Here is a 55750-nt window from a genome sequence, read left to right on the forward strand (position 1 = left end):
GGTCTTCGGGACGCCCGCCCGAGGTGATGTGCCGTGGCCCGCTACGGCATGGTATGACGTGAAAGCTACGACCAGCGAAGGGCATTGGGTGGATGCTGAGGGCCAGTGCCTACAAACACTGATCGGGGATCTGCTGGAGCGGGGTGTAGCGAAAGACCAGGTGGCTTTGATTTCCCCATTCAGGGACTGTGCCGCTCGACTTCGCCGAATTGCCAGGGTCTTCGATCTGGATGCCGGTAAGGTAGGCACCGTCCATACGGCCCAAGGCAAAGAAGCTGATGTCGTGATCCTGATCTTGGGCGGAAACCCGAAGTCATCGGGTGCCAAGGCTTGGGCTGCAAGCAAGCCGAACCTGCTCAACGTTGCCGTGTCCCGTGGCAAGAAGCGGCTCTATGTGATCGGTGATCGAAGCCTGTGGCGCCAGCACAGCTATTTCAGTGTGATGGCGCATCAGCTTGCAGTTCAGGTTGCGTGCGTCGCCTAGTCGTTCGTTTCGTCAGTTCTGACAGGCGGTGGCAAGTCGCTGAATGGCTTGGACGCATCGGGCAGTAGATCCATGATGTGGCTGTCCAACAGCTCCTGGAAACCCGATGGGGTAGGGGGCGGGAGTAGATCGACGGTATGAGGGGCTGCAGCAGCACGTTTGAGTTCTGCGTGCTCTCTTGCTTCAGCGCTGCGAGCGATGAACCCGCGAGCCAGCATTTCGTATTTTGAGGGGTCCAGGACGCGCAGCCTCTCCAGAGTCCTGCATAACTCTTCGAGCACGTCATCCTTGGCCCAGTCAGGGGGCTCGTCAAGAGTCCAGAGCATTGGCTCTAGTCCAGTCAGGAGCCAATTGATGTTGACACCATGATTGCAGGCGGCTGCAAGAACTGCTGCGCCTGGAGCACTCATTCCAAGCTCGTATTTCCGATAGGTCGTCTTGTTGACTGACAACTTGTGGGCCATGTCATCCTGGGTCAAATGGACGGACCGACGCCACAAACGCAAACGCTTCCCAATCGCATCAGAGAGTTCTTTATTAGGGTTTTCCACAACTGAAAGATAGCTTATTTGCAACTTTTTGCCGTGGTTGGGTAGCAAAAAGGCGTGTTTCTTCGAACATTACGATACACTGCGAGCAAGATTTGTGAGTAAAGGTGAATCGTGACCCCAATCAAGGACGTTGCAGCATTGAACCGGATGTTCTTGCTGACCGCACAGCGCGTAGCTCGCTCTGGAACTGTCAATCTTGGCCCTATGGTGACTGGTATGTCCGAAGGTTTGCTAGAAAAAATCTCGACTATGAGCTTGGAAGAAATCGACAAACTCGCCAACGCCACGCCCATCACATTTTTCACAATGCGATTGGATGAAGAGTCGATGAAGCAAGTTTTGGACACGCCACCTTCAGCGGTGGGTGCATTGAGCGTTTCGGCGCTCGCCATGTCTGGTCGCTGATTCATTTTTTGCCCAATGCAACTCGCAAAGCTGGAGCAACTGCAGTACGCAAGAGAGCTGATTCAGGCAAAACTCAGACTCTCGATTGTTGCAGCGCTGACGGACCTCACACTCGAACCACTGCGCAAAATGTGGAAGGAAATCCACGGTGAGCGATCACCGAATGGAAAGCTGCCCGAATCAGCCCTTTCCTACGTGAAAACAGTGCAAATGGTGAGGAATTTGTCAGCAATTGTGCTTCTGCACCAGCGACTGCACAAGACAAAAGAAATACAGCCGCGAACACTGTTGCAGACTTGGCATGCTCACAACGCGCTTCTGGGCCAAGTAGATCCTTCCAACGTTCTCGACATAAATGCCGCGTACTACGCGCTCCGAGACGTTCGCTCTAATTTGCTGACTGTCATGCAGTGCAATAACTGCCGCATCAGCTATATCTATGACCGAGAGTTGAGCCTGACCTCTCACTGTCCGTATTGCAAGGGCGAGTAGGCGATGCAGTGGTTCAAGAGTCTCTTCACCCCTAAGGCCCCCGTCACTCCCAAAGCAACCCCGATACCGGCTGCAGTCGATTTCGAAGTGCCCCGCTATCCGCCCTTTATGAAGGGGTTGCCGACCATCGAGCCAGAGAGGTTGCTTGCGCAGCATCCTGAAATCCTGGCGCACTACAAGCGTAGCGTCATCGTCACTCCTGAACAGTACGAGCAGTTTTACATCGGGGCTCTGCGACGATTCGCTGCTTACGCACACCTCCTGCCTGCGTCCCAGACCCATCACCATCGTGGTGCTGGGGGGCTCTTGCGCCATTCGATGGAAGTCGCTCTGTGGTCGCTCCAGGGCGCGGACAACATGCTGCTCAGCATGGGGAAATCGCCAGCCCAGCGAAGAGCCATAGAGCCACGCTGGCAACTCACCGCATTTCTGGCAGGCCTATGCCATGACGTAGGCAAGCCCGCGACCGACATGACGATCACGGATAGTGATCGCAACATCACATGGAAGCCCCTCACTGAAGATCTCTATGAGTGGGCAAAGCGGAACAGCCTCAAGGCCTATTTCCTCGACTGGCGACCTGGCCGGGGAAAGCAGCATGTGTCTCTGTCGAATTTATTGGCCGAGCGAATCATCGGGCCCGAAGCCCTGCAGTGGATCGATGAGGGGGGCACAGAACTGGTCGTGTGGCTGATGGAAGCCCTGAGCGGGAATCCTGGCGCGACCAATCCACTGTATGACCTGGTGATCAGGGCCGACTCATCTAGTACCGAGCGCGATCTCAAGACCATGGGTGTAGCAATGGCTGGCTACGAGCTGGGAGTGCCCATCGAGCGCCATCTGATGGATATCATGCGCCGCCTGATCAAAGAGGGCATCTGGCAAGTCAACGAGTTGGGTGCGCGCGTCTGGAACATCAATGGTGGCATCTACCTTGTCTGGCCAGCCTCTGGTGAAGAAATTGCAGCCAAGGTGCGCTCCGATGATCTGAAGGGGTTCCCCAGAACTCCTGACGGCATTCTCGACATGCTGCTCGAACGAGGCCTTGCCTTCGTCCGTGAGACCGGGGAGGAGAGATTCTGGAGAATTGTTCCTGCGGAACTTGAAGCCAAGATCCCCAACAAGTCTCTGGTCTGCATTCGATTGCGCGATGACGCAATGATCTCGTCTACCCCGATTGCCGCTGTAGCAGGGCGGCTACTCAATGGCGAGGATGAAGACCCCAGCGGGGGGGGCGCAGAAGCTGATGCCCCAGAAGAACCCACCTCACCAGTGCATGCAAGGGCCAAGCAGGACGCTGCAGGAGCAGTTCGCGATCCTCTGGCACCACCACCAGACGGTCAGGCCAATGGCGCTGCGGGATCTGTAAAAACCTCAGTAGAGGCAATCAGAACTGCCACCAAGTCCACCCCCGACTCACCAGCGGCATTGACCACGGCAGCTGCACCAGCACCAGCCGAAGACTGCGAGACCCCCAAGCCACCTCTGCGTAAGCTGGACATCGACCCCGAAACTGGGGAGATTCTTGGAGTCGAAGCAAGCCCTGGTGAAGGTGGTAAGAAGCAACCGAAGGTGCGCCAGGTGCAAAAAGTCGGTTCGACCGATTCGCCAATGGCCATTTCGAAGCCAGTTGGAGTGAAGCTGAAATCAGCTGCAACCGAAGGTGCGGAAAAGGTTCTTGAGTTAACTGCACCCGCCGAAGCCACTGCTCCTGAAGCCAACGGCACTGAATCGACAAAGAAGAAAAAGCGCAAGAAGGGCAACTTCACCCAACCACCTGAACTGGAGTTCTCCGGCTCAGTTGGCGAACTGTTCTTGGCTCTTGCAGACGATCTGCAGACAGGTGCGAAACAGTGGGGTGTCGATGTACGCGTGGACGAGCAAGAGATGGTTCTTCTGCGCTGGCCTGGCTGCTTCGCAAATTACGGTTTGACAGCAAAGACCATCCTTGACGAGTGCGGAAAGAATGGCTGGATCTGGGTTGACCAGGACATGCCGTTCGTCAAACTCGTGGACTCCAAATTTCAGGGTGAGGACAGCAAGGCACTGAGGTTGATGCCAGAACCGGGTGACGCATTGCTGTACCACGCGAAGTACAACCCTGATCTTCACAGCAACCCCGCACCGAAGGTGCGGACTGAGAGTGCGGACTTGCCCGGTGATGATGCCTTTCTTCCACCTGTCGATCCTGCAAGGGTCAGTGAGCCCCAAGTGCAGTCTGAAGTGCAGGCCACCTCTCTACCTGAAAATTCCGCGCAACTCCCCTTGCTGGACGATGTGTCTTCGGAGGAACGCAAAGTGTTGCGAACCGACAGATCAGCCCCACCAGCGAAGCCACGCAAAGCCGCCGAAACAAAAGCTGCAATGGCCCCCAATCGAGCGGAAACGGCAGTAGCGGCAACGAATGTGAAGGCCCTGAAAGAACAGTTAGGGTCCAAGCCCAAATCCACTCCTCAGATCAAACTGGAGAAGGTCGCACCTGCTGAATCAGGTCCATCCTTTGGCGCGCTAGATCCCCGAGTTGGCGCGCTCATTGGGGTACTAGACGGGTGCGCAGCTGATAAGGTGGAACAGGGTTGGCGTTACATTGATCGCCTGGAGATTCGGCGCGCGGCACTCGCCGCTGGGGTTGCGAAGGACCGCAAGGATCTCAACGTAATCATAGAAGCCAACGCCAAGATATTCCAAGTGAAAGGGCAGCACATGCGCTACAAGCCCGCAGCCGCAGGATCTGCTGTACAAGCCTGAGACATGGGGGCGGGAGAACAACCCCTCCGAGATCTAGACGCCTCTATGCGGGGCTTTCACCTTCAGTCAACAGGCGCTTTGCTTGCCGTTTGCCCATAGCCAAGACGGCGTGAATGCGCTCATGGTGCATTTTCCGAGGGAATGCTTCCTGAGCCTCCCATCGACGCAGAGTCAATGGGCTCACGTTGAGCAGAATGGCCATCTCCGCAACCGTTAGGGCCACAGCCTCACGCTTGGCCACCAGCGCCTCAGTGGAAATGCCTTTGGTTTTTGTAGAGACAGGCTTCGGCTGCTTTGGTTCGGGTGCGGGAAGATGGCGAAGGGCCAGCCTCACTGTTCGTTCCAGCTCGTGAAGGGAGCGTTTCAGTGAAGCAATTTCCGAGCGCTGAGAACTGACAGATTTCCGCAGATGGTCCAATTCCTTCTTGGACTCCTTGCGGGCAATGCGTGCAATTTCTGATCGGAATGCCTCGTTGAAGGCTGTCATGTGCGGTCCTTTGCAGTGTGGGCCCACATCTTAGCTAAATGGTATTGCGCAGATCGGGTGTCAGAGGCCCGCCTCTTCCAGGAACCGCGACTCCATACCGTCTTCCATTGAGCTGGAGAGGATGAGCCGGGTTCGGGCGCGAGTCATGCCGACATACATCAGGCGCCGCTCTTCCTCTTCGGTGGAATCAGTGTGGGGAAGGTTGCCTTCCTCGCATCCAACGATCCATACATTGTCGAACTCCAAGCCTTTCGAGGAGTGCAAGGTGATGAGCTGGACAACGCCACTTTCGACAACCTCTTCGGTAGCCTGGGCCCGCTGCAGCCTGGAGATCCTCTGGGCCAACGTGCCTGTCACACGCTTGTCCGTAAGGCTCGACTTCACTGATTCCAACATCTTCTTCAGTGACTCTCGGGAGTTGTCGCGCACGAAGTCGAGCACGCCACAGATGGCCAGATTTACCCGTTGTCTGCTGGACTGGTACTGCCAAGAAATCATACCCTCACGAAGAGCCAAAGTCTTCTTCCGGGCGTGGTCATCAGGTGCTGATTCATACGCCTCCGTGAGCTTTTCAATGCATGTCCCGCGCTTTGCTGAAAACCCGTTCAACCAGGAAAGTGATACACCGCAATGCGCGAGTGCTTGGCTTGCGCCTAACCACGAGTTGTTGTCAACGGAGCGAAGGAGCGACAGCACGACAAGCCCAACGCCATGTTCCCAAAAGCTCTTCCCACCACTTCTGGTGGTGCTGATTCCGGCACTGTTGAGGCACATCTCAATCTCATCCAGCATACCGTTGGTACGAGCTAAAACGGCCCACTCTCCCATCGGCTGCAGCGCCTTGAGGAACTCCCCAATCGCTTTCCCCTCATCTGGGCGAGTCGGATAACGGCTCACCGATATCTCGCCTGGCACTTCCTTGTGAGCCTTGATGTTCTTGTTGGCTCTATCCTTGTTGCGGCGGATCAGCTTCGCAGCGTGTTCAAGGATGTTCGGCGCGCACCGGTAGTTGACAGGTAGAGTCAGCTCAATCGAACCAAGGGCCTCAGTGACCGCGACGAGGCCCTTGTAGCCCAGTGCCATTCGAAAAGAATAGAGGCTCTGATCGTCATCACCGACGAGCGTAATGTGAGTGCCATTTCGGCCGTGCTCCAAGATCCATTCTTTCTGCACGAGGTCCATATCCTGGCCCTCGTCCACGAGCATCCATGCACATGGCAGCGGCTTCAGGGTCCCGTTGCGCATTCCACGCACAGAGCGCAGCAGAATGTCCGCGAAGTCCATGGTGTTGTCTGCTGCGAGGGTCGCCTCATACGCGCGAAAGACATCCTCTATGCGAGGGTCCTCGAATACATGCCCATCCACCTTGGATTTGCACATATCGACCTCACGCAGAATCTCTTCATAGGTGAGCTTGGGGGCAATGGACTTCCAGCAGCTCTTGAGGATCATTCCTCGCTCGCCATCGTTGAGCAGCCTGGGCATCTTGCCGTTGTTGCTTCGACGTTCCTGTTCGAGCCCCAGAGAGTGAAAAGTGCCTACTGCGATACGGCGCGTGTGTTGGGGGCCGCACGACGCAAGGATTCTGTTGCGCAATTCTGTCGCTGCATCACGCGTGAACGTCACGGCGCAGAGGCGACCGATTTCGTGCTCGTTGATCAGGTGGGCGGCGCGGGACGAGAGGACGCGTGTTTTACCGGAGCCGGGACATGCAAGAACGGTGAGATGCCCCGGCGTGGTTACTGCACGCGCCTGAAACGGATTGAAATCCAAGGTGCAGCTTGCGATTAAGCCGCTTCTGCGACAGCCTGTTCATGGGCTGCAGCAGCTTCGCCTGTGTCTTCAGGTGAACCATCGTTGGTCGCCTGCGCTTCGGTCTTTGCTGCGTTCGGATCAAGGATAGTGCCGACGCGTGGATCGGCCGCGTCAGGCGCCCCCGCACGCTGCGAAGAAGCCTGTGCCCGATACACGAGTGTGCGGACGCGGTTGACCATGCGGATGATCTGGCGCTTGGCTTCGTAGGGAATTTGGCTGCGGTTGCGATCCGTGACAAGAGTGAAGTACCACATCTTGTCGATGAGGTCACACATCTTGTCCAGTTCTTGCAGCAGGGTATGGAAACGGAATTCGCGGGGCGAAAGCACCTGAAGCTTGTAGCTTGCAGGCTTGGAATATTGTGTCTCCATATCGTCCACTTCAAGGCCTTGAGCTTCTGCAAGCTTATCCAGGCGTGCGATGTTGGTCTTGATGTGGCCGAACGACTCATCGAGGAGCCGATCCACCGCAGCATCGACTTCAACGCACTGGTCCTCAGGTTTGAAATTACGCATGGTCTCGGAGAGCGTAATCATCGCCTCAGACCACTGTTTGCCGGTGCGTTCCAGAATGTCCTGGGCGTGGTGGGATTTCAGCGTCACAGACTTGATGAGAATAGGGAACGACTGGTTTGCGCGATTGCGCAAGGTGCGCTCGGTGCGATCAACAAACCACGGTGTCGTCTTTTTCTTCTTCCCGTCCGCAGGCGTTCCAGCTTTCGGAGCTGTCACTGCGGCAGGCGCCTGATCCTTCGCGGCCGCAGCAGCGTCAGCAGCTGTTGCTGCAGGCTCGGAGAGAGGGCTGGTGCCGCTCTGGTTGCTTGCCGCATCGCTGACAGGCACAGCCACTGCTTTAGGCTTCTTGGTTTTGGTTGTGGGGGATGAGGGGGCGGGTGCGCCCAAAGCCTCAGCCTGAGTTGACGCGATATCGCTTGGCACTGCAGCCATGAAAAACCTCCATAGGTGTGGACAACGGTGGATTCATGGTATGGACCGGCCCCCTTCAAAACACCCCTGAAAAGCACGGAAAACTCGAACCTTTCGATTTCTGAGGGTGTCGTACAGGGGCTCTTGGCAATTTTTTCGCGCGAAGGCTTGACGGCTGCAAAGTCCTGTCGCTAAGATTCGAGCCACTTGGAGTGATGTGCGTAACGCCATCCCCTAGCAAGCGGAGCTGGTCCTCTTTTCTCAACCAGTAGTTGTGCTGCGTGCGCAACCAGTCAGCTTAAGCTGTTCTGTGAACTTTTTTTTGAACGCCCTGCGCGTTCCCCAGATGCCAAAGCATCTGATTGGAGCGAAGCTCCCAACCCCCACACTGCGGGTCATTGCAGTTGGATTGGGCGCTCGTGTAAGACCTGAACTCTTCCCCGTTGGGGCTGAGATGGGCAACCCGCTGCAATCTGTGCCGTATTGGCATTTCTGAAGGAATCGACCCCGAAAGGGCTTTTCTTTCCGCCCCGCGCGATGCGGGCCGTTTTTCACACTCAATGAACTCTGATGCCGTAGTGGTATTGGTGCTTGATTGCGTGTGCAGAACATTGTTCAGCCTCAACGGCTGTGCAGTGCAAGTGCCTCACTAAAGTGAGGTTTTCAACATCCTTGGGATACACAACTCCCAAGGGGGATTGGTGTACCCAAGGGCAACTTTGGAGTTCATCATGATCGTTGTTTTTGCATGTGTCACCGTTGGCGCTGTTTTGTACAAGACCGGTTTCGTCACAGCCTTGGCTGAGATTAGCGGTCTTCAGTAATCAAGTTTCAGTCCCCCAACTCACGTTGGGGGGCTGAAGCCGTTTGTGGTTCATCCCGCAGGCCAAATTGCTTTCTCCGAGAGCCCTTTGGCCTGCGGGGTGCCACGGACATTTCATGTCATGTGAGCACTTCGCAGGTTTCAACAACCTGCCGAAGGAGCCATCATGAGTTTTGCTGTTTTGTCCGTCTGTGTCTTCACTGGGGTATTGATTTCCAAGCACGTAATTGCTGCAAAGCGTCGCGTCTGGGGTTGATCCAAGGGGGTAGACATGAGCAATCAAACACTTCAGCGAGTTCTTAATGCCATTCCCTTCCGAGATGCAGGCAACCTGCACAATCAATTGCGCCAGGAGCCAGACCGCGTGTCTGCCCAAACGCGAACGATGGTGCGCAATGCACTGCGTTCTGCGGGCATGGTGGCAAAAAAGACCGCTTGAGAGAGCCCGCCGTTGTTAACTCAATGGCGGGGTCTTTCAAATGCATTGCGTACACAGTGCATCTGAAAGATTTCCACCCTTCCTGGTAATCGGGAAGAGTCGATGGGTTAGCTGACCCGCTTCAAGCGAATAGCAAAGCCGTCACGAAAGTGACTTTTTAACCCTCGCGGGACGCCAGTTCCGCAGGGGATTGGTGTCTCCGTTAATAGGAGATTCCAATGAAGGAAGTTGATGGATTTGTCGGCCTCCAGGCTGACAGGCTCCCAGCCATTGCGACTGCCAGCACAGGCGCTGTCGCCATGCGAGAGGTTGATGTTTTCATCGACATCTCAGCGGAGGAGTATCACGCGGACAAAGGGATCGTCGGCCACTCTGGCCTAGTACGAATTCTTCGTTCGCCTGAGCACTTCAAGCACTACATGACAGCTCCTTTCAAGGAGACTGACACCCTGAAGTTCGGGACAGCGCTTCACTGCGCATACTTGGAGCCAGAACGATTCAAGGATGCCTACATGGAGGTCCCGAAGATCGATAAGCGCACCAAGGAAGGCAAGCTGAAAGCCGAGGAGTACGAAAAGGCAGCTCAGGGCAAAGTCCTGCTGGACATGGATGACATGTACGCGGTTCAGGCGATCTTGAAAAAGATCGGTGAGCACGTCAAAGCAACATCGTTGCGCATCCAGTCGGTCACAGAAAAAAGCTACTTTTGGAGCGACGAAGACACCGGCATCATGTGCCGTATTCGTTGCGACATGGTAGTGGTTGATGAGAGCGGGCAAATTGTCGCGATCATTGACCTCAAGACCACCGCAGACGCCTCAAAGGCAGCATTTCGCAGATCCCTTGATGACTACGGTTACGACCTGCAAGCTGCGTTCTACACGGACGCAGTGAAGCTCGCCATTGGACGCGAAGTACCGTTCTATTTCTTGACCGTCGAGTCAGCTGCGCCACACAGTGTCGCGCTCTACCGAATGGGCCAGGAAAGCATCGAGGTAGGGCGCCGGAAGTACCGGATGGCTCTGCAGTTGCTGGAATGGTGCACCAAGAACGATAGCTGGCCAGGCTATCAACCACAGCCCTTCTGTGAAGAAGAGGTAATCGATCTTCCTGAGTGGAGTATCAAACGTGCAAGGGCGGAATACGCCTGAGCATCAACCAGGCTAAGCCTGATTTTCTGCAACCCACGCGGGGACCATATCCCCGTAGTGGGGTGGTGTCTCTGCAAATTTTGGAGTTCACCATGAGTCAGACAATGCAAAACATCCGCAACAGCGGTGGGGACTCGCTGAGCGCGCAGCTCAATGCGATTCCATTTCCTGAGCTTCTGGAGGAGAACCGAGGAGCGGTGCTCAAGGCGCTGCCCAAGCATCTCGATGTTGATCGCATCATGCGCATCGCACTCACCGCATTCCGTCGCAGTGATAGCCTTCAGAAGTGCGAACCTCTGAGCATCCTTGCTGCGGTGGTCCAGGCCTCCCAACTGGGGCTTGAGATCGGGCAGAACGGTGAAGCTTTCTTGGTTCCCTTCAAGAAGGAGTGTCAATTGGTCCCCGGCTACAAGGGGCTGATGAAGCTCGTCCTGCAAGGGCGGCATGCTATCGACATTTACGCCCAGGAAGTTCGACAGAACGACCGCTTCATCCAGACCTACGGTCTGCGACGCGAGTTCATCCATGAGCCCCTGTGCCACAACGGGTTTCTCGCATCGGACGAAGAGCGGGGCCTGGTGACAGGCTTCTACGCGGTAGCAGCACTGAAGTCGGGTGAACGGACCTACGTGACCATGAGCGAAGGCCAGGTCAACAAGATCCGTGACGAAAGCTCCGGCTTCAAAGCAGCCATGCAGTTCGGGCGTTCCTCGCCTTGGATTGATGACTATGTGCCGATGGGACTCAAGACGGTTCTTCGCTCCTTGTGCAACAAGCTGCCCATGTCTACGGATCTGAGCACCGCTTTGGCCTTGGATACCGCAGCCAATCTGGGTGTTTCGCAGTCGCTGACACTCAAGCAGGCGGCCGATGGCACCTACGAGCCCCCGAACTTTGGTGATGCATACGAGCAGCAGGCTGCTGCACGCAATGCTCCTCAAAGTCCCGAGCAGCCTCGACAGCAAGGCCCACGGCCAAGCGCTGCGCCTCGAAGCACGCCGCGAACCACTGCAAGCCCTCAGGCTCCAGCAGCGGGAAGTGGTACTGCTGCAAAGGCGACTACCGCACCAGCTACGCAGGCTTCGTCACCAGCGGCGCCAGCAAAAGCTGCCAGCAAGCAACCTGCCTCAAGCAAGAGCCTGCAGGACCTCCTCGCAGAAATGCGAATTGCCACGACGGAGACGGTTATCAGTGATCTGTATTTGAAAGCCAAGCCTCTGTGCTCTGGTCGAGAAGAAGATGACCTGAACTACCAGTACGACATGGCGATCAAGCGGATCGAAGAACAGCCTCAGGAGTTATTTCCTAGCTGATCTCTGACCGTTTATGTTGTGAGACACCCCCAGCTTCGGCTGGGTGTGTTTTCCAGTGGGATTCGATGATCCCAGTGGAAAACACAGTTTTATCTTTCAGCCGTAATGGATGAAAGTAAAGGAGGTCGTCGCCTCAATCAAACGACGCATTTTTTAACCCATAGGGGGCTTGTTTCCCCGTTGGGTGACATGCCTCCGCATTCATTCGGAGATCACATGTTTTTCAATACTTCAGCAGCGCCAAAAACCAAAGATGGCATTGCGAAATTCCTTTCCGGCCATCCTCGTTACCAAACGAATTCCGGGGTTCATCCGCTAACCAGCTACTCCCACTGCGTCAAGCTCCATCGCCTGGGGCTCAACCGCAGCGAAAGCGAGAAAGCCGCTTCCATCATGCAGTCTGACGACTACTGGCGGGAGCTTCGTGGATGTCTCCGTGGATTTCAGGATGACATGCAGGGCCGCTACCAAATCAGTCCGATGGGGCGGAACTCTGGCCACCTTGTGCTGTTTGAGGCTGAGGTCTATGACCCCGGCTACAAGAGCACTTGCCGTCAATGCGGCCATCTGAGCCATCAGCTGGTGTCGCCACAGTCGAGCCATTGCGGTGAATGTGGTGGCCTTCGCTCAAACCTGAAAAAACCACTTTCGTGGTCACGGGTCATTGGTTCTGGCATAGACCACGGCGTGACCTATCGGGACATGCTGGACTGGTCCATGGTCGATCTTCAAGATCGACTGGACCTGGTGCGTGCCTTTGACTCGGCCTGCGACATCACGCGTAGCGCTTTCATTCGACTTCTGAACGAGTTCATGCTGATCGAACAGGTCGTCATGGTCCCACAGACGGTGAAGCGTCTTGAGCGCATTTGCTAGTCGGCTTCGGGGAAGCCATTCAATTGACCATGAGCGTAGTGCCAGGTCATTAACCCAGCGACAACCAGCCCGCTGGGTTGGATGTTGCGCAATCTGGAGTTCGATATGAAATCAGTGAATAGAACTGTGCTTTTGGGGAACATGGGCAAAGCCCCTGAGTTCCGTACTTTGCCAAGCGGTGATCGCGTAGCAAATTTTTCTGTCTGCACCACTGAGAAGTGGAAAGACCGTAGCACAGGGGAGTTGAAAGAGCATTCCGAGTGGAACAAGGTTCAAGTCCGTGAGAAGGGCACCGTGGACTACTTGGAGCGCTATGCTCAAACTGGCAGCAAGGTGTATGTCGAAGGCACGCTTCGCACCCGGAAGGTCCCTGGGACCAATGGCGGCGATGATCGGTGGTTCACCGATGTGGATGCCACCCTGGTGAATCTGTTGGATCGCGCGCGTGAAAGCGATAGCGGGCCCAGCCAGCCAGAGAGTAGACCTACACCCGCCCCAGCGGAAAAGCCAGCGTCACGTCCTCGTGCAGTCCGCTCACAGCCTACTGGTGAAGATCGGAGCCCTCGACGCAACGTGCAGCAAGAGCCCAACGGGTTCGAAACTGACGATGCTCTCAAGGACAAACCGCGCTTCTAGCCTTTGAAGCGTATTTTTCTGCGGTAGTCGCAGATCACAGCCCCAGCCGGGAACCTCCGGTTGGGGGGTCTCAGTTGGTTCGCCCAACCCTGTGCCGGGGCATTCCTGAGTGTCCCAGCTGGGGCTCTGAGGTATGCCCCGTCCGGGGTGTTCAAGGAGAGTCGAATGAGAACAGATGGTGAATGGACGCAGGAACAATGGAATCTGTGGTGGGAAGAGCGCTGGAAGACGGCGCGTAACCTCGCAGCTGGGCGTTGGGATCACATTCTCTACGCCCTAGCTCCGCGCCTACACCCGGCACTTGACCGCCGCTCGAAAGGGCATGTCGGTTGTCCCGTGCATGGAGGTAAAGACGGCTATCGCATGATGCCGTCATACGCGGAAGACGGACGCTCTTTTTGCAACACATGTGGCAACAAGAGCGATGGATTCGCAACGCTGATGTGGGTCAACGGATGGACTGCGAGAGAAACTCTGGAGGAAGTGCTGAAGCACTTGACCGGAGATTCGCGCGGTATCGCTCTGACTCCTCGGATGCAGGCGATACAGCCCACCAAGACTGTCCAGAAGGACAATGAAAAGGTGGTGCGGTCCCTCAATCGTGTGATGGATGGTTGTGTTCACATGAACCACCATAGCGCGGAACTTGGTCGGCTCTATCTTGCTCGCAGGGGCTTGAAACGGCCTATGACCGGGGGCTTGTACTTTCACCCCAGGCTTGCCTACTACGACCCCTCCAAGGGGGAGATTACGGGCTACCACGGGGCGATAGTTGCACCAGTGCTTGCGCCTGACGGCCGACCCATTACCTTGCACCGGACTTATCTCGATGAGTTCGGAAACAAGCTTGATGTGGAGGCCCCGAAAAAGATGATGGCCTACCCAGAAGATCGCAACATCCTTGGTGGAGCGATTCGACTGGCCAAGCCAGCACGCGTTTTCGGCGCTGCAGAGGGCATCGAAACAGGGCTTGCTGCGATGGAAGGAACAGGTATTCCAGTGTGGGCAACGGTAAATGCCACGCTGATGGAGTACATGGAAATTCCCTCGGAAGTTGAGCTGCTGGTGGTGTTTTCTGACAAAGACCGTCCCTCGAAGGAACATCCCAAGGGGCACGGCCAGGAAGCGGCGCAAAAACTCGTGGAGCGCGCTATTTCCATGGGCAAGCAGGCCATTGCAATTACCCCTCAGGGGGAGATCCTGCCCGGTGAGAAATCACTGGATTGGATGGACGTTCTCCGGGTCCATGGTCCCCATGGATTTCCGACGATGCCATCCATTCGGCGGGCCCTTCTGAAGGTCGCTTGAGGCACGGACCATGAGGTACGGAGTCATCAACCACAAGGTGTTGGATACCAACCCTGGATCAGGCGGGCCGTTTGCGCCCCCTGAGAACTTCGAAGAACTCAAATGCACTTATCGGCGCTACATGGTCCGACAACTGCGAGATGACTTCGGGGTGAGACAGCATGTTGCTGTCGTAGCCAGGCGCTTGAAGTCGTCCGAGCCCCCAGTCTTCATCGGTCCATTTGCGGCTGATGCAGAAAGGGTGGCTTGGGACGTACTACCGCGTCTTGCTGCACCGCCTCGTATTGACGACGAGGAGTAAGGAATCTCGCCCCCTCGGGGGCGGGCTTTCCAGATCGCATTCGAAGTGCGATGTGGAAAGTCTTGATATCTCGTGTCTATGACCGAGATTCATCTTCTTTTCTGGAGAAGTCAAAACCAGACGTAGCCAGCGGTTCCCACCGGCTGGCTTTTGCGCTTGCGCAATAGCTTTTGCTCCTGGTGTGGTGTCGAGGACAGCACGACCCATTCAGGGCTTCCCGAAGGTCTCTTTCAAGAGGTTTTCGGGAAGCCCTGATGGGTTTGTTCTCAGCCTCACACAATAAGGAGTCGATGATGGAAATGGAAACAGTCACCCGCATGGGTGTGCAGATTCAAGACTACTCGCTCGCGTTGCTGCTCGAAAAGTATGCTCGCGGCGAAGAGGCAACACCCGAACAGGTGCTCGACCGCATTGCAAAGGCACTCGCCAAAAACGAGGCTGAACCCGATGTGTACGAACCTCTGTTCCGGGATGCCCTCAATTACACGATTCTCGGTGGACGCATCAACGCCTCTGCCGGGATCGAAGGAACACGGACCACTTGGGTGAACTGCTTTGTTCAACCGATTGGTGACTCCATGACCGAAGAGGTTGACGGAGTTCCGAGCATCATGGGCGCTCTCGCTCAGGCAGCAGAAACAATGCGCCTGGGTGGTGGCGTCGGATACGACTTCAGCAAAATCCGCCCGAAGGGCTCTTGGATCAATGGAACCCAGAGCTTGGCCAGCGGTCCGCTGAGCTACATGGACACCTTCAACTCCATGTGCGGAACCGTGATTTCTGCAGGTGCGCGACGTGGGGCTCAAATGGGCATCCTGCGATGCGATCACCCAGACATTCTGGACTTCATCGACTGCAAGAAGGTCGATGATCCAAACATACCGTACAACCGCAGGCCTATGAGCAACTTCAACCTCTCAGTGGGGATGACAGATGCACTGATGGACGCGGTTGTTCACGACAAGCCATTTGACCTGGTGCATTCCGCCAAGCCATCACCTGTGCAGATTGCCGCTGGTGCTTATCAGCGCGATGATGGGAAGTGGGTATACCGGACCATTCAGGCCAAAGAGCTGTATGGAAAGATCATGCTCGCCACGTACACACGGGCTGAGCCTGGTGTGGTTTTCATTGACCACATGAACACGGACAACAACCTTCGCTATTGTGAGCGGATCGAAGCCACAAACCCCTGTGGTGAAGAGCCGTTACCGGCGTATGGGTGCTGTGATCTTGGGCATCTCCTGCTGCCACGCTTCGTCAAGTCAACCATCTGGGATGGTGTTGTCGAGTTCGACTGGGAGAAGTTCAAGCAAGTGACGGGGGTTTTGGTGCGCATGTTGGACAATGTGCTCGACCTGACCCCTTGGCCGTTGCCCCAACAGGAGCAAGAGGCCTTGAACAAGCGTCGAATCGGCTGTGGCTTCACAGGCCTCGGTGACGCGCTCATCATGCAGGGCATTCGCTACTCTTCGGAAGAAGGGCGGGAGTTTGCAGCGCAGATGATGGAAACCATGCGTGATGCGGCCTATGAGGCATCTGTGGGGCTCGCTTTGGAGCGGGGGGCTTTCCCTCTGTTCGATGCGGACAAGTACCTGGAAGGCGTTACGGCCGACTCCGAGGGTACCTTCGCAAGCCGTCTCCCGGAAAAGCTCAAAAGCCAAATCCGCAAAATCGGCATCCGCAACAGCCACCTGCTGGCGCTGGCGCCGACAGGCACAGGAAGTCTGACGTTTGGGAACAATTGCTCAAGCGGTGCGGAGCCTGTGTTCAGCATGAAGTATTCCCGTAAGGTGCTGCAGGCGGATGGGTCCCACAAAGACATCGTGGTTCTCAACCCCGCGTACATGCTGTATTCGCTCATCAGCGGCAACAGTACCGAGCTGCCAGACTACTTCGAAACAGCCCAGACCCTTGATGCCGAGGCGCATCTGGAGATGATCAAGGCTCTCGCTCCCTTCGTGGACGCGGCGATCAGCAAGACGGTGAATTTGCCGGCGAGCTATGCCTTTGATGATTTCGAGTCGCTGTACTTGGACGCGTGGGCCGCAGGGCTGAAGGGGCTCACCACTTACCGACCAAACGAAGAGGTTGGCCAGATCCTCACGTCTCTTGATGACGAGGAAAAGCCAGCGGACATTCCAAAGGCCGTCGAAGTGGTTGAAATCGACCCGGACCGCCGCGTAAGCATCAACGCATTACCGCAGCCGGTGATGAGTGCCTTGCGCTGGTTGGAAAGGCCGCAAATGCTGGATGGCAATCCAGCCGTCACCTACATGGTGGAGAACCCCCAAGGCGATTTCGCTGTGATGGTGGGGCATTACATGAATGGGGTGACCCATCCGTTCGAAACCTGGGTCAACGGTGCAGAAGTCCCAAGGGGCCTTGGCGCTATTGCCAAGACTCTTTCGGTCGATATGCGCTCATACGATGCCGGGTGGCTGAAGATGAAGCTGGAATCCCTGAAGCGCTGCCAAGGGGAGCCATTCGAGATGGCAATGCCGCCCACGGGTGAAATCCGCACAATGCCCAGCGTGGTGTCTGCCTTCGCGCAGATCCTGCTGCACCACACCGACAAGATCGGGTGGTTGGCCAACGACAGCGACTCCAGCCTGGTCAACGCGATGATGTTCCGCAAGGAGCCGAAGGCGGGACCCGATGGCACGTTGTCCTGGTCGGTAAGTGTCAAGAATCCTGCAACTGGCGACGATTTCGAGTTGTTCGTCAAAGAGCTGGATTTGCCTGATGGAAGTCACCGGCCCTACAGTGTCTGGATGGCGGGCGAGTTCCCAGCCGCATACAACGGGTTGTGCAAGCTCCTGTCTTTCGACATGAGAATCATCGACCCTGCGTGGATTGGCATGAAGTTGCGCAAGCTCAGGACCTACAAGGAGCCTCAAGGGGACTTCCTTGCACAGGTGCCAGGCAGCGTCAAGCAGGCCTCATATCCATCGACTATTGCCTACATCGCAGATCTCCTGCTTTACAGGTACCAGCGTCTCGGCATCCTTGCTGAGAACGGGCGTCTTGTGACGGCCAGCGCCTTCTTGAAGCCAGAGGTGTCCCAGGATCATGTAGAGGCTCGATTTGCAGGAAAGGCAATAGGCGGGCGAAAGTGCCCGGAATGCGGGCTCCAGCTCGTGAAATACAACGGCTGCGAACAGTGCAGCAGTTGTGGCTATAGTGGGTCGTGCGGCTAGCGCTGCCGCCCAGAATGGAACTCCTGCCTGTTGAGGGCGGGAGTTTTTCAAAGGACCCTGAACGACAAGATCCTTTGATAAACTCAAGTTCCTTGCTCGACTCCGTAATGGTGTTGACTTGAAGAGGTTGCTGTCCCTCGCCCGCAAGGCGAATCAGCGTTTATCACGTCAACATCGTTGGCGTTTTTTCAACCCAGTGGGGCATCAACCCCCATTGGGGAATGGTGCCTCCGCAGCATGTGGAGATTCACCATGTACGAGAAGATCTTGTTTTTGATGGCCTTGGCAGGTTCTGCGGTCTATCTGCTTGAGTGGCTTGCTGCAAGAGTGCAAGCAATGTTCCCCAAGCGGCCTGCAGTGATTCCAGTCACCAAGTCCCAAAAGCTCGAAGAGAGTTCCAAGAAGGAACCCTCGCTTGAGAGCCCCACCAAGCCCGATGATCTGAAAGCGCTGATCGAGCTGTTGGCGGCTCAAGGGGAGGAAATGGCGAACATGTCGCGTCTCATCGCAGAAGCGAATGACCGTCTGGCCGCCCTCGAAACCCCCAAGACAAAGGCCACACGCAAGGCGCCTGCAAAGGCAACTTCGCATGCCCCAGGCCTCGGTGCTTTGCCACCTGCACCAGATACCGAAGGGTATGGCGCACTTCCTCCAGTCACTGGTGGATTTGAGCCGGTGCATTGACGCTATTGCGTAGGGCTTTGCCCTGCACATAGCTTGAAACAAACCCCATGTGAAGCTTCGGCTTCACTGGGGCTCGTTCCCCATGTTTTCCCATGGCCTCTCCATCAGAGTTCATCGGAAAAGACGGTTTTTTGACCTTACCGTAATGGCTAGGACAAGAGAGGCCGCTGCACTCGTCGCAAGACAAAGCAGCATTCAACACGTCAGCAATCGCTGCCGTAATTCAACCCATGCGGGGATGCACTCTCCGCTGGGGGAGGTGTCTCCGCGTTTTTCGGAGATCACCATGGAAAAGAAAGAAGTAACGCGCCCTGATTGGATGGAATTGCTGGAGACGATCCTGACAAAACCAGGCCTGTTGGGCGACTACTACAGCGCCTTCCACAACTACAGCGTTGGCAACCAGATCATTGCTGTTCTGCAGCTTCTGGAGCGTGGTGTGCCCATCGGGCCCATCGCGTCCTTCAACGCTTGGAAGAAGAAGGGCCGCTCGGTTATGAAGGGCCAGAAGGCCATTGGACTGTGGATGCCGATCACTGTGAACGGCAAAGGCAAGTCCAAGGACGATGATGACGAGCCTACCCCTCCAGGTATGCCCCGACGCATCTTTGTGATGCGCAATAACTGGTTTTCCCTGGCCCAGACTCAACCGGACCCGCGCGCAGCGGAGCAAGGGGAGTCTTCTGGTGCCGTGGAAGAGCAGGCCGAACCAGAGATTCAGTGGGACCAATCGCTGGCGCTACGAAATCTCTCGGTGACGATGGAGCCATTCGAAAAAGTGAATGGCAACGTCCAGGGATATGCATACAGTTCCGAACGCCGGGTTGCGGTCTCACCCATCGCCGCATTTCCCCACAAGACACTCTTCCATGAACTCGCACACTGTGAGCTGCATGGGGATGTCGTGGAGGGTTTCGTGTGCGAGGATGACCTGACACAGGCCGTCAAAGAAGTGGAGGCAGAGTCTGTTGCATTCATCTGCTGCGCTTCGTTGAACCTGCCAGGTCTCGACTACTCGCGCGGATATGTGCAGCACTGGCTTGCACATGCGGGTTCTCGCGATGTGCTCAAGAAGAGTGCGGGCCGCATCTTCTCTGCAGCCGACCGCATCTTGAAGGCTGGGTTTGCCCAGCCGGAAAAGGTCGCGGCAGAGCCTGAGGCAGCAAACGCGTAGTGCGTCGCTGATCCGGCAAACTACCCCTGGTCGCCATGGTGGCGCCAGGGGGTTACAACTCAGCCGGGTTATCACCTCTGCTGGGGTGACGATCCGGCGCAATTGCAAGGAACTCACATGATCTCGTTTCAAAAACACAAGGATGCTGGTTTGACCTACGTGCAGCCGATCCCTCGTGGTTTGCATGTCGTTCTCCCCAAGCCGGGACATTTTCGCAATCGTCTTAACCACCTGTTTGGGTCGTTCGCACAGAAAGCAATGCCCATCACGAAGGTGAGGGTGTCGGACGTGCCAATGACTGGTCAGAACTGAAGACTAATTTTTCAACCCTCGGGGCCAACTGTCCCGATGGGGAGGTGGCCTCACTTTCCTTCAACGGAGAACCCATGGCCTACCTCGCAACTTTGCAACTGCTCATCGATGCTGAATCGGAAAGCGCCGCAACTGTGATGTCTTCTGACATTGCACGTCAATTCCAAGCGGACGGGCAGCTGCTCGACTGGAGGGTCAGTGACGCCCGTGCAGTCAATGACACCGTTCGCGATTCCATTGGCAATGAGACCTACGTCTCGGGCGAATGCTTCGGCGAATACATCGTTGTCAGCACCACCAAGCGTCCTCAAGACGCGTCTTTTTGGTCCAATACCTACGGGTGGACCGCATACGACCTGGCTACCCGCTTCGATGCAACGGTGGCAGACCTCCCCAAAGCGGTGCAGCACGAAAGTGCCGCATTCTTCCTCGACCGGGGCCCTGCTTCCATGCTCGCAATGGTGTCGGCCAGATAAGGTCACGCGGGGCTCTCATCGTGGCCACAGATCCTTCCTTCAGGCCTTCGGGCCTGAAGTAGGGGACTGCATAAAAAGTCAACTCCGTTGGGTTACCAAAAGGACCACCTTTCGGTAAACTCACAGAATTCAACGAGTCAGTTATCTGGCCTGTAGATCTCCTAGCTGGGGAGTCAATCAGCAATTCACTGGCAGCTTGTCTGTCTTTCTTCAACCCACGCGGGGCCTAGTCCCGCATGGGTCATGGCCTCCAACAGGAGACCTTCTGCAATCTGGCGCACCCCATTCCGGGGCTCTTGGCATAGTCGCCTTTTTCCCGATTGATCCTCGTCTGTTCGCAGCGTAGATCCGTCCATCCTTTTTTTCCCACCGGGGCTCTTGATCCCGATGGGGACAGGTGCCCCATCTTCTTTGGAGCACCACCATGAATGTTTCTGAAACCATCGGCACCCGTGTCCTCACAACGAAGGAGCTGGTCAGCCGGTTCCATTCTCACGAGGATGTGCACCTCTCCACCGTGGCCCCCCAGTTCAACACTGGCGTGATCGATGTGGAGTTGTTGAAATCCGCTGGCCTCTATGTACCCGACTCCCTTCTGGAATGTCATGTGGTCGGCGTGAAGTACGCGGCAACCACACGAAATATGCTTTCAGGCAAGCCAGAAGCAGTGTTCGATGCCCGTGACTCCTTCGGGAAGTACATCGGCACCTACTTCGCCAACTGCTTTGTGTCATTGAAGCGCTGACAACTCATTCAACCCCAGGGGGACATATCCCCTTGTGGGGGTGTCTCCCACCAACCTTTAGGAGATACCCATGTCTGCATATCCCAACGGATTCACTGCAAAGATGATCGAAGCCGCCGAACGCGTTTTGGTGGCACAGGCATTTGAAATGCATGTTCGACCGGTGGTCACTGCCTACGAAGCGGAGATCCTGCAACGCTTGCAGCTTCGCTCTGACCCGCGTTTCAAGGTTCACGGTATCAACCGTGTGATCCTGGATCGCAAGGAAACCTTCTTGCTTGGCGAAGCTGACCGTGAACTGTTTCTTCAGGAAACGTTCAAGGCCCGCGATGCAGCAAAGTTGATCGTTTCGAAACCTGAAAACTGTCCACTTTCCGAGGCTTTGACGTTGCGTCTTGCTGCGGAGCGGGAGCTGCTGCTGTCGCTGGCAGAACACCCGAAGTTCTCCAGCATCGCAAAAGCTGCTGAATCGGGTACTTTGACGGTTGATGAGCGCAACAAGGTGATTGACCTCACTACTCGGTTGCTCTCCCCCTATATGCGCAATGCCAAAGATCTCCTCAATGACCTGATGAAGGGCCCTGAGTTGAACGACTGACGCACAGCGCTTCACGCACTCCTGACTTTGGTCAGGGTGCTTTCTCAAGTGGTCCAGCCGACCATTTCAGAAAGCGATTTCGACACCACTGCGTAGTGCTTTGGTGAAAAAACTCCGAGCTGCCGGAGACAAAAACAGCAATCCACGTCGCGAAAGCGGCATTTTCAACCTGCCTGCGGGGCACCATCCCCGCAGTGGGTTGGTGCGTCTGCAGGAGTCATCCTGGAGGCGTATTTATGAAGATCAAACCCGTCGCGCACGCGTGCATGTGGTTACCGGGTTTCGGCCCAGATGAAGATCCAATTGAAGTTCTTGGAACGCTCGCCTCATCCACTGTGGCGGCTCACGAGATCGTTCAAGAAGTCCAGCAACAGGCCCTCTGGCCCAAGCTGGATGCAATGCATCACGCTTCGATCAGCACCCCGGTGCCGAAGTACGACGCAAACATCGCTGCCATCAAACTCCTGCGCAAGTTGGAGCAAGAAGGCCGCGCCGCAAACGCTGATGAGCATGCCATTCTCAGCCTGTACACAGGCTGGGGCGGTCTGGTCAAGGCGCTCGATGGGGCCACCAGCGACACCGCTTGGCTGGCCAGGCATGAGGAACTGAAGAGCCTCCTCACACCTGAGGAGTTCGAATCGGCAACGACCAGTTCGCTCAACGCCTACTACACACCACTGATGGTGGTGGAAGCCATTTGGAAAGCTGTCCAGCGTTTGGGTTTCAAGGGTGGCAACATCCTGGAGCCTTCCTGTGGGTCTGGCTTTTTCATCGGTGGTATGCCGCAAGAACTGGCTCGCAAGAGTCGTGTCACTGCGGTTGAACTGGATGACGTATCTGCACGCATGACGAAGGTCATGTATTCGCAGTACGGTGTGAAGGTTCACCAAGGTGAGTTCGAGCGTGCACGGTTGCCTGCCGGGTCCTATGACCTGGTGATAGGCAATCCACCATTTGGCAACGAAAAATCGGCCGAGCTGCGCAACGTCCCTTTTGCCAACTTCTCGCTGCACAACTACTTCATCGCGAAAGCGCTGGAGATGGTGAGGCCTGGGGGGCTCGTCGTGTTCATTACATCGACCGGAACCCTGGACTCGCACGGCAGTGGCCACCGGGCATACCTGCACTCGCAAGCAAAGCTGGTGAGTGCGGTGCGCCTGCCTCGTGGCACGTTCAAGGAAATTGCTGGCACATCTGTCACAACGGATTTGCTGGTATTCCAGAAACGTGAGGAGCGCGCTCCTAAGGCTGAAGAAGCTGGTTGGGGTGAGATCGTCCGTGTGCCGTCTGCTTCGAAGATCTACGGTGGGTATTCCGATGCCATCTACGCCAATGAGTTCTTCGTTAGCCGACCAGAGAATGTGATCGGTAAGTTGCGGACACAGACCGGCCCACACGGGATGTCTGTCTACTGCGAATTCGACGGTGACCTGGGTGGCGCTCTGCAGGAGCGTGTTGCATCAATTCCAGAAGGCATCTACACGGCACGGGCGCAAGCCCCCCGTGAAGCGGGCAAGAAGGAAGTCGAGGTGACGCTCTCTGAAGTGCGTCGTCCGGGGCTGGTAGTCATCGAAGGCAAGGTGTACGAGGTAGATGGCGATAAGGCCAAACCTCTTGCCCTCACTGGCAAAACGCTCCAGCGGACGCTGGGTCTGATCGAGGTTAGGGATTGCCTGCGCAGTCTCATTTCAGCGCAAGCTGGAAAGACCCCTGACGATCTGCTCACGCGATTGAGAATCGGTCTGAACATCGCTTACGACCGGCATGTGAAAGAGTTCGGCTACCTGAGCGAAAGCGTCAACAAACGCGCGTTCTCTGCTGATCCTGATCTGCCGCTGTTGCTGTCGATTGAGGAGTGGGATGCGGAAACGCAGACTGCTTCGAAAGCTCCGATTTTTGAGCGCAACACGCTGGCACCAGCTACTCGCGTCCAGCGGTGCGAGAGCACCAAGGAAGCGCTGCAGGTGTCTCTGGGTGAAGCGGGCAGGGTGATCCCTTCGAGGATTGCTGAGCTTTGCGGACGCCCGGTAGACGAGGTGATGGCTGAACTGCAGTCTGATGAGCTGGTGTACCTGGACCCGGAAACGGCGAATTGGGAATCAGCGGATAGCTATCTGTCGGGAAATGTGCGTCGCAAGCTCGAAATCGCCTCCATGGCTGGTGACGAGTACCAACGCAACGCTCAAGCCCTTCAGGCGGTAATGCCAAAGCAACTGCAACCTGGTGAGATCAATGCACGGATGGGCTCAACGTGGATACCTGCAAGGGTGTACACGCAGTTCTTGGACGAGACGTTTAGCTGTAACGGCAACAACGTCGAGTTTGACGAGCGTGCTGGCGCCTGGACTGTCAAGACGGTATGGGCGGTACAGAATGGGGTTGCGGCAACGCAAACCTACGGTACCAAGCGCGTGAGTGCTTCGGATCTCTTTGAGATGGAGCTGAATCAGCGAAAGCCGACTGTTTACGATGGCGTCAAGCCCAACAGGGTAGTCAATCCTCGTGAAACGGTGGTTGCGCGCGAAAAGCAGCACCTGCTGAAAGAGGCGTTCGTTGAGTGGCTATGGAAGGACAGCGAGCGGGCAGAAATGCTTGCGAACCAGTACAACCTGTTGTTCCGCTCGGTGGTTGCGCAGAAGTTTGATGGGAGCCACCTGGTTCTCCCCGGAATGTCTGGCGTGTACACGCTGCGCACGCACCAGCGTGATGCAGTGTGGCGGGTAATCTCCAGTCGGTACAACACGCTCTTGGCCCATGCGGTCGGTGCGGGAAAAACCTTGGAGATGATCTGCGCCGGTATGGAGCTTCGGCGACTCGGGATGGCGAAGAAGGTGATGTTTGTGGTGCCTAACCACATGTTGCTGGACTTTGCCAACGGCTTCATGAAGGCCTACCCTGCAGCGAAAGTGCTGGCTGCGTCGAAAGACGATTTGTCCGGTGCTAAGCGCAAACTGATGCTCTCGCGGATTGCAACCCATGATTGGGATGCTGTCATCGTGACGCACGCAACGTTCGAGTCGATCAAGGTGAGCGACAGCTACATGCGGTCGTACATTGAAGAAGAGCTTGAATCGATTGAGTCGGCGCTGCGCGAGCGGTCGAGCTACGAAAAGGGCTCCATCGTCAAGGAATTGGCGAAGGCGAAGAAGGCGTGGAAGACGCGGCTTGAGAAGATCAGCAAGCAGTCCGCAAAGGATGATCTGCTGAGTTTTGAAGAGCTGGGGATCGACTACATTGCATATGATGAGGCCCACGTCGCAAAGAACTTGTGGCGCTTCACGAAGATGGACCGGGTAGCGGGATTGCCTAACAGCAACTCGCAGCGCGCGTTCGATGTTTTTGTGAAAACTCAGTATGTGCAGCGTTCACGCGCTGACGGCAAGGGCCTGATTTTGGCTACGGCAACGCCCATCAGTAATACGATGGCTGAGCTATGGACCATGATGCGCTACCTGCAAGCTGACATGCTTGAAGAGTTTGGCGTTCAGCACTTCGATGCCTGGGCTTCGAACTTTGGCGAGACGGTCACAGCGTTGGAGCTTGCTCCAGACGGTAGTGGCTATCGCATGCAAACAAGGTTCAGCCGCTTCCTCAACGTCCCTGAACTGATGAGCATGTTCCGCCTCGTCGCGGACATTCGCACACCAGAGATGCTGGATCTGCCGGTACCAACTGCCGTAAGGGAGACGGTGACGGTGGAACCATCAGAAGACCTGCGCGACTACGTGCAGGAGCTGGTGGAGCGAGCAGGGAAGATCCGTGGGGGTGGTGTCCAGCCGAAGGAAGACAACATGCTGAAGGTGACCGGGGATGGCCGCAAGGCTGCTCTGGATGTTCGCCTGGTGGGTCTACCCGACCCGCATGACAAGAGTGGAAAGATCTACGCGTGCGCACGCAACGTGCACCGCCTCTGGGTTGATTACGCCGAAAGCAAGGCTGCGCAGATTGTCTTTTGCGATCTGTCAACGCCAAGCTCTACCGGTGAGTTCACTGCCTACAACGAGTTGCGAAAGGAACTTGTTGAGCTGGGGATTCCTGATACTGAAATTGCTTTTATCCACGACTACGACAGTGACGCCCGCAAGGACGAACTGTTCCAGGCCGTGCGGCGCGGGACCATACGCGTCTTGATGGGAAGCACGTCAAAGTTGGGCATGGGCACCAACGTGCAGGACCGGTTGATCGCTCTGCATCATCTCGATATTCCATGGCGCACCAGCGACATGGAGCAGCGGGAAGGGCGGATCGTTCGTCAAGGCAACATGTTCTCGAAGGTGTTCATCTTCACGTACCTCACCAGTGCATCGTTCGACGCTTACATGGCTCAATTGCTTCACGGCAAGGCAAAGTTCATCGCGCAAGTGATGGTCGGCAACGACGAGATACGCACTCTAGAGGATGTAGAAGCAGCAACGCTGTCGTATGCGGAAATCAAGGCTATCGCCTCGGGCAACCCGATGGTGCTGGAGAAGATGTCGGTTGACGCTGAATTGACCAAGCTCGCAGTGATGCGCCAAGCATGGGAGAGACAGCAACACGAAAACCGCACATCGATCACCTATCTCCCGGCACAGATCGAAGCCACTTATCGCTCCATTGCCAACATCGAAGCAGATATTGCTGCGGTGAACGCACCAGGACGCGAGACTGGGGTAACGATTGATGGGGTGACCCATGTTCGAGAGGAGGATGCTAAGCGGGCCGTCTCGCTGGCACTGCATTTCGCGAAGCCTGATTTTCAACTCATTGGCTCGGCCGCAGGGTTCAAGCTCTGGGTTCGGCGTGCCGGTGAAGGTGAATGGTCTGTCCGTATGGAAGGAATGCACACCTATCACATCGGCCTGGTCGCATCGACGGCTCAGTTGCTCAATGAAGTGACAAGGACCCTGAAAAAGCTGGACGAAAGTCTCGCAACAGCAAGGGGCCGTGTTGCACACATGGAGCGTAACCTTGCCGATTTGAAGGTCGAGGTGTTGAAGCCGTATGCCCAGCAGGATCGTTATCTTGCGCTCGTGAAGCGCCAGAACGAAATCGAGACTGAGTTGGAGCTGACCGCAGGTGACGTGGCCGCAATGGACGAAACGGAGCAATCCGAGGAAGCCGTAGCTGCCTGATCTCGAAACCCCTTCTCGTGCCCCACCAGGGCGCGGGAAGGAGGTTTTCTAAAGCGTCTTTTTCACGAGGGCGTTTCAGACAACCGTTTCAACCTGCCTGCGTAATGCATGCAGTGATGAGGGGATGCTGCCCCGCCATATGGCACCAGCGATTCACGGGCCCAGAGCCCATTTTTCAACCCACGCGGGGCTCAACTCCCGCTTGGGTGTCGGCCTTGCTTGATATAGGAGGTCGATATGTTGATGCCCCTTGCGCGAGCGAGTGGTGATGGGGTACCACCCCTCGTGCAGAGCGACATGTTCCAGGACGAAATTGAACTGGAGCTGGCTGCGAACCCACCGTCGAAGGCGCACAAAGAGCCCATAGACGTTATGAGCTATGACCGCTACATCGTGGCGATGAGCGGAGGTAAGGACTCAATTGCATGTCTGCTGCATCTGCTGGAGTGTGGGGTCCCGAAAGACCGCATCGAGGTCCACCACCACTGTGTGGATGGTGAGCCTACAGGTGAGGATGGCTTGATGGATTGGCCTGTCACGACAGACTACTGCCGGAAGGTTGCTGAGGCCTTTGGTCTCAGGTTCTCTCTGAGTTGGCGTCATGGCGGAATAGAGCGCGAGCTGATGCGGAACAACCAGCCCACGGCACCTGTGTCCATCCCCTACCTGGTCGATGGCAAGCGCATGGATGTCGGTGGCCAGGGCAAGCCGAACACTCGGCTGAAGTTCCCACAGCAGTCCTCGAATCTGTCTGTCAGGTGGTGTTCATCCGTTGCGAAGATTTCTCTCATGGACGCGTGGATCTCCAACGATCCGCAGTTCCTTGAAGGTCGCACTTTGGTAATCACCGGGGAGCGCGCGGAGGAATCGAGTTCCAGGGCTCATTACCATGAGTTTGAGCCCCACCGTAAGGACAACCGAAATGGGGCCCGTGTGCGCCGTTTGGTGGACCACTGGAGACCTGTTCATAAGTGGACCGAGCACCAGGTATGGGGCATCATCAAGCGTTGGAGGGTGGTACCCCATGTAGGGTATTCGTTAGGTTTCGGGCGTTTGAGCTGCCGGGTTTGCGTGTTCGCTAGCAAGGACCAATGGGCGACAGTCAAGTTCATTGCTCCCTCGCAGTTCAAGCGTGTCTCTACGCTTGAAGCCTTCACTGGCTTGACCATTCACCGCGCGAAGTCAGTAGAGGAGCAGGCTTCTTGCGGTCGTGTATACCCCGCATCAGTAGACCCAGAGTTGATCGCCGTGGCCAACAGCCACGTCTATACGCTTGAGGTTTTCACGGATAATTGGGTGCTGCCCGCAGGGGCCTTTGGGGAAGCTTCCGGGCCTACCTGACAAAGGCGATTGACAGAACCTTCGGGTTCCGGTGCAATCGCATCACTCCCTGCTTTTCAGCGGGGGGTTTCTCAAGCATCCTTCTAAGGGTGCTTCAGAAACTGAATTCAAACCTTCCCCGTAATGGAGTTGGTTGATACGGTGGCTGACCGTGCTTCGGCAATCAGCTTTTTTCAGTACCTTCGGGTGCTAATTTTTTACCCACCGGGGATGCGAAGTCCCCGCTGGGCTTCGCTCTTCGGGTTTCCTTTAGGAGATCTTGATGAGTGTTCTTTCTTTTCCTGAGCGCGGCCCTTGGGGTGATGCGAAGTGGCGCGGCAACTGCTCTGGCTACATCTACAAGTCGCTTTTCGAGCAGTTGAGGCCCAAGGTTTTCGTTGATCCCATGTGCGGCTCAGGCACCTCGATTGAGGTTGCGCGTGAGATGCATATTGAGGCTTACGGTCTTGATCTGCACCAGGGCCACAACATCCTCCGCGATAGCATTCTGTTGGCCGTTGGTAAGCCAGCCGATCTTTGCCTCTCGCACCCGCCCTATGGCGACATGGTGGTCTACAGTGGCGAGGTTTGGGGCACGCCTCACGCGGATGATCTCTCTCGCTGTATCAGCGAAGATGACTTCCACGAGAAGCTGCACATCGCACTGCTCAATCAACGCGATGCGACCAAGCCTGGTGGTTACTACGGGACCATCATCGGCGATAAGCGCTCGAAGGGAACTTACGTCTCCTACCAGGCAGAAGCCATCGCGCGGATGCCAGCATCTGAGTTGGCCGCAGTGCTGATCAAGCATCAGCACAACGTGATGTCCAACTCGCGTTCCTACCCAGGAATGAAACTGCCCCGTGTGAGTCACGAATTCATCCTACTGTGGCGTCGCCCAGAGGTGATCACATCGTTCCTCACCGATCTCGCTGGCATGGCCAAGCAGCAGTCGGCTCGACTTACCTCAACGTGGAAGGCATTGGTCCGCACGGTGTTGGTGAGCCTCGGCGGCCAGGCGAGCCTTTCGCAGATCTATGAGAAGGTGGCCAAGAACGCTCCAGAGCGTCTCGCAGCCAATCCTCATTGGCAGGCAAAGGTCCGGCAGACCCTGAATCAAAACCAGTCGTTCTTCGCTCCCATCGAGCGTGGTGTCTGGTCATTGGCAAGCTGATTTCAACCCTGTGGGGGCTCGTCCCCGATGGGGATGGGCTCCCGAAACACGGAGAGACCTATGAAAACCAGTGCCGAAACCGGCCAGGTGTGGGCCCGCAATGTTGCAGACGCTCTCACCAAGAAGCTCAACTCCTTCGATTGCCCCTTCTACTGGGCAAAAGCAGGCGAAGACATTCTGAAAAAAGAGCCCACATGCGTGTGGCCTAAGGACCCCCAGTACCTGTATCAGGTAGAGGAGGGCACCAACGAAGGCCTGTATGTGGAGGTGCTGCACCGAGACGCGAACGGCAAATCCGTTCAACTCCTCGTGGTGAAGTTCCTCACCAGCATCAAAGCAGCCGGGGCTTGCCTTGGGTATGTGTCGGAGTTCCTTGAGTCCTTCGATCCAGAGCAACTGCGCACGGCGTGATGCCGCTGCAGAAGCACAGCAGCTGGGTAACCAGCAATTTTCAACCCTTGGGGGCCATCGCTCCCATGGGGGCGTGGTCTCCGTTTCTTGATGGAGATATTCATGCAAACGCAATCACGTCACAGCACTGTCTGGGCACGGCAAGTTGCCAGGGCTCTGTCGAAGCATCTTGACCGGTTCGACTGTGATTTCAACTGGGCTCTGGCCCATGAGGACAACCTGAGCAAGACGCCGACTCGCGCCTGGCCATCTAACCCTTGGTTGGTGTTCCAGGTCGATGAAGGTCCTGCTTCCGGTATTCACATCCATGTGCTCAATCGCGCCGGATGTGTGACCCCTGAGCCCCTCGTTACGCTCAAGTTCAAGGCTCCTCTCCAGGAGGCCAAGAGCTGCGTTGGCCTGGTGTCCAGCTTCCTCGAAAACCTCGATCCAAGGCTCCTGCCTTCGGCTTGAGTTGAGGCCTCCCTTCGTTTATCGATGGGGGCTTTTCACAGCTTCTTTCACCAGGGGGCTATGAAAAGCGTATTTGGTCGTTCCTGAGTAATTCAGGCACCGATGCTCCAACCTGCAGGAGGATAAGCAAGCAGCAAGGCGTTCTTTGGAATGCCACTCACAGGGTCTTCAAAGACCCATCATCAACCCTTGCGGGGCTCAACCTCCGCATGGGGGTGTGCTTCGCAAACTCGGAGTACATCAATGGTCAATGAAAGAGATCACGTCAAGCTCGGTTTCGCAGAGCTTGCTCGGGTGAACGTGGCTGATCAGTGGTTGCAATACCACTTCAACTCAGTCGATGACGTATGGATCGTTTTCGCTCTCGAAGAGCGCGACGGCCAACCGCCGAAATGGCGCCGAATCCATGCCTCTTGGGGCCATGGTGAAGCGGCCATGTACGGCGCATACAAGAAGGGCGCAGCATGGGAAGTGCATACCGGACAGCGCAAGCTGCGTGGCAAGACACTGCCCGTTGAGAAGTACCTGGCAGAGATTGCCAAGCTCCCGACCAAGCAGCTTTCGGATATTGGGGCCCTTCGCCCTATGTGCCGGAAGTCTGTCGAAGGTCATGGGCTTGAGTACATCGACCGCTACTACGGGCACGAGTGGGACAAATCCTCCTGGGACATGAGCGAGGCTGGGCCGACAGGTCCATTCCTCATCCCACTGTCCACCCGTCAGAACATGGCCTTTCTGCAACGCGTAGATGGTTCGTCCGATGTGTATCTCGCATCGGCTACGGGCTCCATCAAAGTGCTGCCGACTGACACGTTGGATCTTTTCGCGTAAGGGGCGCCCATGTCAGTGCAGATCTTTTATGACATCGCGGTGTTTCGGATTCCGGCCAAAGCGTTGGACACACCCGAGGACGTTTACGGTTTGTGTTTCCTCTCGGGGGATTCCAGGACGTACACCCATAGCGGTCAGCGTGAGCGGCGGTGGACCTGTCCAATCGTCGGCTTCTACGATGACGTGATCGCCCACCAGCTTACATGGGTCAATTACCAGGTCTATTGGAAGACGAACGGCGCCTCTGGTGCCACCCGCGACTTTCAGTGGCTGGCCAAGATTCGCAAGAGCTTGGACACTGCCACTGAGGTCGGTAGCTTGTCTGTCGATTTTGTTGGCATGCAAGTGGGTGACCTCAGTGTTGAGCCCCATCGACGCTGTAAGGGGATGACTATCCGCGAAGCCATCAGTAACTCGATGGCGTTGCGATCAGACCCGAAGACGGCCGGTGATTCGGACTGGGATGCTTTACGCATCCTGGGGCCTGGATCAAACTAACTTTTAACCCTTGCGGGGCACTTTCCCGCATGGGGTTGTGCTTCGCTCTCTTTGGAGTTCGCAGCATGAATGAATCAGAAAACACAGGCGTTCGCCTGGCAGGCTCTGTCGAGCATGTCATCGGCTATGCCTACCCCAGCAGCCCACTCGCAGTGCAACTCGGCTACTCGAAGTCGGGTTGTTTCACTGTCGAGGTCGCAGGGAAGACAACCCCTGCAAAGTCTTACGGTGACGCGAAAGCGAGCGTTGGCCGCTTGGGTACTGTTCCGGGGCGATGGTCTTGGGATCACCCTTGCAACAGTCATCTCCGGGTTCAACCTAGCGAGGTGCAAGTTGCACGCAGCCCGGTAACGGTCTGATCGCCAGTCAATTCAAAACCCCGTGGGGACGCCAAGTCCCACGGGCGGGTGTCTCCACAATTCAGGAGAACATCATGTCAACCAAACCGATCTACGCGCGGGCTGTAGCAGAAGCGCTGTTGAAGCACTTACAGGCATGCAAGCTGCCGGTTTACTGGGTCACTGAAAAGGGCCGTCAGTGGCCGTATGCGCCCAGCACCCGCTGGCCCGAGCAACCCTCTCTTGACTTCCACATCAGGAATGACAGTGACGGATTTGTGGTGCGTGTGATCCAGAACAATGACTTCAATCCACTCGCAGGCGAAATCCTGTTGGCGGTCAAGTTTGAAGCCAGCCTGATTCACGCAGGTGCTTGCATCGAGGCCTTGGCCAAGTTCTTCCGAGACTTGGACGTTTCCACCTTGTAGGCTCATTTCGAAGCCCCCATCCAAGCGGATGGGGTGCTTTCCATAGGTCCCGTCAGTGGGGGCTATGGCAAGCATTTCGACGCTCTGAGTAATTCAGACGCCGGGTCTCCGCGCTGCGGGAGGGTAATGCGCAGCACCAGGTCATCTGACCTTCCACTACCGGGAAACCGGATTTTTCAACCCATGCGGGGCACTTTGTCCCGCTGGGGATTGTGCTTCGCGATTTTTCAGGAGCACAACATGAAAGCATACGAGTCAGCCCGTATCGGTGAGAACCGTGGTCGGCCGCGACTGTGGCTGGAGGGATTCAAAGCATCCCTTGCTGGGTTCATGCCTGGTATCCGCTTCAAGATCCGCAAGGACGAGGAGCGAACGATGCTGGTTTTGGAGCAGGACGTGCACGGTGATCGCATCGTGTCCAGAAAGCTGAAGGGGGGCAAAGAGATCCCCGTCATCGACATCAACTCTTCTGAGGTCCTGTCAATCTTTGATGGCTACAACGCTGTTCGCGTGGTCGTTCAAGGCAGTCGCATTCGCATCCTTCCCCTTGCGGTGGAGATTGCGAAGCGCGAGCGCCTGCAGCGACTCAAGAACAAGCTTGCCAACGGGGAGCCACTGGACTGCGGTTCGGTGTCTCACGGTGGTGGTGTCCTTGATCACGCGCTGCACAAGGGGCTTGAAGAGGCGGGGATTCAGACCCGCCTTGCGTTCGCGAATGAGATCCGCCCTGAACTGCTGGAGCACACGCGAGAGCAGAACGACATTTGGTCGAAAGAGACGATCTCGTTGGCCGCGCCGCTGCAAGAGCTTGCGTTTGACCACTGGGCTATGTCCGCGCTACCGAAAGTCGAGGCCCTGTTCGCTGGGTTGCCCTGTTCGGGTGCTAGCGTTGCGGGAAAAGCCAAGAACGGCGCGGGTCATGCAGAGGCCCACCCCGAGGTTGGCCATCTCGTTGTGGCCTTCCTGGCAGTGATTGCCAAAGTGAATCCGGCCTTGGTTGTCCTAGAAAACGTCAAGCCCTATTCTTCGAGTGCCTCCATGTGCATCCTGAGGAACCAGCTCCGAGACTTTGGCTTCACCGTCCACGAGACGGTTCTGAAGGCACAGGACTGGAACGCACTGGAACACCGGGAGCGCATGTGCATGGTCGCTGTCACTGAGGGCATGGAGTTCGATTTCGAATCGCTCGTGAGACCTCCAAAGGTTGAGCGAACGATCTCCGAGATTCTCGACCCCGTGCCCGATGACTCCGATCTTTGGAGCCCCATGCAGGGGCTCAAGGACAAAGAGTTGCGGGACGCGGCTGCTGGCAAGAACTTCATGATGCAAATCGTGACGGCTTCCAGCGCGAAGTGCCCCACAGTGACGAAGGGCTACTCAAAGGCGCGCAGCACGGACCCCAAGCTGCAGCACCCTACGAACCCGGACTTGCTTCGGCACTTCACGCCGGCAGAGCATGCGCGTCTCAAGCAGATACCTCCGCACCTCATCGAGGGGCTGGGTTTGACACTTGCGCACGAACTGCTTGGTCAGAGCATTTGCTATGAGCCCTTCAAGGCTGTTGGCCGGTGCATTGCAAAGTCTGTGCTGTCTGTGAATCAAGCTGTTTTGAGCTGCATCGCGAAAGCGATGGAGACATCGAAGCGGCCTGAAGTGCAGCAGAACATGTCGATGGCATTGTTCGCCTGAGAGTGCTTCCTCGCTCTCCCATCTCGGGGTAATTCACCCGATCAACCCACATGGGGCTCCTCCATGTGGGGGGTCTCATGTGTTCACCATTTGATGAGGACAACATGACGAATTTGGATCTCTACAACGCACGCGAGCAGCTTGCTGATGTGGCTGAGTGGCTTGGTTGGCAAGACGAATGCCTTGCTTTCGGCTTGGTCAATGCCTACGACGCGCTGCGCCTCTATGACTACGCCCAGGCCCACCCGGAACTGCCAGAGATGGCTGAGGACTGGGAGCCTGAGCACCGCGTTGAAGCGCTGGGCTATGACCCTCTCGATTTGCCTGAAGCGCTGAAGGGGCGGCATGTCACTGAAACGGGGGCAGCTAAGGCTCACGAGGCATTGAGCGCTTCGCGGGTGCTGTTGGACTCGGTGGCATTTGTTGCCACCGTGGGCGACACCCAACCTGTCATCGATTTGATCGATGCAGTGATGCATTCTTGACAGGCACTTGGACTGGGGGGCTCTCCCACCGTCCTTCTTTCTGAAACCCCAGTCCTTTGCGGCTGGGTTTTCCTAAGCGCTCCCAGCGGGTGCTCTTTGGAAAACAGGTTTCTTCGCTATGGCTACGCCATACGGGATGCTCCTTGCTGCAGGAGGATAAAACGCAGCGTTCCATCTCCGAAAGGAGTTATTAACCATCCACTACGGGTGCATCTACCCGTAGTGGGGATGCATTTGAAGTGGGTTTTACTTAGGAGAAATCCATGACAAATTCGAGCGAAAAAGTATTCACATCTTTTAAGGCTCTTGCAGCCAACCGGGAGATGACAGGTGTCTCTAAGGACGACGTTTTCAAGGTCCCCCTTGATATGTTGCTTGAGGAGCCAGGGTTCAATCCGCGTGACTACAACGATCCTGAGGTTGAGGCTCAAGTCGAAGCGTTTGCTCAGGCTTATGAACTCGGACATTTCGTCCCACCTTGCGTGGTACGAATTGATCCGATCACCGGTGAAGTGTTTCTGGTTGAAGGGCACACTCGGACACGGGGCGCAAAGCGCGCTCGTGATCGGGGTGCATCGATTGAGCGATTGGTCTGTGTGCCATTTCGCGGCAACGTCATTGACCGACATTTCACGAAGCACACGAGCCAGAACGGTCTCAAGTTCAAGCCTGTCGCGGTCGCTCGCGACTACCTCAAGCTTCTGAACATGGGCCAATCGGTGAGTGATATTGCAAAGGGTGTGCATCAGAGTGTCACCCACATCCAGTCCATGCTGGATCTAGCTGCTGCGAACCCTGATGTCCACGAACTCGTGAACTCAGGGGCGGTGTCAGCTAGTACAGCCATTGAGGTAGTGCGCAAACACGGTGAAAAGGCAGGTGAGTTTCTATCCGGCAAGTTGCAGGAAGCAATTGCACAAGGCAAGACATCCGTGAAAGCAGCTGCCGTCAAGGAATGGGCACCACCCCGCAAGGTGTCGCTCAACCTTTTCAGCTCAATCACTCCGGTGTTCAAGGCCGTGGCCGAGGACGAGGGTTTGAAAGAGCTGCTGGCTCGAACTGACGATATCGACCCTGCCGAACTGGAAGGGAAGACCGTCACGCTGAGTGCTGCGAGTGTTTTGGCTCTGTGCCGCAATTTCCAAGTTGCTGACCAGCTCAAGAACAAGCGCACCGGGTCCACGCCCGAATCCCATCCTGGTGATGGGGAGCAGGCAGACGAAGCCTGATTGATCCGGCCTTCACTCCAATGAAGGCCATATGTCGCGTTCTTCTGAGCGCGGAATTCAACCCTGCTGGGACTACTCTCCCAGCGGGGGCGGTTCCGGCGCTTTTTTAGGAGATCGCTTATGGATCGACACAGCATAGTCTGGCTATGCATCCCTCTCGCCATCCCCCTTCTGGTGGTAGTAGGTTGGCTGTTCGCCAAAGTGACCACGGCATTCGCGAAATCGCGGGTAGCTTGGATCGCTTCAGCCCTCGTACTCCCGCACTTCGCTTCGAAGTTGATGGACGGAATCTATGACGCAGTGCTTGCCGGGAAATACGCCTATGCAGCACAATTGGCCGGTGCTCTCTTGCTCGTTATCGCGGGCCTGAGCAGCCTCTTGAATACTCGTCGCTGAACTTTCTGCGGCGGTTTGTTGTCCAACACAGGACGCAAGGAATTGACAATGAACGAGTTTTTCAACAACCCTGTAGCAGTAGGAATGAGCCTCTTGGGGCTCCTGCTGCTCGTGGGTTCTGGCTTTGCGAAGTGGCAAGCGAGCTGGGAGCGCAAGCACCAGCGTAACCACGATCACTGATCAAATTCACTTCCGAAAAGGGCTGGCCACTTCCTGTGGCTGGCTCTTTGTTTTTCAGCTGCCGGTTTTCCCCGCAGCTCGTGGCCCTGCCAGGTAACTGGAACGGCCTTTTGTCAAAGATGCTGAGGCGTCTTTGCATGCGCTCTGGCACAATGGAGCGCACGCAAAGACACTTTTGTGTGAGGCCGGGTAATCTGGCTTCCTCATGCTCGAAGCCACCGAGTTATTTGTGGCACTTCAGTAGGGTTCGCCCTGCTTTTTCAACCCCTGACGGGCATCCAATGCCCAGGGGGTGGATGCCTGTCTCTTTAGGAGATAGCGCATGCTTTTTGAAGTCGATACCGATGAGGTGTCAGCACCGGTTCAGCCACCGGTTTCCCAACGGCCAAAACCCGAGCCACGAACCCTCCACGTTCCAGCTCAGGAGTGGGAGGAGTGGTCCGCCATCGTCTGCTGCGCCAAGATGGCTGAGTCCAAACCTGGTGAAGTCGTGGGTGTACCTGTCGTTGAACATGGCGGGTACCTCCATTGCGCTTTTTCAGCGATGTATGGCGGCCGAAGCGGTAACAACGTGGTTGATGCTTGGCAGCTCATTCCAGCTGACCTCTACGAGGGGCAGACTTGGACTTACCATCCCCTGGACTTCAGCGTGCGTGAGCGCGGTGACTACACCGGTCTTCGGGTATCTGTACGAGGCTCCCATGTGGTCTGTACGAAACCTGTATCGGTTGTCCGCACCTACCCGACGATTCGTCCGATCTCAATGCAAGATGCCTTGAAGTACGACGATTCCGCAAGGTCTTATGGATGGCGCGCGATGGGCTTCCGTGGGGCTAAACGCTCGTGGAAGCTTCTCCATGGCCACCCCGTGGCGGTCTACCACGGTGCTGACGAGGTGGAGGACGGTAGCACTGCTGTGCTCCTCTGGAAGTACAAAGGTCGCATCCTGGACTACTACCTTGGATCTCCCGAATTTTTGGAAAATTTACAAGATTTCCAAGAAACCAGCGTGAGTTCTGTACGTACAGAAGTTCTCTGTAAACCTCAGACCGTGCCGCTTCAGGCAGCGTTGTTCTGAGGCTCCGTCCTTTCCTTTCAACCCTGGCGGGTCTTCCCGTCATGGGGGACCTGCCGTTTTGTCCAGCTTGACTGGCAGTCCGCAGAAGGAGGTTTTATGAAGACATTTGTAAATGCTTCGGCAGTGAAGGTAGGGGATACCCTATGTTTCGCCAATCCAGCACAGCAAGTCACGGTTGAGCGCATCAGTGAGTCGCGTGCCGATGGATCGATTGGGTTCCACGGTAACGACGACACCTGGTCGAGTTTCTATCGGCCGCAAAACCGCGTTCGAATCCTCAAACAGGATGCTCCAAATGCAGCAGGCTGACGCTTGCCAAGAGATCACCGAGATGAACCATGTTGCTGCGCTCTTGCGTCGCCATGGGTACACCTTCAGTGATCGTGGCGCCTGGTTGGTGGTGAACGATCCCGTCCATTCCCTCCTGGGGGGACGGGCGGTTCCCACGGGTACGCAACAGATCGTAATTCGCAGCCTCAAGCAGGCTCGCAAATTCATCGCCGAGCGCTCCTGAGTTACCTCAACGGTCCCATTCACGGGGGCCAACTTTTCAAACCCGGATGGGCACTCGCAGCCCCTACCGGGGACAGTGCCTGTCTCCTTTATCGGAGTAGTCATGAGTTCTCAAAACGTTTTCCCGGTGTTCGATCCCGAAATGCTTGCGACGCTTGTTGCTTGCGCTCTCCAGCATGTGGAGGACGTTGAGTCGGGGGTCGAGGACGGGACCTACAGCGCTGCCGAAAACGAGGATCTTCCTCGCAAGCGTTTGGCGGTCGATACCTTCGCTTCCATGCTAGCTCAAGAGGGTGCGGGAGTTACTGCGCAGCGGACTCTGGCCAGCGTTGCTGGTGCAGCTTTACCTGGTCATGTTGCTGACCAGGTGGCTCAGGCCGGCGAGTTGCTCATCCGAGCAGCTGCATCGTTGGGCTCACTCACCGCGTCCGAACAGGATCTGGTGTCTAAGTCCGATGGTGGTTTGCTCTCGCAAGGCATCGCAACGGCGCTTGGCGCGTGCAAGGCGATCAGCCCTGCCATCGCTCAGAGCCTTCAGAACCACCCGCCACGGGGCTTTATCGCGCCGTAGTGGGGATTTAAGGGGGTAACCCCTTCATCCAGTGAAAACCTCCCTCGGGGGGCGTTTTCCAAAGCGGCATGCGCTTTGGAAAGCGAATTTCAATCCTCAGCCTGGTGCTGCAGGAACGATGCGGCGACTGGCCGAGCTGTAGTGGCAACCAGTCAATTCCCGGCGAAAGCCGTTTTCAACCCTTGGGGCCACTATCTCCGAGGGGGGTAGGGCTCCATTTTTCGGAGCCTTTTATGAACACAACTCTCAGCAGTGTTGAGCCCTCTAAATTGCTGTCCCCTGAACGGATCTGGAACATCCTTGCCGATCAGGACGAGACATGCGATGAGCGACGGGTTTGCTACTACCCGGACATCGAGACCCTCGCGCGGCAAGTGCGTTCCTCGAAGTGCTGGACCATGGGTGAGGTCTTCGTGTACGTCGAATCGGCCCACCGTTTCATCGTCATGAAGCAGATCGCACCGTCAAGCTGCGAAATGCTGACCATCTGCCAGGCCGGATATTGCGACGTGCTTACGGCTTATCGCTATACGCAGGAAGAGCTGGTGGCCAGCCTGAATGAGTATCTTGCCCGCGCCTCACGTTAAGGAGCCAGTTCATGGACAAGCAAAAACTTGAACCAGGCCTGGACGGTTGGGTGGAGAAAAAGCGAGCGGAATGGAGCGCTCGGGGTACGCCCGATCCGATCAGCATGATCGTTATTGAGTATTGGGGACATGGCGATGCAGCCTTTGGTGGTAGCGGTGATGACCGCGCACTGGGGCCGGATGGCTTGATTCTTACTACACAGATGCGCATGAGGTCTGATCCGGTGCAGTTCGCGAGTCTTGAAGAGGCTCACGAGGCCTGCAAAGGGATCAAGAATCGCCGCCCCCAATCACTGCTTGGTATCGCGCCACGTTGGCGTTGAATTGGCTGTACTGCGCATGGAGAGGGGACCTCTCGGCCATGCGCGACAGCACCACACAACAGGAACCCAGCATGCTCGACTTCTACTACAGCACGATGCAGGGCGGGAAAAGTACCGCGCTGCTGCAGCGGCGTTACAACCTCACCTCGATTGGACAGCGGGTACTGGTCATGACCAGTGCGCTCGATGACCGATACGGGGTGGGCAAGGTCACCTCCAGAATGGGGCCTCAGTGCGAAGCGGTTCTCTTCAACAAAGAAACCTTGTTCGACCCCGCATTGGGACTTGACCAGATTGATGAACTTCTCATCGATGAAAGTCAGTTTCTGACGCGGGCCCAGGTCAAGCAGATTCACCAGAGGCTATGCGTTCGCATGGGGCTTCGGGTGTCGTGCTATGGCCTGCGGACGGACTTCAAAGGAGACGCCTTCGAGGGCGCTTCTGCGCTCCTCGCCTTGGCAGATTCATTGCACGAAATCAGCACGCTTTGCCGCTGCGGAGAGAAGGCAACGATGAACCAGCGGATAGGCCTCAATGGGGCTCCAGAGCGAACAGGAGAGGTGGTGGAAATCGGTGGCGATGTTCGCTACCGACCCGTTTGCCCGAAGTGTTTCTACTGAGGCCTTCGACCACGAAGAGATCCAATTTTTCAACCCTATGTGGGCACCAAGTGCCCAGTGGGGCAGGGTGCTCCGTTTTGACGGACCAAAAATGCACCAAGAAAATATGCCCCAAGGGCAAGTGAATGCCTACCTCGCGGATGGGCTTCAGATGCGTGTCGGTGTTCCTCACCGAGGCGGAAAGCTTGCGTTCCATGCCTTCAATGAAGGCTTCAGCGCGATGGTTTCGGCTTCTGCTTTCTGGAACCCTGCAAAAAGTGTCTTTGTGATTCCTGAGGCATCCGATCTCTACGAGATCGACTGGGCCCTGGACTCCGCTGGTTTCACCGCAGTGAAGGGTTGGCAGGCAAAAGGAACACAACCCGGCATGGCTGGGATCTACCCCTGGAGCCTCGCGGCATACGTCGAGGCAGCATCGCTGCTTCGGCCGAGCTGGTGGTCTGCCCCCGACTTGTGCAACGAAATGCAGGTCGCTGCGAACCCCGACGAGGTGCGTCACCGCATCAACGTCACTGCAACGTTGCTAGAAGGCACGCTGCAGATCATCTACGAGTGGCAGAACGAGCTTGCTCGAACCTGCAACTCCACGGTGGTTCAGGACCTGGTGCGCCCACCAGTGCCCATCATCCAAGGGTGGACCCGCGATTCCTATCTTTACAGCCTTGATCTGACGATGGAGGTCTGGCGTCGATGGGAACCATGGCTTGCCAGTCCAGCCTTGATGGGGCTCGGATCGGTGTGCCGCCGCGATACGTCGCATCCAGAGCACGGGCTCTACGCGATCCTTCAGGCCTTGGATGGAAAGCTACCCAGCGATACCCGGCTGCACCTCTTTGGTGTGAAGGGTTCTAGTCTTGCGCAAGTGAAGAAGCTGCCGTGGATTGCGAGTACCGATTCCATGGCTTGGGACTTTTCAGCGCGGGTCAATGCACGCAAGAGCGGCCAGTCCAACACCATGGATCACCGCGCTAGCGAGATGACACGATGGATGCAGTCTGCTTCCAAGCGTGTCGCGGTCAAGCTTGGCGATCAGCAGGAGCTATGCCTTTTGGCATGAAGCTGCGCCTCGTTTGGAAGTTCTGATCCCCATGGGGCTCAGGACTTTCCACAGCGTCTCCTCTAGGGGCGCTTTGGAAAGTCATTTCTTCCCTTCAGCCTACGGCTGTATGGAAACGGACGCTGCCCGGACCTGTAATGGGTGAAACAGCAAACAACCGGCGCAAGCCAATTTCAACCCTCTGGGGCGTCACATGCCCTATTGGGCTGTGGTGCTCCTCCTTTCGGAGAAGAACCATGAACATTACCAAGGTCACTGTCGCTATGACAGTTGTCAGACCTAACGGCCCATTCAAATCCGAGGCAAGCATGCTCGACTGGATGAGTCTCTGCCTCAACTGCAACACCAACAATGCTGCCGTTGTGCTGGAAAAAATCTCTCCCCCTTCGATGGCTGGTGGAGGGTTGTGGCGTATCAATGACGCCTTCGAGTCGGTCAACAAGTTGCTCGATGCATCGGGGGCTCTGGACAACGCAGAACTGCAGTTTGCGGTCTACGTGCTCCGTCTCACGATTGCTCGTGCCGCAGGCGATACGGCCCGATGTGAAGCTGCAGAAAAGAGCTTGCAGGAGCTGAGCCCGGCGATTACTGAGTTTGACCTTGCGACCTTTGACGGCTGGGTGGGAGCGGCGAAAGCACTCCTTGCTGACAAACCGCCTGGGACGGCTCTGGACGATTCAGCCTTTCAAGGCTATCTGGTGCTTGAGCAAGGTACCTTGTACGCGATCCCCAAGCACGCGGTGGAAGACAACAAGGTCGTAACCGAGTGGGGGGTACCTGTTGATGCCTACGTGCCTGATCAATCCATCTGGAGCGATGAGCACAAGGCATGGGAGGCCCATGACCCGATGACCAATCGCGATGTACTGTTGATGCCCAGATTCGTGAAATACGAAAAATCGGAGTTGACTTCATCATGAGCATCACCAACACCGCGCAAAAATCACCAGCGAAGCACATCATGGTTTGGACCTTGGCCAATTGCCCTCACGGGGAAAAAGTCATCGTCAAAACGCGTGTGCCTCTCAAGGCCACAGATGATGATTTCAGCATGGAGATCGCGGCCGGGGAGCGTCAATTGACATCCAAGGGATATACGGTCTACGGCTCCTTTCTGGAGTCTGATCCCGCATCTCAACTGGTCGATTTGGAGGCGTGTCAGCTTGTCGTTTGACGATATGTAGATAGCGCTTTCACAGATACAACTTTCAACAACCCCCATCGGGCACAGCATCCCCGATGGGGGGAGCTGGTGTCCGATTTCTATTTAGGAGTCAGACATGCAGAACAACGAACAGGTTAAAAAACCTATTGTTCCAGGGTACGGGACAAAAGAAGAGCCCTTGTCGATTGACCAGGCGCGGGCAAAAGTCCGTGAAGATTTCCTGAAGTTGGCCGAGATCGTGATGAGCCAGGTCAGCTTGCCTCCTGGGCATGGTTACCGAAACACGCCAGCCCTTGGATTGGAAAGTCAATTACGTTGGGCGGGCTGCGAAGTGGAAGCCTCGGAGTATGGGTTGAGCATCCACGCAGGTCTTGTTCCCGGCGACTGCAACGACAAATCGCAGCTTTTGATTGAAGTTCGGTACTTCCATCCTGAGTTGCATTTTCGCGATGGTCGCCGCAAGGCACAGGTCTCCCGTAGGTACAACGATTGCTACTCTGCTCACCTCTGGGTGGAACAGGGCAGACCGTTTTGGGGCCAGCACGTTTCACTCATCCAGGGGAATGAGTTTTGTCGCGACTTCACGTCCATCGAATCTCTCGCTGAATCGATTGTTGATCGTTTGAAAAAGGCGATTGAAGCCAGAAAGCCAGTTTCGAATGAGTGCATGGTGAACACCGCCGAATCTGAGGCGTTGGCATGAGTCAGAGATCCCTAAACTCAAGCGAGAGCAGAAGCCTTCGCGAGGATCAGAAGGCCTACCTGATGAAGCATCGCCACATCGTGACGCTCGAACCCCATGTTCCTGCTTCAGAGGCGCTGTACAGGACACATCGTCATGGTGCAGTGACTATTGATCGTGCAATGGAGCTTGATGCCATTCACGATACCTACCAGGCCCAGCAAGCTCGACTGAGTAAACCTGGGCCACAGTTCGACGCTTACTCGGTCGCCGAAGGTCGTTTTATCGATCAGCACGGTATGTCAAGTCAGCTCGACTAAATGCCACTCCAGAACCCGCCATTCGGCTGGTTCTGGATGTGATGCTTTTATGGAAAAAAGAGTCTTTTCCAATGCACCAGTTCTGGCGCTTTGGAACATGCTTTTCACCCTCTTGCTTATGCAGAGGATGCAAACGGCTGCTGACCGTGCTTTCATGGCAATCAGTATTTCAACTGGCGCAAGCCTTTTTTCAACCCATACGGGCACGAGTTGCCCATTGGGCCCGTGCTCGTTTTCCTATTTGGAGATCAGATATGACAAACAGCACCACGCAACAACACTTGGAGCATGAAACTTCAAGTTTGAGCCTTGATAAATTGCCCTTCCAATTGGAGTTTTCAACCATGAACGATTTACCCGAAATTGGTGTTAGCTCCCATGGCGTTTTCGTTACCAATCCCCAATACGATGCCGGTATGACTCAGAAGGTCGATCCGGTGGAATGCTGGGGTATTTCTCATGCTCACGCCCGGTTCATCGTTGACCTCAACGAAGAGCTTGCTGAAGCAGTTGAGGATGCATTGAACACTGCATGTCTGAGACTGCAGAAGATTGCTGGTATCGAGGATGGTGGCTTTGCAGGCACATTCTTCAGTGGGCATCCTATTCGCCGTGATCTGATGAACGTGCTGGCCGAATACATTACGGCTGATGTGAATAGTTACCGCTCAGAAGCGAAGGGTTTCCATTTGACCAAGGAAATGATCTCCGAGGCCATCGGTGGCAAAGACCTCAAAACTTACGATGGATGGCTCGAAGCTGCGAAGGCGCTGCTTGCCGATGCCCCGTCATGGACAGCTATCCAACAACCGTGCGGTCTATTCGCGGTCAAGATATCGGATGGCGCACTCGCGGGGGTCTTCTGGTGCGCAGATCATGGTGATGTCAGCTATGTCTATCGTGAGGATGAACTCGCAGACTTTGATCGCAGTGCGTGGGCCGGTGATAGCTGGGACGGATTGTCGTCTCAGGATAACGAGGCCTGTCTGCGCAATCCTGTTTTCGTAGCTCTTCGCCACATTTGATCTCGAAACGGTTGCTGTCCGTGCCTGCCATGGCAATACAGCAGTTCGGGCGAATGCCAACACCAACCCTGACGGGCACCAGCTGCCCATATGGGCCTGTGCCTGTCTTTCCAAAGAAAGCGCACCATGAATCATCTTGATCACATCGATCAGAAGTATCTCGACACAGCGTCCCTCTTGCGAAGCCAGATATCGGCTCCTCTCATGGGCGATTTCGTTCTGTTTCCTACCGGCGAACTTGAACGCTTCAGCCACGACATGGGTGATGCCATTCAGACATCGCCAGGAGGTTCCTTCTACCTAAACGCCGATGGTCGCTCCTCGCTTAGCTGCGGGGGGCTCCATCCACCCATTCCCACCGACTCGATTGAGGTGATTGATGGAGTGTCTCTTCAAGGGCGCTTTTGGTTTTTTCAACACCAGCAAGCCGGTGCAGGGCGAGGTGTCTATGTTGACTGTGCATGCCGCGTCTTCAGGACCTCCAGTCCATTCGACGGTTTTCTCGGGAAAGACTTCATGAATCCCCTTCGGGATGAACTGAAGGCTTTGCTAGAAGCACAGTTGAAGCTTGCCTGATTTCTGCTCCCGGTTACCGGGGTGTAGAGCTTTCTCAAGAGTCTCCTCCATATCGAGGGGGCTCTTCGGAAAGTGATTTCATGACTGTTCGCGTAATGCGACTGTTTGAAGCGGACACTGGCCGCGCCTCTCAAGGCAACCCAGTACGCCAGGCGAAAGCCTTTTTTAACCCTGACGGGCATGATGCCCGTTAGGGCATGTGACCGTCGCTCTCATGGAGACCGACACATGACAACAACCCTATCAAACGCAATCGTGGCTTTTGAAAGTCCAAATGCGTTCAATAGCAATCCTTCCGCGCGAGAGTTTTGGAATTCCCATGTCAGATCGCGCGTAAATGGCTGGGGACTCATTGATCTTGAGTCACACAGAATTAGCGCAATCAAGGGCAATTCCATTGTTCATTTTGCGCCAGGTGGGAGTGACTTCAACAACCCAGAACCCCTGAGCAGTGAAGTGCTGTCATCGGCGCGTCTAACCGCCAAGGCGTGGTGCCGCGCCAATCAATGCTCAGTCACGAGGGAATCGATCCTTGCGTCGATTTCTGAGGAGATGAAAGTGACTGTTCGCAAGATTGCGTCCCTCCGAAAGAACGTATTTGAGGCTGAAAGCCTTGACGACAAAGTTCTGGCGCACGGGCGGATGAAAGAACAGGAGGCCCAGCTGGAGAAGCAGCGTCTGAATCATTTCGCTGCAGAAGATGCAGTTGATGAATGCATCCGTGGCGGCGCCGTTGATCCGTTTGCCTCCCTGGCTCATCTTTATCCGAATGTGGTTTTGTTGATCAAGCAGTTGCTGAAGAAGCAATCTGTAGTGGTCGCTGAACACTGATCGTTCAATCCCTGACGGGCACCTGCTTGCCCGATAGGGCCGGTGCTTGTCTCATTCTCTGGAGAACAAGTAATGCCTCGACATCAAGTAGTGAAGTACACCGCCCATGGTCAATTTGTTGCAATCGTCTCAGGTCTCGGCCGTCATGCCGGCACATGGGATAGTGACCACAGTAAGCGTGCCGCGCAGCGTCATGCAAGCTCACTCCGTAAACAGGATGCAACCCACATCTTCAAGGTTGAGTCCATGAACTGAGCAAACTGGCGAAGCCTTCGGGGTTGCCAGTCTTTCAAACATATCTTTTTATCAATCCCTGACGGGCCCTATCCCGTTAGGGGTTGGTCCGTCTTCGCCCGTGGAGTCGGAACATGCTGAACCCTCAGTACCAATGTCTTACACCTTCCCAACTGGATTCAGATCGCATCCCGCGCTGCCCCAAACCGGGAGAAATTGAGCGTCTCTTCGAGCAACGCGATCTTTTGATTGGAACACTCGTTTCGAAGGGCGCCATAGAGGCAAAGGATCTTGATAACCTGGAGCGCAGTGGCAAGTGCATCGTGGCAAACGAACACTGGCACCTGTGTACCAAGGATGCGCGCGATGCGCTGCACAACGACGGTCACCATTTTGTTCGCTCGTGTGCTTCTATCGCTGCGACAAAAGGCGTGCATCGCTTGTAGTTCACACCCTGCCGGGTAGCCCCCGGTCTGGGGGATGCCTGGCGTTTTCAAGGAAACGTCATGTCACATGCATCTGTTGAGCGCCCTGTGCGTACTCACCGACTCAAGTTGGTGGTGGACCACGATGAGCGGGGAATTTTTCGAGCCCATGTTGAGGACGAGTTTGGCAAGTCCATCTTCGAATTCAGCAATGAGGACGATGATGGCTCCCCAAGTGTCGAGGGCCTTTGGCTTATCGAATTCGGGTACATGCGCCATGCCCGTGACGCCCACGGCCTGATGGAATACCTGCAGGAAATGGGCATTGCGAGATCGAGCGCAACGTTGAGCGTTGAAGGTTGACTCCATGCCTGGTTTTGAGTTCTTCAACGAATTTCCACCGTCGAGTTCTCTTGACTGAAATCCACACCAGCACCGACCTCACCAGGTTGGTGCTGGTCGTGACGATTTGCCCTCCTAAAGAGCAGATTCCCAAGAGCCAGTTATTGGCCTTTGGGAATTTGTTTTCACCCTCTTGCGTACTGCAAAGGTTGCAAACGGTTGCTGACCGTGCCCTCAAGGCGAATCAGCGTTGCAGGCGAAAGCCTTTTTTAACCCTGACGGGCACTTGTTGCCCGCTGGGCCGGTGTCCGTCTCTTTCGCAGGAGAACGGAAATGCTCGGAAACGGGTCGAATTACATTGAGCAGCCTACCAAGTCTCATGACAAGGTAACTACTCTCAAAAACGCGATTGGCCAAGATGCTGCGAAGCCTTTCTACATCTGGGCCAACGACGACTGCGCAAACAAGTGCGAGAGCTTCGAGGAGGCCAAGGCCATTCGCTTGTCGCTGTTCAACGAAGGTGGCGAATTCGTCCACATTGTTGATGCCGATGGAGTCGAAGTGGTTGACTCAGAAATCGAGGCCCACGAGGCGCTTGCCAAGGCTGGCTACTTTGTCGGAACTCGCAATCCTGAAGTGAAGCCCGAGGTACCTGGCGCGTTCATGGTGAACGATCCCCAAGACCCGGATGGCTTTGCAATCGTCGGCGACGACATTGCTTCGCTCATCCTGGAGGCAAGGGATCATCTGCTTGATCCTGCGCCAGGCGGGGGAGTTGTGAATTGCGTTGATCCGTCCACCTCAACAGCCGAAGCCGGATCATCCCTTGTGGATGGTGAGGTACTAGGCCAGGATGCCGATGGTGGCTTGGTCCAATGGAACAGCACGGATGGCGTTTCCTACAACTCTGGCCAGACAGTCGAAGACTTCGGCGCTAGCAACTTGACTGAGGCTGAACTGAAGCGACTGAATCTGTCCACTTCCTTTGAGCACCCTTCAGGGGGCAAGACTGGCAATTTTGCAGCGAGGTATGGACAACACGCAGAGCGTGACGGTCAACACTTCACACTGCTGGGGGCCGTTGATCCAAAAACCTACGACTCCCACGAGTGTGGACCGATGTACAGCATTCGTTTCGTCGATGGCGTCGAAATCGAGGCTTGGCCAGAAGAGGTGGCATCGGCGGGGCTGGCACAGAGTCAGGTTGACCCTTTATGCCAATCTGGGCATAATCCAACATGATTCAGCCCCCACGCAAACCCATCAAGTGGATGGGCTCATCCAAGAAGGATCTCAAGGAAATGCCTGAAGACGTTCAAGACGTTTTCGGGTTTGCCTTGGGGCTTGCTCAGGCTGGGCAAAAACATGATGCCGCGAAGCCTCTGAAAGGCTTTGGATCGGCTGGCGTGCTGGAGGTGGTGGAAAGCGATGAAGGGGGGACCTATCGTGCCGTTTATACGGTTCGATTGGACCACTGGATCTACGTTCTGCACTGCTTCCAAAAAAAATCGACCAAAGGCATAGAAACACCTAAACAAGACATCGACCTGATTAAGTCACGGTTGAAGGATGCGCAGGAGGATCATGCCGCTTGGTCACAACAGGCTAAAGGAGTCAGAAAATGACTGTCGAAATTGAAGTTGGTAGCACCAATGTGTACGCCGACCTTGGCTATTCTGACGCCGCAGAAATGCAGCGCAAAGCTACTCTTGCGGCAGAAATCGCGAGGGCAATCAAAGCCCGTCGCCTGACCCAAGAAGCAGCGGCCACTTTGCTTGGTATCGATCAGGCGAAAGTGTCAAAAATCACTCGCGGTCAATTCCGTGGAGTGAGTGAAGCAAAGATGCTTGAGCTGGTCGCTCGGCTTGGCCACGATGTAACCATCATCGTGGGCAAGACAAAGCGGCAAGGCTCTGGCAAGATTGAGCTGTCATTCGCTTAATCGCCGAACAAAGAAGCCCCCACTCCGCAAGGACTGGGGGCTTTTTCATTGGTGCATCCGAATTGTTTATTCCATGTGCTGAGTCACCCTGCGGCCTAAGCAGCATTTCCGTGTTTCACCTTAACTCCTGGCACCTGTGGTGGCCGTATCCGACGCACCTTTTACTCGGTTATATAAATGTTAGGCAGAGCAGAGAAGATGCTGCAATAGAAAGTACAGCGGCGGCTGCGATAGCGAGCATCAGAGCGATGAGGCGAGCGAGAAATAGCGTCGTATTGCGCATGAGCGGTCCCTGGTTAGCATGCGCAGACAAGAGCGTCTGCCAGTCGTATAGCTAGCAAACCAATACACTGCCGCCTGAATGTCACCTTTGAGACAGGTGTGGCAGCTACCACCGGGACTACACGCACGAAGCTCACAATAGTCAAAAAACGAAAACGTCTTTCTGTTCTTTCCAAGAATCGCAGGCCATACGCCTCGATTCGGTTGTAGTTCTGCTTTGGGCTACGATTGGATTCGAGCATTAAATCCGCGATTCGGGCGTTGATAAAGTCGTAGGTGAAATTCACGCGGCCAGAATGCTGAATATCTGCCTCTTAGAGCACTCTGGCAATCGAAGGCTAACCAAAAATCACCATGGATCACGAAAGATTTACCTACTTCAGAGAGCACCCCGAAGAGGTCCCGATTCCTGAATATTTGGCCCTGGCGATCCCAGTGACGATGGAGGACGTTTCCTCCGGCCAACTCGCTCACCTAATGAGCGAGTTGAGCACGCACCCTGGGTTCAGGGAGATGCCTGCGCAGCAACTTCAGGCCTGCCTCGCAGCAGGGTTTGGGTATGCCTCGTGGGGGGCACTGGTCGCATTGGACGGCAGGATGGCTGATGAGCGCCAGCTTCCCAAAAATAGTCAGAAGCTGGAAGACGCCATCGCATGGCGAATGTTTGTCGCGGGCTTTGTTGGACTCTACGACGCGCTAGAGGCGGTATATGCGTCGTGGAAATCAGCATTGCTGACCGTGAGACGCACTTACGGCGACTCGGGCTTCCTAGACACTCAAGCCCTAAGCATGGCGGACGACTTCTACGAACGCCGCGTTCGAGGTTTGGAGGCAAATTGGCAAGAGTGGGAAAACCTTGAAAAGATAGGGCCGGGGATAGTGCGCGTTAAATGGGCTGCTGAGTTTGCTTGGGAGGTTGCCAACATGTTTTGGTCCCCAGACTGCGGCATCACCCTGGAGAAATTGATGGCGGACATCGAGAGCGGTGCCTACATGTCCACGCGGTCTTTGACAGAGAGATCATGGGGGCTCATGTACTCATGGCCCACTGGTCTGCAGCCTTTGCAGTTCGCGAATACTGATGGCTCGCATGCAGGATATGGCTGGGCTTGGCCAGAACTCGGGCTTGTCCATGGAAGTGTTTTTTCAACACCCGCAGACCTCAGGGAGTCGGCGGTAGCACTCTGGGAGCGACAGCCGACACAGGATTACGCGCTGAAAACGCTGCCTGAGAAGCTAGTACAGGTGAATTTTCAAAACCCATGGCGGCCCAGCTACGTGCGAGTCGCCATGAATTCTGGGGCCGGTCTTGAAGATCCCTACTCGCAGGGCCCACTGTTAGAGCTGCTACCAACGCGCAATGGCCGGTTATTTCTTGGTCGTGAGTTGACGATAGACGGCGAGTTCTGGAGCGGTCCAGTGCGGCTCATGCAGGCAGATCAGCTGGAGTGCCTGTTGGGCTTGCAGCTTCCATCGGTAGAGGAAGCAAAGCAAAAATTGCAAGGTGAATGCGATTGGATGCTGGAGAAGGTCCCTTACGCTTTTGATCAGAGCACCTTTGAGACAGTCCTTCAATTTGCGGTGGCTATCACTGGGCTAGCTGAAAGTGAGCGGCAGTGGATCGACCTAGAACCTACCGCGCTCGAATCCTTGAGCAAGCTCCTTGCTTTGTCTGCACTCCACGCCAATCCAGTTGCTTCGGAGGAGGCGCAGTATGCGATGGAAGACTCTTGGGTTCGCTCGGTTGATGCCCCTAATGCCGCACGAGAAATGATCAAAACCTACCCAGAACTCAGTCGCTTAACTGCTCAAGTTTTGGGCGACTATGGTCTGGCCTTCTATGGCAAGAATGGTTTGCGCAATAGCCGAAAGCACCTGCATCGCGACCCAGAATTCATGGTCTACTGCGTGTTGCGCAATCTTGGTTCAGCTCCTCGAATACAGACCCATACGGATATCGTTGCACTCTTCCGCTTGGTGAGGCTGCACACCCATCGCAAGGAAGCTATGTGGCTGGACTCGACCCAGCGAGATACCCTGTCGAATCAGACGCGGGACCTCTGTACTCAGTTCCTGTCTTTGGAGTCAATGTTTAACGACCTCGACAACAGTCTCAGTTCCTCCAGGTTGAGTTTGGTGGACGCCGGTTCCGGCTCTTCCAAAAAAATTTGACTTGATGCCCAAATAGGGAAGGGTAATGGGCACAGTCGGAACCCCTGCCTGTAACCCCTCATGATCAACCTGGTGGCATGAGCAGGTCAGGCACATTCGCGCTGTCCCACATCCAGGCTGGCCAAGATCGCGCGCCGTCCGAATTCCTTATCTCGCCCATGCGTAAGGCACCGGCAGCGACACCGGCACCGAAAGCCTCCAGCGGAAGCCTCAGGAAGGGTTCGGGACGATCAGTCGGATAGACCACGACCCTTTGCCCTTCTTCATCGCCTACGGGCCCAACCAGGGGCATGCATGGCATGTCCTCAAGGGCCCGGTTCATGGCCTCATCGATGGACCAGCCCTGCGTCATCAAGAATCGAATCCTGCTGTTCCCCAGAGCTTTGAAGTGCGCATCCCGCACCAGCCACACGACAGATACCCCACTGGCTCGGTAGCGCGCGGTCCTGCTCCGGTAGTCGTCCCAGTGCTGTTGGGCCAATTGCACTTCGACAGCAAGAGGCCCGCGTGTCGTCTGCACCAAAACGTCTGCCTGCCATTCCTCGCCCGATGGTGTCGCGCCAGGCTGCTCGACCCTGGCTTGGTGGCCAGCGGCCCGCATCCCGAGCACCAGTTTGATCTTGGCGATTTGGTGCTCGACGGATTCTGGGGCTGTAACCCCGGCCATGCCTGGTGCAGCAGCAAAGAACTGGAGACCACGCACGCTGCGCTTGAGAATGGCCGGTATGCGGTGGCGGCCGATGACAAAAGTGCCTATAGGCAGCTTGCGCCATTTAGCCCAGACATCCGAGGTGGTGGTGAACGACTCGACTTCCAGGCCTGTCGCCGCGACGGTTGCGATGAGAGTCATGCGGTGATTGTCTTCCTGCAGGCCACGTAGAGGTAGAGTGTATTGCTCGGAAACGGCGCTTGAAGTGCGTAGATATGGCCAAGTGACGTTCGCCTGGATTTACGTGGCGAATGACTCTCATGGAACGGGCACGTCCCCCATCACCAAAGCACTTGGTGTCAATTGCAAAAACCAGATGCACTTGACCACCGAGTCCGCTGCCTTTGTCGTAGCAGCACAGCCAACCATCACAGCATGAGGTTATCGACAGGGCTCTGTTCCTTGTTGCCAGCTCCTAACAGTCTCACTATGATTCGTGCTTCGGTCCAGGAGACCGAAGCGGACTTAGGGGCCGCTGCGCTGGCGTGCAGAATCTTGACGAGAACCCCAAAGAATTGCTTCCCCACACCCTCTCCACGATTCATCCTCCCTCGTGGTGATAGCCAGCGTCACCGCGATAACCAGGAAGAATCGCATGGCTATCCCCGCTTTCGTCTTTTCGTCTGGAAACCTGCCCAAGCTCAAAGCCAAGCAGCTTTCGAAGGCATTCCCCCATCTCAAACTTTCGGCCGCACAAGAAGCGACAGCTCTGGCCTTGGGCTATTCATCATGGTTTGAATGCTCGCAACGTGGGCTGCTAGGCCAGCCGAGCCCCTCCGATCAGGATGCAGGGTTGACTGTGCGTGTGGCCAGGTACTACCACCAGGCAGGTGTGCTCATGAAGATCGGCATCACGCCAAGCGAGGCTGATCGCTGGGTGCGCACATGGGGACTGACAGGTCAATCGACCTTGGCCCCTGAATACGGGCGCCCAAGGTACTGTGTTTGGAACGAAGCACTTGAGCGATTTGAGCGCGGTGAAATTGACGAGTCCCTTCTTCTAGAAGAGTTCGGCGAGCAGTGCTACTCAAAGTATCCCGAAATTGATCGCCCCCAGCGAGTCTGTCCGGGGGTCATCTTAGGCCCCATGGGAAAGTACCCGCACTATGTCGTTGACCCCGCAATAGCCGCGCAGATTCCAATCTATCTGCGCGGTCCCCATAGCAACTTTCACTACGAAGATGATGGCGACGTGTTGGCGATGTGCGTTCCTGGCTTCCCGGCTGGCAAAGCAATGGAAAAGATTTTCCCCAGGCTCAATCGCATTCAACATGAATGGCACTTTGGAACCAAGCATCCAGAAGCAAGCGATAAGTCCATCTCCAAACTGGTTGCAGCAGCAATGGCGCGCCCTGATGAACTCATGGTGGTATCCCAACGCTGGATGCCTACGCCAGGTGGGGAATACGACCACAGTCGATATGCATTGGCTTGCCTTCGAGGATCTGATTTCGCGGCATTCTTAAATACAAAAGGGGTCATTGATCCATCTTCTGTCATCTGGTTTCGCGACGTGGAACTGTCCAGGCACTTCGAAGAATGGAGCGATTGGTTGGATGGCTTTGTGTGGGGACCAGAGCTTCCGCCGTTGCCCGTGTTCGAGGGGGCAAGGAAACACCAACCCAGCGTTCCACTGTATAGCTATCCCTTCATGAAAGCTCCCATGTCGGGAGATGAGTATGGCGGGAATTCAGAGCATCATTGTCTGCTCCCTCTGGATGAAGACTACGACGATGAGTACGCGACTGATGAAGCCGATTTCGTTGGGGAAGTGAATGGTTGAAAGCAAGACCCCTGTTCAAGGGTTTGGTGAGGCTGCAGAGGCAGATGTTCTCCACCAGATACCTGAAGACGAGCGAGTATGGTTCGCCGACCGTGAGAGGTTGGGATGGGTGTTCTGCGTGGGCTTGTCGCGCTACGCGTCGGAGAGGTCTGGGCGAAAGACTGGGGCTATGTTTAGACTGGTCACGCCGGCAACTGGAAAGCCAAACTTCGAGTGCCGGTTGCAGTGCTCGGTGGGCTCCAAGTCTGTGACACTGACCTCAGGGCCATGTGGATCTTCACGCGAAGCTTTCGAGCGCGCTATGGGCCAAGCAGCGGGGCTTCCGTTTCATGATGAATTGAACTGGCAGGAGGCACTTCGTGAAAAGGTGCCTTTCGATGGCATGAGGGCTCCTAAGTTTGTGAACTCGGTTGCAATCGGCATGCCTGCAATCGTCTGTTCTCTGCACTGGGGCAATAGGGAGCACTCTCGTGAGGTGCATTCAAGCAGCCATGTCAGTCGCGTGGATGCCTTCAACGACGCTATTGAACTAGCACTGGCCATGGGCCCTGCGCCCGCAGCGTCCCTGGCATCAGTTAAGCAAGTGCCCAGTGCCCGACCCATTGCTTGGGTTTCTGCTGTTCGATCTCAAACGGGAGATCGGCTAGGTGGAGCCCAGGTGTCCGTGGACTTTCTTGCCGCTGGAGCCGATGTGATTTGCCGAATCGATTGGGGTAATGCGTCACGTCGCAGTGTTCAGTCCCAGCCAAAGGCGACCCGCGTGGTAGCGTTCGATCAAGCCATGTTGCTCTTGAAGCGCACATTGGTCGAGTCTACAAATCAAGATCCGCCCGTGGTTGTCCCACGACCAAAGTCGGGACCCATGGGGGCGCAGGACAGAGCATTGCTCTCTGAGGCGAAGGAGCGCTGGGGCGTTGAGCGCGCCTGGTTGATGAGGCTCCACAATCCTTCCACTGCGCAGATCCAGCGGCTCCATGACTTGAACACATTTCAGGTTTTGCTTGACAGCTTGCGGTGCTACGAAATTGATCGCGGGGCTCGCGATGTAGCGTTGGGCCGCATCACCAGGGAGCTGCAGCGCATTCATGGTGAACAGACCGATTCGGCAAAGCGTATTCGGTTCGCTGCCAGTTTGCGAGCGCTACTTGGAAAGCGTTTTGCTGAGGCTGGAGAGGCGGTTACCTTGACGCCATCTTTCGCCAACCAGGTCATGTCTCGTGGGTATCCGCCAGACATTGTTATTCAGGAGCTGGTGAAAGAGCAGTTGCTCAGACTGACGCCTACGGGCACTTTGTCAGTGTCAACGCTCGGGGCGAATCTACTTGAACGCCATATCGGTATAGACGTGAGCCCCGGTAGCGTGGGGTCGAGTTTGCCGCAGGGAGTCATGAGGATGCTCCTGGAACTCAAGGACGCAAAAGCCGAAGGCGCAGCGTGGATATAGAACACCCTTGAAGTGGCCCCGGAAAGAAGCGGGTTACGGGTAACCCTTTCCGATATTCCTCGATATCGAGGCTGCATGCGGCCTGGCGTGCCAAATCGGGGGCTCATCCATCCTCTCTAGCTCCTGCGCTCACGCACGCACCTCGCGCATGCATTTGTAGCTGACACGCCACATGTTTTTCACCTCAGGAAACAGCGTTGCAACGGGTGAAAGAACCCCTTGCCTTTGCCTCTGGACCGCCCCAGACTGGTCATGTTCTGACAGAAAGGCATGTGATGGGGGGCTTGGAAAAATCTCTGGTGGACAAGTGCCTCAGGCGTGCGCTCGATCCGAGCGGCATGCCCTATACGGAGCACCGCCTGGTTGAGCGGTGTTCGCTGGACATCTCCTATCATGGCCAGGAAGCTCGGACCTCAGTCCGAATGAAGGGCGTGCGAGGGTATGGGCTCAAGAAATGCAGGCGACTCTTGCCATCGGGCCCGCCGGGTGAGATCAAGCATGCCACTTCTGGGCTCCTCCACATCGACTTCCCCTCGGTTGCATTGTTGGCCGCATTGCGTGGCCAGTCGGTCGCTC

Annotated in this window: 59 protein-coding genes (2 of these 59 only partly in view); 54 read left to right on the forward strand and 5 right to left on the reverse strand. The window is 55.9% G+C overall.

The features are described from left to right. Window positions 1-484 carry the 3' end of a DEAD/DEAH box helicase gene (locus tag C8C96_RS24075; protein WP_147455735.1) on the forward strand. 2726 nt of this gene lie to the left of the window's left edge, so 484 of the gene's 3210 nt are visible here — the last part of the coding sequence; the start codon falls outside the window, past its left edge; it ends in the stop codon at window positions 482-484. Here the strand turns inward: C8C96_RS24075 and C8C96_RS24080 are convergent. Continuing rightward, window positions 481-1083: a helix-turn-helix domain-containing protein gene (locus C8C96_RS24080; protein WP_121944244.1), complete on the reverse strand. Its 603-nt coding sequence runs from the start codon at window positions 1081-1083 to the stop codon at window positions 481-483. The two genes, C8C96_RS24075 and C8C96_RS24080, sit on opposite strands and share 4 nt — an antisense overlap. Window positions 1084-1146: 63 nt before the next feature. Here C8C96_RS24080 and C8C96_RS24085 point away from each other — a divergent pair, with 63 nt between their 5' ends. The 3 genes from C8C96_RS24085 to mobH are packed head-to-tail and all read left to right on the forward strand — an operon-like array spanning window position 1147 to window position 4680. Next, window positions 1147-1440, forward strand: coding sequence for a hypothetical protein (locus tag C8C96_RS24085; RefSeq protein ID WP_147455736.1), 294 nt, complete (start codon window positions 1147-1149; stop codon window positions 1438-1440). Between the two features lie 15 nt (window positions 1441-1455). Further along, window positions 1456-1932, forward strand: coding sequence for a FlhC family transcriptional regulator (locus C8C96_RS24090; RefSeq protein ID WP_121944246.1), 477 nt, complete (start codon window positions 1456-1458; stop codon window positions 1930-1932). A gap of 3 nt (window positions 1933-1935) precedes the next feature. Further along, complete coding sequence (mobH, locus tag C8C96_RS24095) at window positions 1936-4680, forward strand: MobH family relaxase (protein WP_121944247.1); 2745 nt, start codon at window positions 1936-1938, stop codon at window positions 4678-4680. Window positions 4681-4723: 43 nt separating this feature from the next. On the opposite strand, the gene C8C96_RS24100 is transcribed toward mobH, so the two are convergent. The 3 genes from C8C96_RS24100 to C8C96_RS24110 are packed head-to-tail and all read right to left on the reverse strand — an operon-like array spanning window position 4724 to window position 7929. After that, on the reverse strand, window positions 4724-5167 hold the full coding sequence (locus C8C96_RS24100; RefSeq protein WP_121944248.1) for a transcriptional regulator: 444 nt from the start codon (window positions 5165-5167) through the stop codon (window positions 4724-4726). Between the two features lie 60 nt (window positions 5168-5227). Continuing rightward, entirely contained in the window at window positions 5228-6940 is a 1713-nt protein-coding gene (locus C8C96_RS24105; protein WP_121944249.1) for an ATP-dependent helicase, read from the reverse strand. A gap of 14 nt (window positions 6941-6954) precedes the next feature. Beyond that, the gene (locus C8C96_RS24110) at window positions 6955-7929 is read right to left on the reverse strand and encodes a hypothetical protein (RefSeq protein ID WP_147455737.1); all 975 of its coding nucleotides are present in this window, start codon (window positions 7927-7929) and stop codon (window positions 6955-6957) included. A gap of 1073 nt (window positions 7930-9002) precedes the next feature. Here C8C96_RS24110 and C8C96_RS24945 point away from each other — a divergent pair. The 47 genes from C8C96_RS24945 (at window position 9003) to C8C96_RS24320 (ending at window position 51238) form a co-directional block, all read left to right on the forward strand. Beyond that, window positions 9003-9170, forward strand: a complete 168-nt coding sequence (locus C8C96_RS24945; protein ID WP_158605800.1) for a hypothetical protein — start codon at window positions 9003-9005, stop codon at window positions 9168-9170. Window positions 9171-9388: 218 nt separating this feature from the next. Then, window positions 9389-10321 carry a PD-(D/E)XK nuclease-like domain-containing protein gene (locus C8C96_RS24115; protein WP_121944251.1) on the forward strand — a complete coding sequence of 311 codons (933 nt, stop codon included), beginning with the start codon at window positions 9389-9391 and terminating at the stop codon, window positions 10319-10321. Window positions 10322-10413: 92 nt separating this feature from the next. Beyond that, complete coding sequence (locus C8C96_RS24120) at window positions 10414-11634, forward strand: recombinase RecT (RefSeq protein ID WP_147455738.1); 1221 nt, start codon at window positions 10414-10416, stop codon at window positions 11632-11634. Between the two features lie 216 nt (window positions 11635-11850). Then, window positions 11851-12510: a hypothetical protein gene (locus C8C96_RS24770; RefSeq protein ID WP_147455739.1), complete on the forward strand. Its 660-nt coding sequence runs from the start codon at window positions 11851-11853 to the stop codon at window positions 12508-12510. A 105-nt stretch (window positions 12511-12615) separates the two neighbouring features. Continuing rightward, window positions 12616-13146 carry a single-stranded DNA-binding protein gene (gene ssb, locus C8C96_RS24130; protein ID WP_158605801.1) on the forward strand — a complete coding sequence of 177 codons (531 nt, stop codon included), beginning with the start codon at window positions 12616-12618 and terminating at the stop codon, window positions 13144-13146. 165 nt (window positions 13147-13311) lie between these two features. Further along, window positions 13312-14454: a toprim domain-containing protein gene (locus C8C96_RS24135; protein ID WP_121944255.1), complete on the forward strand. Its 1143-nt coding sequence runs from the start codon at window positions 13312-13314 to the stop codon at window positions 14452-14454. Between the two features lie 594 nt (window positions 14455-15048). Beyond that, window positions 15049-17955 (forward strand): adenosylcobalamin-dependent ribonucleoside-diphosphate reductase, encoded by a 2907-nt coding sequence (locus tag C8C96_RS24140; protein ID WP_233584408.1) that lies wholly within the window; start codon window positions 15049-15051, stop codon window positions 17953-17955. 252 nt (window positions 17956-18207) lie between these two features. After that, window positions 18208-18639 (forward strand): hypothetical protein, encoded by a 432-nt coding sequence (locus C8C96_RS24145; protein WP_121944256.1) that lies wholly within the window; start codon window positions 18208-18210, stop codon window positions 18637-18639. Between the two features lie 286 nt (window positions 18640-18925). Continuing rightward, complete coding sequence (locus tag C8C96_RS24150) at window positions 18926-19813, forward strand: ArdC-like ssDNA-binding domain-containing protein (protein WP_121944326.1); 888 nt, start codon at window positions 18926-18928, stop codon at window positions 19811-19813. 117 nt (window positions 19814-19930) lie between these two features. Beyond that, complete coding sequence (locus C8C96_RS24775; RefSeq protein ID WP_147455740.1) at window positions 19931-20125, forward strand: hypothetical protein; 195 nt, start codon at window positions 19931-19933, stop codon at window positions 20123-20125. Between the two features lie 74 nt (window positions 20126-20199). Continuing rightward, on the forward strand, window positions 20200-20601 hold the full coding sequence (locus C8C96_RS24155) for a hypothetical protein (RefSeq protein WP_121944257.1): 402 nt from the start codon (window positions 20200-20202) through the stop codon (window positions 20599-20601). 424 nt (window positions 20602-21025) lie between these two features. Beyond that, entirely contained in the window at window positions 21026-21346 is a 321-nt protein-coding gene (locus C8C96_RS24160) for a hypothetical protein (protein WP_121944258.1), read from the forward strand. 70 nt (window positions 21347-21416) lie between these two features. Continuing rightward, window positions 21417-21944, forward strand: coding sequence for a hypothetical protein (locus tag C8C96_RS24165; protein ID WP_121944259.1), 528 nt, complete (start codon window positions 21417-21419; stop codon window positions 21942-21944). A 236-nt stretch (window positions 21945-22180) separates the two neighbouring features. Then, entirely contained in the window at window positions 22181-27058 is a 4878-nt protein-coding gene (locus C8C96_RS24170; protein ID WP_121944260.1) for an SNF2-related protein, read from the forward strand. A gap of 237 nt (window positions 27059-27295) precedes the next feature. Further along, window positions 27296-28399, forward strand: coding sequence for a phosphoadenosine phosphosulfate reductase family protein (locus C8C96_RS24175; RefSeq protein WP_233584412.1), 1104 nt, complete (start codon window positions 27296-27298; stop codon window positions 28397-28399). A 262-nt stretch (window positions 28400-28661) separates the two neighbouring features. Further along, entirely contained in the window at window positions 28662-29555 is an 894-nt protein-coding gene (locus C8C96_RS24180) for a hypothetical protein (protein WP_121944261.1), read from the forward strand. Window positions 29556-29615: 60 nt separating this feature from the next. After that, a complete protein-coding gene (locus C8C96_RS24185) occupies window positions 29616-29966 on the forward strand; it encodes a hypothetical protein (protein WP_121944262.1) in 351 nt (116 codons plus the stop codon). Window positions 29967-30068: 102 nt separating this feature from the next. Next, on the forward strand, window positions 30069-30419 hold the full coding sequence (locus C8C96_RS24190; protein ID WP_121944263.1) for a hypothetical protein: 351 nt from the start codon (window positions 30069-30071) through the stop codon (window positions 30417-30419). 243 nt (window positions 30420-30662) lie between these two features. Continuing rightward, window positions 30663-31250: a hypothetical protein gene (locus C8C96_RS24195; protein WP_121944264.1), complete on the forward strand. Its 588-nt coding sequence runs from the start codon at window positions 30663-30665 to the stop codon at window positions 31248-31250. Window positions 31251-31259: 9 nt separating this feature from the next. Continuing rightward, window positions 31260-31748, forward strand: coding sequence for a hypothetical protein (locus C8C96_RS24200; RefSeq protein ID WP_121944265.1), 489 nt, complete (start codon window positions 31260-31262; stop codon window positions 31746-31748). A gap of 433 nt (window positions 31749-32181) precedes the next feature. Beyond that, entirely contained in the window at window positions 32182-32514 is a 333-nt protein-coding gene (locus C8C96_RS24205; RefSeq protein ID WP_121944266.1) for a hypothetical protein, read from the forward strand. Between the two features lie 240 nt (window positions 32515-32754). After that, complete coding sequence (locus C8C96_RS24210) at window positions 32755-34203, forward strand: DNA cytosine methyltransferase (RefSeq protein ID WP_121944328.1); 1449 nt, start codon at window positions 32755-32757, stop codon at window positions 34201-34203. Window positions 34204-34307: 104 nt separating this feature from the next. After that, the gene (locus C8C96_RS24215; protein WP_121944329.1) at window positions 34308-34688 is read left to right on the forward strand and encodes a hypothetical protein; all 381 of its coding nucleotides are present in this window, start codon (window positions 34308-34310) and stop codon (window positions 34686-34688) included. 263 nt (window positions 34689-34951) lie between these two features. Further along, window positions 34952-35917, forward strand: coding sequence for a hypothetical protein (locus C8C96_RS24220; protein WP_121944267.1), 966 nt, complete (start codon window positions 34952-34954; stop codon window positions 35915-35917). A 120-nt stretch (window positions 35918-36037) separates the two neighbouring features. Next, window positions 36038-36313, forward strand: coding sequence for a hypothetical protein (locus tag C8C96_RS24225; protein WP_121944268.1), 276 nt, complete (start codon window positions 36038-36040; stop codon window positions 36311-36313). A 48-nt stretch (window positions 36314-36361) separates the two neighbouring features. After that, on the forward strand, window positions 36362-36493 hold the full coding sequence (locus C8C96_RS25315; RefSeq protein ID WP_255424930.1) for a hypothetical protein: 132 nt from the start codon (window positions 36362-36364) through the stop codon (window positions 36491-36493). Between the two features lie 322 nt (window positions 36494-36815). Then, window positions 36816-37571 (forward strand): hypothetical protein, encoded by a 756-nt coding sequence (locus C8C96_RS24230; protein WP_147455741.1) that lies wholly within the window; start codon window positions 36816-36818, stop codon window positions 37569-37571. A 96-nt stretch (window positions 37572-37667) separates the two neighbouring features. Continuing rightward, window positions 37668-37880, forward strand: coding sequence for a hypothetical protein (locus C8C96_RS24780; RefSeq protein ID WP_147455742.1), 213 nt, complete (start codon window positions 37668-37670; stop codon window positions 37878-37880). After that, a complete protein-coding gene (locus C8C96_RS24235) occupies window positions 37867-38085 on the forward strand; it encodes a hypothetical protein (protein ID WP_147455743.1) in 219 nt (72 codons plus the stop codon). Before C8C96_RS24780 ends, C8C96_RS24235 begins: the two co-directional genes overlap by 14 nt. A gap of 102 nt (window positions 38086-38187) precedes the next feature. Next, window positions 38188-38655 carry a hypothetical protein gene (locus tag C8C96_RS24240; protein ID WP_147455744.1) on the forward strand — a complete coding sequence of 156 codons (468 nt, stop codon included), beginning with the start codon at window positions 38188-38190 and terminating at the stop codon, window positions 38653-38655. A gap of 233 nt (window positions 38656-38888) precedes the next feature. Further along, window positions 38889-39242, forward strand: coding sequence for a hypothetical protein (locus tag C8C96_RS24245; RefSeq protein ID WP_147455745.1), 354 nt, complete (start codon window positions 38889-38891; stop codon window positions 39240-39242). Window positions 39243-39253: 11 nt separating this feature from the next. Then, window positions 39254-39565, forward strand: coding sequence for a hypothetical protein (locus C8C96_RS24785; protein ID WP_147455746.1), 312 nt, complete (start codon window positions 39254-39256; stop codon window positions 39563-39565). 71 nt (window positions 39566-39636) lie between these two features. After that, the gene (locus tag C8C96_RS24250; RefSeq protein WP_233584414.1) at window positions 39637-40185 is read left to right on the forward strand and encodes a thymidine kinase; all 549 of its coding nucleotides are present in this window, start codon (window positions 39637-39639) and stop codon (window positions 40183-40185) included. Next, complete coding sequence (locus C8C96_RS24255; protein WP_233584416.1) at window positions 40145-41242, forward strand: hypothetical protein; 1098 nt, start codon at window positions 40145-40147, stop codon at window positions 41240-41242. The genes C8C96_RS24250 and C8C96_RS24255 overlap by 41 nt, the downstream gene beginning before the upstream one ends. Window positions 41243-41478: 236 nt before the next feature. Continuing rightward, window positions 41479-42162: a hypothetical protein gene (locus tag C8C96_RS24260; protein WP_121944274.1), complete on the forward strand. Its 684-nt coding sequence runs from the start codon at window positions 41479-41481 to the stop codon at window positions 42160-42162. Beyond that, a complete protein-coding gene (locus C8C96_RS24265; protein ID WP_121944275.1) occupies window positions 42159-42416 on the forward strand; it encodes a hypothetical protein in 258 nt (85 codons plus the stop codon). Before C8C96_RS24260 ends, C8C96_RS24265 begins: the two co-directional genes overlap by 4 nt. A 106-nt stretch (window positions 42417-42522) precedes the next feature. Then, window positions 42523-43110, forward strand: a complete 588-nt coding sequence (locus C8C96_RS24270; RefSeq protein WP_121944276.1) for a hypothetical protein — start codon at window positions 42523-42525, stop codon at window positions 43108-43110. 62 nt (window positions 43111-43172) lie between these two features. Then, the gene (locus C8C96_RS24275) at window positions 43173-43409 is read left to right on the forward strand and encodes a hypothetical protein (protein WP_147455747.1); all 237 of its coding nucleotides are present in this window, start codon (window positions 43173-43175) and stop codon (window positions 43407-43409) included. 254 nt (window positions 43410-43663) lie between these two features. Continuing rightward, window positions 43664-44434: a hypothetical protein gene (locus C8C96_RS24280; protein ID WP_121944278.1), complete on the forward strand. Its 771-nt coding sequence runs from the start codon at window positions 43664-43666 to the stop codon at window positions 44432-44434. Between the two features lie 126 nt (window positions 44435-44560). Then, window positions 44561-45010: a hypothetical protein gene (locus C8C96_RS24285; protein WP_147455748.1), complete on the forward strand. Its 450-nt coding sequence runs from the start codon at window positions 44561-44563 to the stop codon at window positions 45008-45010. A gap of 228 nt (window positions 45011-45238) precedes the next feature. Then, entirely contained in the window at window positions 45239-45841 is a 603-nt protein-coding gene (locus tag C8C96_RS24790) for a hypothetical protein (protein WP_147455749.1), read from the forward strand. Between the two features lie 368 nt (window positions 45842-46209). Continuing rightward, window positions 46210-46521, forward strand: coding sequence for a hypothetical protein (locus C8C96_RS24795; protein ID WP_147455750.1), 312 nt, complete (start codon window positions 46210-46212; stop codon window positions 46519-46521). Window positions 46522-46581: 60 nt separating this feature from the next. Continuing rightward, on the forward strand, window positions 46582-46863 hold the full coding sequence (locus tag C8C96_RS24300) for a hypothetical protein (RefSeq protein WP_147455751.1): 282 nt from the start codon (window positions 46582-46584) through the stop codon (window positions 46861-46863). A 312-nt stretch (window positions 46864-47175) separates the two neighbouring features. Beyond that, window positions 47176-48084, forward strand: coding sequence for a hypothetical protein (locus tag C8C96_RS24305; RefSeq protein WP_121944283.1), 909 nt, complete (start codon window positions 47176-47178; stop codon window positions 48082-48084). Continuing rightward, the gene (locus C8C96_RS24310; RefSeq protein ID WP_121944284.1) at window positions 48081-48467 is read left to right on the forward strand and encodes a type II toxin-antitoxin system RelE/ParE family toxin; all 387 of its coding nucleotides are present in this window, start codon (window positions 48081-48083) and stop codon (window positions 48465-48467) included. Before C8C96_RS24305 ends, C8C96_RS24310 begins: the two co-directional genes overlap by 4 nt. Continuing rightward, window positions 48464-48784: a helix-turn-helix domain-containing protein gene (locus C8C96_RS24315; protein WP_121944285.1), complete on the forward strand. Its 321-nt coding sequence runs from the start codon at window positions 48464-48466 to the stop codon at window positions 48782-48784. The genes C8C96_RS24310 and C8C96_RS24315 overlap by 4 nt, the downstream gene beginning before the upstream one ends. Window positions 48785-49420: 636 nt before the next feature. After that, a complete protein-coding gene (locus C8C96_RS24320; RefSeq protein WP_121944286.1) occupies window positions 49421-51238 on the forward strand; it encodes a hypothetical protein in 1818 nt (605 codons plus the stop codon). A gap of 64 nt (window positions 51239-51302) precedes the next feature. On the opposite strand, the gene C8C96_RS24325 is transcribed toward C8C96_RS24320, so the two are convergent. Continuing rightward, window positions 51303-52088: a hypothetical protein gene (locus C8C96_RS24325; RefSeq protein WP_121944287.1), complete on the reverse strand. Its 786-nt coding sequence runs from the start codon at window positions 52086-52088 to the stop codon at window positions 51303-51305. A 454-nt stretch (window positions 52089-52542) separates the two neighbouring features. Here C8C96_RS24325 and C8C96_RS24800 point away from each other — a divergent pair, with 454 nt between their 5' ends. The 3 genes from C8C96_RS24800 to C8C96_RS24340 form a co-directional block, all read left to right on the forward strand. After that, on the forward strand, window positions 52543-53730 hold the full coding sequence (locus C8C96_RS24800; RefSeq protein ID WP_147455752.1) for a hypothetical protein: 1188 nt from the start codon (window positions 52543-52545) through the stop codon (window positions 53728-53730). 301 nt (window positions 53731-54031) lie between these two features. After that, on the forward strand, window positions 54032-55174 hold the full coding sequence (locus C8C96_RS24805; protein WP_147455753.1) for a hypothetical protein: 1143 nt from the start codon (window positions 54032-54034) through the stop codon (window positions 55172-55174). A 284-nt stretch (window positions 55175-55458) separates the two neighbouring features. After that, on the forward strand, window positions 55459-55750 hold the 5' portion of the coding sequence (locus C8C96_RS24340; protein ID WP_147455754.1) for a hypothetical protein. Its footprint extends 476 nt past the window's final position; only the first 292 of its 768 coding nucleotides appear in the window; it begins with the start codon at window positions 55459-55461; its stop codon lies beyond the right edge, outside the window.

It is taken from the genome of Acidovorax sp. 100 (genome assembly GCF_003688355.1).
Classification (GTDB): Bacteria; Pseudomonadota; Gammaproteobacteria; order Burkholderiales; family Burkholderiaceae_C; genus Acidovorax; species Acidovorax delafieldii.

What these genes read in the sequence shown, in the direction of transcription:
- C8C96_RS24090 (WP_121944246.1), top strand. Translation starts at nt 1,456, where the DNA reads ATGCAACTCGCAAAGCTGGAGCAACTGCAGTACGCAAGAGAGCTGATT.
- mobH (WP_121944247.1), top strand. Translation starts at nt 1,936, where the DNA reads ATGCAGTGGTTCAAGAGTCTCTTCACCCCTAAGGCCCCCGTCACTCCC.
- C8C96_RS24100 (WP_121944248.1), bottom strand. Translation starts at nt 5,167, where the DNA reads ATGACAGCCTTCAACGAGGCATTCCGATCAGAAATTGCACGCATTGCC.
- C8C96_RS24110 (WP_147455737.1), bottom strand. Translation starts at nt 7,929, where the DNA reads ATGGCTGCAGTGCCAAGCGATATCGCGTCAACTCAGGCTGAGGCTTTG.
- C8C96_RS24945 (WP_158605800.1), top strand. Translation starts at nt 9,003, where the DNA reads ATGAGCAATCAAACACTTCAGCGAGTTCTTAATGCCATTCCCTTCCGA.
- C8C96_RS24115 (WP_121944251.1), top strand. Translation starts at nt 9,389, where the DNA reads ATGAAGGAAGTTGATGGATTTGTCGGCCTCCAGGCTGACAGGCTCCCA.
- C8C96_RS24120 (WP_147455738.1), top strand. Translation starts at nt 10,414, where the DNA reads ATGAGTCAGACAATGCAAAACATCCGCAACAGCGGTGGGGACTCGCTG.
- C8C96_RS24770 (WP_147455739.1), top strand. Translation starts at nt 11,851, where the DNA reads ATGTTTTTCAATACTTCAGCAGCGCCAAAAACCAAAGATGGCATTGCG.
- ssb (WP_158605801.1), top strand. Translation starts at nt 12,616, where the DNA reads ATGAAATCAGTGAATAGAACTGTGCTTTTGGGGAACATGGGCAAAGCC.
- C8C96_RS24135 (WP_121944255.1), top strand. Translation starts at nt 13,312, where the DNA reads ATGAGAACAGATGGTGAATGGACGCAGGAACAATGGAATCTGTGGTGG.
- C8C96_RS24140 (WP_233584408.1), top strand. Translation starts at nt 15,049, where the DNA reads ATGGAAATGGAAACAGTCACCCGCATGGGTGTGCAGATTCAAGACTAC.
- C8C96_RS24145 (WP_121944256.1), top strand. Translation starts at nt 18,208, where the DNA reads ATGTACGAGAAGATCTTGTTTTTGATGGCCTTGGCAGGTTCTGCGGTC.
- C8C96_RS24150 (WP_121944326.1), top strand. Translation starts at nt 18,926, where the DNA reads ATGGAAAAGAAAGAAGTAACGCGCCCTGATTGGATGGAATTGCTGGAG.
- C8C96_RS24775 (WP_147455740.1), top strand. Translation starts at nt 19,931, where the DNA reads ATGATCTCGTTTCAAAAACACAAGGATGCTGGTTTGACCTACGTGCAG.
- C8C96_RS24155 (WP_121944257.1), top strand. Translation starts at nt 20,200, where the DNA reads ATGGCCTACCTCGCAACTTTGCAACTGCTCATCGATGCTGAATCGGAA.
- C8C96_RS24160 (WP_121944258.1), top strand. Translation starts at nt 21,026, where the DNA reads ATGAATGTTTCTGAAACCATCGGCACCCGTGTCCTCACAACGAAGGAG.
- C8C96_RS24165 (WP_121944259.1), top strand. Translation starts at nt 21,417, where the DNA reads ATGTCTGCATATCCCAACGGATTCACTGCAAAGATGATCGAAGCCGCC.
- C8C96_RS24170 (WP_121944260.1), top strand. Translation starts at nt 22,181, where the DNA reads ATGAAGATCAAACCCGTCGCGCACGCGTGCATGTGGTTACCGGGTTTC.
- C8C96_RS24175 (WP_233584412.1), top strand. Translation starts at nt 27,296, where the DNA reads ATGTTGATGCCCCTTGCGCGAGCGAGTGGTGATGGGGTACCACCCCTC.
- C8C96_RS24180 (WP_121944261.1), top strand. Translation starts at nt 28,662, where the DNA reads ATGAGTGTTCTTTCTTTTCCTGAGCGCGGCCCTTGGGGTGATGCGAAG.
- C8C96_RS24185 (WP_121944262.1), top strand. Translation starts at nt 29,616, where the DNA reads ATGAAAACCAGTGCCGAAACCGGCCAGGTGTGGGCCCGCAATGTTGCA.
- C8C96_RS24190 (WP_121944263.1), top strand. Translation starts at nt 30,069, where the DNA reads ATGCAAACGCAATCACGTCACAGCACTGTCTGGGCACGGCAAGTTGCC.
- C8C96_RS24195 (WP_121944264.1), top strand. Translation starts at nt 30,663, where the DNA reads ATGGTCAATGAAAGAGATCACGTCAAGCTCGGTTTCGCAGAGCTTGCT.
- C8C96_RS24200 (WP_121944265.1), top strand. Translation starts at nt 31,260, where the DNA reads ATGTCAGTGCAGATCTTTTATGACATCGCGGTGTTTCGGATTCCGGCC.
- C8C96_RS24205 (WP_121944266.1), top strand. Translation starts at nt 32,182, where the DNA reads ATGTCAACCAAACCGATCTACGCGCGGGCTGTAGCAGAAGCGCTGTTG.
- C8C96_RS24210 (WP_121944328.1), top strand. Translation starts at nt 32,755, where the DNA reads ATGAAAGCATACGAGTCAGCCCGTATCGGTGAGAACCGTGGTCGGCCG.
- C8C96_RS24215 (WP_121944329.1), top strand. Translation starts at nt 34,308, where the DNA reads ATGACGAATTTGGATCTCTACAACGCACGCGAGCAGCTTGCTGATGTG.
- C8C96_RS24220 (WP_121944267.1), top strand. Translation starts at nt 34,952, where the DNA reads ATGACAAATTCGAGCGAAAAAGTATTCACATCTTTTAAGGCTCTTGCA.
- C8C96_RS24225 (WP_121944268.1), top strand. Translation starts at nt 36,038, where the DNA reads ATGGATCGACACAGCATAGTCTGGCTATGCATCCCTCTCGCCATCCCC.
- C8C96_RS25315 (WP_255424930.1), top strand. Translation starts at nt 36,362, where the DNA reads ATGAACGAGTTTTTCAACAACCCTGTAGCAGTAGGAATGAGCCTCTTG.
- C8C96_RS24230 (WP_147455741.1), top strand. Translation starts at nt 36,816, where the DNA reads ATGCTTTTTGAAGTCGATACCGATGAGGTGTCAGCACCGGTTCAGCCA.
- C8C96_RS24780 (WP_147455742.1), top strand. Translation starts at nt 37,668, where the DNA reads ATGAAGACATTTGTAAATGCTTCGGCAGTGAAGGTAGGGGATACCCTA.
- C8C96_RS24235 (WP_147455743.1), top strand. Translation starts at nt 37,867, where the DNA reads ATGCAGCAGGCTGACGCTTGCCAAGAGATCACCGAGATGAACCATGTT.
- C8C96_RS24240 (WP_147455744.1), top strand. Translation starts at nt 38,188, where the DNA reads ATGAGTTCTCAAAACGTTTTCCCGGTGTTCGATCCCGAAATGCTTGCG.
- C8C96_RS24245 (WP_147455745.1), top strand. Translation starts at nt 38,889, where the DNA reads ATGAACACAACTCTCAGCAGTGTTGAGCCCTCTAAATTGCTGTCCCCT.
- C8C96_RS24785 (WP_147455746.1), top strand. Translation starts at nt 39,254, where the DNA reads ATGGACAAGCAAAAACTTGAACCAGGCCTGGACGGTTGGGTGGAGAAA.
- C8C96_RS24250 (WP_233584414.1), top strand. Translation starts at nt 39,637, where the DNA reads ATGCTCGACTTCTACTACAGCACGATGCAGGGCGGGAAAAGTACCGCG.
- C8C96_RS24255 (WP_233584416.1), top strand. Translation starts at nt 40,145, where the DNA reads ATGTTCGCTACCGACCCGTTTGCCCGAAGTGTTTCTACTGAGGCCTTC.
- C8C96_RS24260 (WP_121944274.1), top strand. Translation starts at nt 41,479, where the DNA reads ATGAACATTACCAAGGTCACTGTCGCTATGACAGTTGTCAGACCTAAC.
- C8C96_RS24265 (WP_121944275.1), top strand. Translation starts at nt 42,159, where the DNA reads ATGAGCATCACCAACACCGCGCAAAAATCACCAGCGAAGCACATCATG.
- C8C96_RS24270 (WP_121944276.1), top strand. Translation starts at nt 42,523, where the DNA reads ATGCAGAACAACGAACAGGTTAAAAAACCTATTGTTCCAGGGTACGGG.
- C8C96_RS24275 (WP_147455747.1), top strand. Translation starts at nt 43,173, where the DNA reads ATGAAGCATCGCCACATCGTGACGCTCGAACCCCATGTTCCTGCTTCA.
- C8C96_RS24280 (WP_121944278.1), top strand. Translation starts at nt 43,664, where the DNA reads ATGACAAACAGCACCACGCAACAACACTTGGAGCATGAAACTTCAAGT.
- C8C96_RS24285 (WP_147455748.1), top strand. Translation starts at nt 44,561, where the DNA reads ATGAATCATCTTGATCACATCGATCAGAAGTATCTCGACACAGCGTCC.
- C8C96_RS24790 (WP_147455749.1), top strand. Translation starts at nt 45,239, where the DNA reads ATGACAACAACCCTATCAAACGCAATCGTGGCTTTTGAAAGTCCAAAT.
- C8C96_RS24795 (WP_147455750.1), top strand. Translation starts at nt 46,210, where the DNA reads ATGCTGAACCCTCAGTACCAATGTCTTACACCTTCCCAACTGGATTCA.
- C8C96_RS24300 (WP_147455751.1), top strand. Translation starts at nt 46,582, where the DNA reads ATGTCACATGCATCTGTTGAGCGCCCTGTGCGTACTCACCGACTCAAG.
- C8C96_RS24305 (WP_121944283.1), top strand. Translation starts at nt 47,176, where the DNA reads ATGCTCGGAAACGGGTCGAATTACATTGAGCAGCCTACCAAGTCTCAT.
- C8C96_RS24310 (WP_121944284.1), top strand. Translation starts at nt 48,081, where the DNA reads ATGATTCAGCCCCCACGCAAACCCATCAAGTGGATGGGCTCATCCAAG.
- C8C96_RS24315 (WP_121944285.1), top strand. Translation starts at nt 48,464, where the DNA reads ATGACTGTCGAAATTGAAGTTGGTAGCACCAATGTGTACGCCGACCTT.
- C8C96_RS24320 (WP_121944286.1), top strand. Translation starts at nt 49,421, where the DNA reads ATGGATCACGAAAGATTTACCTACTTCAGAGAGCACCCCGAAGAGGTC.
- C8C96_RS24325 (WP_121944287.1), bottom strand. Translation starts at nt 52,088, where the DNA reads ATGACTCTCATCGCAACCGTCGCGGCGACAGGCCTGGAAGTCGAGTCG.
- C8C96_RS24800 (WP_147455752.1), top strand. Translation starts at nt 52,543, where the DNA reads ATGGCTATCCCCGCTTTCGTCTTTTCGTCTGGAAACCTGCCCAAGCTC.
- C8C96_RS24805 (WP_147455753.1), top strand. Translation starts at nt 54,032, where the DNA reads ATGGGCCAAGCAGCGGGGCTTCCGTTTCATGATGAATTGAACTGGCAG.